Source organism: Streptomyces sp. NPDC111507 (assembly GCF_055638955.1).
Window position 1 is genome coordinate 111135 of sequence record NZ_JBVKBU010000010.1, and the last position, 57125, is coordinate 168259.

Below are 57125 nucleotides of genomic sequence, written 5' to 3' on the forward strand. Positions count from 1 at the left end.
TCGCCGGTCCCCACGGCGGCGACGTCGTGTCCTTGGCGGTTCAGCGCGAGCAGGACGCCCTCCCGTACGGCGCGGTCGTCTTCGATGAGCAGGACACGTGGCATGCACTCAGTATCCGTACGGATCAAGGGACTTGACGCGGAGACCGCGTCCGCCCAGGGAACTGTTACGGGACGATCACATAGCCCCACCCACGATCGGGCGTTGCGGTCTCGTTATCTTCCGATCCAGGTCCCATCACATCGTGTGCGCAGCCTGACGGCCATGAACACGACCGCCCACCGTGCGACGCCCCCGGCCCAGCGATCCCATCGTCGTCGCGGTGGCCCCGCGCACGCCGACGGGCGCGGCCGGACGGGGAAGGGGCCTCTGCTGGGGGGCGTCGCCGCGCTCGCCGTCCTCGTCTCCGTCGCCGCCCTCGCCGTCAACCGGACGACGCCCACGACCTCCGGAAGCGACGACCGGCCCGCTGCCGCCGCACGGCCCTCCCGGTCGGCGCCGGACGAGCCCTCGAAGACACCGGACCGGTCGGCGAGGCCGAGCGGTCCGGCGACCGGAGCCGAGCACAGCAGGGAACCGGGCTCCAGGACCAGCGGGATGGGCGCCCCGTCCGCGGGTTCCTCCTCCCCGTCCGACTCCTCGGGCTCCGTCCCGTCCTCGGGCCCCGGCACGTTCACCACCGCGGGCGGCGGGAGCGGGACCGCGGGGCGGGGCAGTCGGCTGCTGCGCTACGAGGTCGTCGTCGAGGACGGCCTCAAGCAGTCGGCCGCCGATGTCGCCAAGCAGGTGGAGGGCATACTCGCCGACCCGCGGGGCTGGACGGCCGACGGCGAGAGCGCGTTCCGTCGTGTCACCGGCGGCACGCCCGACTTCGTCGTACGGCTCGCCACGCCGGGAACGGTGGACAAGATCTGTGGCCGGTACGGGCTCGACACCGGCGGTGAGGTCAACTGCAGCGGGGGCAAGGATGTCGTGGTCAACCTCAGGCGATGGCTGCTGGCCACTCCGGTGTACGCGCACGACGTGGCGGCCTACCGGGCGCTGATCATCAACCACGAGGTCGGCCACTTCCTCGGCCACCATCACGTGACCTGCCCCGGCGTGGGCAGGCCGGCCCCCGTGATGATGCAGCAGATCAAGGGCATGCACGGCTGCGTCCCCAACGTCTGGCCGTACGACAGGGAGGGCCGACTCATCACGGGTCCTGCCGTGTCCTGACCGGCCACTCTCACCGTCGGCGGGGCCACCGACTGGGCTTGCTGGAGGGGGCGAAGAGATTTCGCATGCTGCGACTGCATCGGCAGAGTCCTCGGCAACCCGCCACCGCATTCCCCACCTCTACGACGACGAGGACCTGCTGCAGGCCAGAACCTGCGGAAACGCGAGTAGTCAGGGAAGAGCGCTCGCGGTGGTGTGCACGGTGTCACGCAGGCGGGCGGCGTCCTGGCTCGGGGGCGCGCCGAACTGGCGGCGGTATTCCCTGCTGAACTGTGACGCGCTGTCGTAACCGACGCGGTGGCCGACCGCGGTGACATCGTTGGGGTGGGTGGCGAGCAACAGCCGGGCCTCCTGCAGCCGGATCTGTTTCTGGAACTGGATGGGGCTCATCGCGGTCACCGCCTGGAAGTTGCGGTAGAAAGCCGAGACGCTCATCCCGGACAACTGCGCCACGTCCTCGACCTTGAACGGCTGCGCATAGTGCTCGCGGATCCACCGCACCGAGCGCGCGACGTGGCTGAGGCTGCTGTCGGCGAGGCCGAGCTGGCGCACGATACCGCCCTGTTCGCCGGTGATCAGCCGCCACAGGATCTCGCGCTTGACCAGCGGCGCGAGCACCGTCCGGTCGCGGGGTTCATCGAGCAGGCGCAGCAGCCGGACCACCGCGTCGAGCAGCGGATCCGGGGCGTCGCTGACCGCGATGCCCGGCAACGCGCTGCCGCCGGCGCGAGGAGCGTCTCCGGGCCCGGCCTGCAGCAGCAGTTCGGCGACGACGGACGGTTCCAGCGTGAGACCGAAGCCCAGTGCCGGGTGCTCCGGGTCGGCGTCGATGAACTGGCCGGTGACGGGCAGGTCCACCGACGCGACGAGGTACTGCCCAGCGCCGTATTCGTACACCCGGTCCCCCAGCGCGAGGCGTTTGGCGCCCTGTGCGATGACCGCCAGCACCGTGCCGGTCATCGACGGCGCCGGCGGGTCGGACCGCTCGACCTTCGAGATGAGGACGCCGTCGATGGCGGTGGTCCACTCCGGCCGAGCGTGTCGGGCCAGCAAGGTGCGGAGCTCTTCGAGGTACATGCCTTCATTGCAGCACACGCCCTCTCGTCGCCTCCTGCACGGAAGAGGATTGTGCAAGGAACCGACAGTATCGTTCTACCGTTTCCGCAGGTCAGACCGCTTGAATGGAGTCACTGGAGTCCAGCTGAGAGCCAAAGGGCCTTCTGCTCCAGGACCAGCGCACCTGCACGATCCGTCGATCGCGGAAGAAGGTAGTCATGATCGTCAACCACGGATTCAACGCCACCCTGACCGCCAGGCCCGGAAGGGGCGACCAGCTGGCCGACCTGCTGCTGACCGGCCTGAGCGACGGCAACCCCGGCACGAGTGAACACTGCCTCGTCTATCTCGTCTGCCGTTCGGCGTCCGACCCCGACGTCGTCCATGTCACCGAGGGCTGGACCAGCGAGGAGGACCACCACCGGGTCTTCGCCGGCGAAGCCGCTCAGGCCATCGTGCAGCGGTTCGACGGGCTGCTGGCGAAGGACCCCGAGTACACCGACTACGTACCGGTTCACGGCAAGGCCGCCTTCTGAGGCCGCTGTTCGATTCCCAGCGCCTCCTCACGCCGGTGGGCAGGCGCCCTCCTCCCCTGACCATCCCGTACGACTCGACGAAAGGCAGTCACCGTGACTCTCGCACGCCCCGCCTTGGACCCCGAACTGGGTGCGCTGCTCGCCGACATGCCGCTGATGACCCACCTCGGCCCCGAACTGCTCGCGCAATTGCGTCTGCTCCCGTCGACACCGGTCGAGCCCCTGCTCGAAGGCCGCTCGGTCGACCGGCGCGAGGTCACCGTGTCAGGCAGGGACGGTGCACGGATTCCCCTGTCGGTCTTCAGCCCCGCCGGGGCCGCGCACGCCACCGGGGCGCCGTGCGTCTTCTGGATACACGGTGGTGGGATGGTCATGGGAGATCGCTTCTCGCAGATCGACATCCCGCTGGAGTGGCTCGACCTGTTCGGTGCCGTCGTGGTCTCCGTGGACTACCGGTTGGCGCCCGAAGTCAGCGGCACGACTCTGGTCGACGACTGCTACCAGGGGCTGCTGTGGATCGCCGAGCACGCCGACGAGTTGGGCATCGACCCCGCCCGCATCATCGTGGCGGGCGCCAGCGCAGGCGGTGGCCTCGCCGCCGGGGTCACCCTCATGGCACGCGACAGCGGCACCCTGCCGATCGCCGCCCAGGTGCTCATCTGCCCCATGCTCGACCACCGCAACGACACCACCTCGAGCCGGCAGTATTCCGGCGATCCCGGTGTCTGGACCCGTGAGATGAACGAGTTCGGCTGGCGCTCGGTGCTCGGCGACCTCAGGGACGAGCGGGTGCCCGGTCATGTCTCACCCGCAGTGGCCGACGACCTCTCGGGCCTGCCGACCACCTACCTCGACGCCGGCTCGGCCGAGGTCTTCCGCGACGAGGATGTCGCCTACGCCACCCGGATCTGGGCGGCCGGCGGCCAGGCGGAACTCCACGTCTGGGCGGGAGGCTTCCACGGGTTCGACGCCCTGTACCCGCAGGCACGTGCCTCGGCCGAGGCCCGCCGCACACGCAACGACTGGCTCGCCCGAGTCCTGTCCCCGGCCGCTGTCGCATAGCGAAGCCGGCGACGCCACACCGGCCGGCTATGACCGGGCCAGTCATGGCATTTCCCCCGTGACACCCGTGTTGCCCATGCCCGCGCCGGGCCTCGGCAGACGCTCGACCACACCCCAGGAGAACCATCATGAAGGTAGCAGTCATCACTGGCGCCAGCTCCGGTATCGGGCAGAGCGCGGCGATCCAGATCGCCAGGCGAGGAACCGGAGTCATTCTGACCTATGGCAACAATGCCCAGGGAGGGTTGGAGACGGCGGCCGCGATCGAGAAGGACGGCGGCACTGCCGTCGCGCTGCCGCTGGACGTCGGTGAGACCGGCGCCTTCCCGGCCTTCCGCCGGTCCGTGGTCGACGTGTTGCGCGACACCTGGCAGCGCGACACGTTCGACTACCTGGTCAACAACGCCGGCTTCGCGCATACGTCGCTGATCGAGGACACGACCGAGGAGATGTTCGACAGGCTGATGCGGGTTCTGCTCAAGGGCCCGTACTTTCTGACGCAACGCCTGCTGCCGCTCATGGAAGACGGTGGGGCCATCGTCAACACGAGCAGCAACTCGGCGATGGGATCCGGCCTGGAGCCCGGCTACTCGGCCTACGCTTCGATGAAGGGCGCCCTCAACGTGCTGAGCCGCTACATGGCCAAGGAGTTCAGCACGCGAGGCATCCGCGTCAATTCCGTTTCGCCGGGCTCGACGCGCACCCGGATCGCCGACGACGCCTTCGAGCGGTTTCCCGAAGTCATCCCGGCCCTCGCGGCGAAGACCGCTCTCGGCCGGGTCGGCGAACCCGATGACATCGGCATGATGATCGCCGCCCTGCTCTCCGAGGAGAGCCGCTGGGTCACCGCCCAGAACATCGAGGTGTCGGGAGGCTACAACCTGTAGCCCGATACGCTGACTCACCTTCACCAGAGCGACCGGAGACCGCCGTTGCCCGGGATGCATGACTTCGCGACCTGGGAGCCCGTGCTGCGGCTTCTGCGAACCGCCGACGCGGAGAGCATCGCCGCACCGGGCGGCTGTGTGGCGGGACGGATCGGCCGACACGGGTCGAGCCTGCCCCCGCCACGGCGACGCCCGCAGCCCGGACGAGCCCTCCAAGTCGACGACATGCAGGACGAGTTCGACGCGGTGGAGCGGGTGCGCGGCGCACTCGCGGACGCGGGTGTCGACGACATCTCGTTCGCGGCGGAGATCTCGCGCGACGGGAGTGTCATCCTCCACCTGCTCCACCCCAGCCTCGCGGCGGAGCCCGGTATCGGCCATGCGCATCCGGGTTCACTCATCCTGGTCGAGGATGCCGTCCCCGAGCCCTGGCGTCGCCTTCCCGAACCGGTCCCGCAGCGGTACCCGCCCCGTCGGTGGATCCGGCGTCGCTGGAGCGGACGCTCCGCGCGCGGATCCCCGATGCCATCGGCGCCACCGAGGCGGAGATCGCCGCCGCGAAAGCGCGCCTCGGCGTCGTGTTGCCCGACGAGCTGAAGATGCTCTACCGCGTGACGCGGGCGCGGTGGGAGGACTGGGGCGACGACTACGAGGCGGCGGAGCGCGTCTCCGATGCGGTCGGCTGCGAGCTCTTTCCCCTGGACGAGCTGTACATCGCCGACGCTCCGTCCCGTCCGTCCCCCTGGAGGTTCGCGGCGATGAAGGCGGTCGGCACCCCGCCCGACGCCGCGGTGCAGGGGTTGGTCGGCTCCCCCGGCTGGATCGTCTTCGGCGACAACGGCGGCGGCGACCGCATCGCGGTGGACCTGACACCGGGCCCGCGCTCACACACGGGACAGATCATCATGCTCGACCATGAGCAGGACGTCGGCGGAGACCTGCTCGCCGACTCCCTCACCGACCTGGTGTCGAACGGACTCGGCGAAGGGCGCCGGGGCCCTCGCGGGGACCAGACACCGGCCGTGGCCTGGGTCAACATCGGGAGCCTGAGCAGTGTCGAGGCCGCCGTCCATCCCGAGCTGGAGGTCCTGTCCATCGGCGTGTGGGAGGGTGAGCCGCTCAGCCTCGCCCCCGTCACCGGGCTCCCCCGCCTGCGGACTCTCACGGCCTACCCCGGTACGCTCGCCGACCCGCTGGAGATCGCCGAGCTGACCGGGCTCGAGTTCCTGGGACTCGGGCCGGAGGATTGGCGCGTCCCGCACTCTGCCGGGGCCGTCCCGCGTAGCCTGTCGGCCGCCTCCATCGAGATCCACGGCACCCGCCACCCGCTCCCGATCGTGGCCCTCGCCAACGAACTCCTCGCCCTCTGGGACCGCCCGCTGATCACTCGGACGACCCTCGAAGGCAACCTCGGCCCCCTGGCATAGACCGGGTCGCTCCGGCGGGTCTTCGCCTCGAAGTCCGGTCCGCCACAACCCATTCACGACCCTTTTTGCGAATCGCCAGGATTCCCTCGTGAAGCGCCTGCGGACCCACACCGGTCGACATCGCCGTGACGCAATCCTAGTATTTATTCTGTTTCCTCACGTTATCCTGCCGTGCGTAGCGCCATAGCCACGACAAGTAGGAGGCAGGCTCCGTGGTTGAGTCGCAGTTCGTGATCGCCCCGCCCGCCAAAGCCGCCCTGTTCCTCGTGTGCACCATGGCACCTGGCGGCGAGCCCGCTGTTCGCGACCTGCTCCAGGATGTGGCCGGGTTGCGACGATCGGTCAGTTTCCGTGCTCCGGACGCGCAGCTGAGTTGCGTCGTCGGCATCGGCTCCGCCGCCTGGGACCGGCTCTTCGCAGGACCCCGCCCACGCGATCTGCATCCGTTCGTCGCGTTGACAGGCTCCCGGCACCGAGCCCCGTCCACCCCTGGTGACCTGCTCTTCCATCTGCGAGCCCACCACATGGACCTCTGTTTCGAACTGGCCCAGTTGATCGGCGAACGCCTCTACGGAGCGGCCGCCGTGGTGGACGAGGTGCACGGTTTCAAGTACTTCGACGAGCGCGACCTCCTCGGCTTCGTCGACGGCAGCGAGAACCCCGAGGGCCGGGTCGCCGCCGACGCGGTGTTCATCGGTGACGAGGACCCCGATTTCGCGGGCGGCAGCTATGTGATCGTGCAGAAATACGTGCACGACCTTGCCGCCTGGAACGCGTTGCCCACGCAGGAACAGGAAAAGGTCATCGGCCGCACAAAGCTGGCGAACGTCGAAATGCCGGACGACATCAAGCCCGCGGACTCGCATGTCGCACTGAACACCATCACCGACGCGGACGGAAACGAACGGAAGATCGTCCGTGACAACATGCCGTTCGGCAGCATCGGGCAAAGGGAGTTCGGTACCTACTTCATCGGCTATGCGCGCACTCCCGAGGTGACCGAACAGATGCTGAGGAACATGTTCCTCGGTGACCGCCCCCAGACCCACGACCGGATCCTCGACTTCTCCACGGCGGTCACCGGCTGTCTGTTCCACGTACCGAGCACCGATTTCCTCGACGACCCACCCGCCGCGCCCACCGGTGCGTCGGCGACCGAGGGTTCCCTGGGCATCGGCAGTCTCAAAGGAGCCTGATCACGTGTCCACACCCAACGGTACGAACAACCTGCACCGCGAACTCGCGCCGATCACGCCCGAGGCATGGGCACAGATCGAGGAGGAAGCCCGCCGTACCTTCCGGCGCAACGTGGGGGGCCGCCGTATCGTGGATGTCACCGGACCCGACGGTCCCGCGCTCGCCTCGGTCGGCACCGGCCATCTCACCGGCATCGAAGGGCCTGGACCGGGCGTCACCGCTCTCCTGCGCCAAGTACAGCCCCTGGTCGAACTGCGCGTCCCCTTCAAGGTCGGTCGCGATGCGGTGGACGACGTGGAGCGCGGCTCGAACGACTCCGACTGGCAACCGGTCAAGGACGCGGCGCGCGCCATGGCGTTCACCGAGGACCGGGCCGTCTTCGAGGGGTACGAGGCAGCGGGCATCGACGGGCTGCGCCGGCGTACCTCCCATCCGGTGCACGGCCTGCCGGCGGAGACACGTGAGTATCCGGATGCCGTCAGCCGCGCGCTGACGACCCTGCGCCTGGCCGGAGTCGCCGGCCCGTATGCGCTGCTGCTGGGCGCCGACGCGTACACCCTGGTGAGCGAGACGTCCGACCACGGCTATCCGATCACGGAGCACCTCAGCCGGATGCTGGACGCCCCGCCCATCTGGGCGCCCGCGGTCGACGGCGCATTTCTGCTGTCCACCCGCGGTGGGGACTTCGAACTGCGGCTCGGTGAGGACCTCGCGATCGGCTACACCGCACATGACGCGAACGAGGTCGAGTTGTACTTCCGCCAGAGCCTGACCTTCCTGGTGTACACCGACGAGGCTGTGGTGGCACTCGGCTCGTGACCGCACGGCGCCCGCGCATCCGTGGATGGCCCTGGGAGACGGCGCTACGGGTCCTACGCGGCGCCCAGGGACTGCACCGTCACGGTCGTCCGTCCGTCGGGCGCCTCGTAGCTGACGGAGTCACCGGCACGGCGGCCGAGCAGTGCGCGGCCGAGAGGACTGTCGGTGGTGACCAACATCTGGTCCAACGGCTCGGCGACGTCGCCGATCTGGACCGTCTCTTCGCCGCCGTCCGGGAACCGTACGGTGACGGTGCTTCCCAGGCCGACCACGTCGGTGCGGGGCGGACCGGCCTCTGCCGCCCCGTCCAGCCGCACGGTGATCTGAGTGATACGGGCGTCGAGGCGGTCCAACTGAGTGGCACGCTGCAACTCGTCGGCCTGGTCGGCTGTGTCTCCCGCTGAATCTGCGTCGCCCAGGGTTGCCGCGACCGCGTTGCGTTCGGCGCGCAGATCCGCAAGCTCCTGTTCGAGCGCCCGACGGGCTTCGGCGCTGATCGGCCCGGCTTCACTGGTCATTCCTGCTCCCGTTGTGCGGGTGGAACAGCTGGGTGACGATGGGCGATTCCGCTGTTCGCCATCATAGTCGCGAGCTCGCCGCGCCGCGTGAACCGATGTGCCCCGGGTAGGAAACGGGGGCTCGGACGGGGCCGGTCGGCCGGTCACGCGAGGAGGAAAGGGACGGTTGGGCCATGACGCTGGAGCAGGCTGCCTGGAGCGCGGTGGACGCGGTCGTCGTGTACGACGGGCGTCTGCTGATGGTGGCCGCGCAGGACGACTGGGGGTTGCCGTCGGGCGCCCCGCAGGCCGCCGAGTCGGCGCAGGCCGGTGCGGCGCGCCTGGTGTACGAGCTCACCGGGTACCTGGTCGACGGCACATCGGTGCTGCGGCCGCCGGGGACGGCTGGAGAGGAGGCACGGCCCGCTGTGGTGTGCCAGCTGTTGAGCCAGGCCCCCTCGGCGGAAGCGCGACTCGGCCCGGAGCAGATCCGCTGGGTTCCGTTCGCCGAAGCCATCGACGCGGGGCTGCCCGAAGCCGTGCGGGACTACCTGGTGGGCCATACACCCGTGTAGGGATGCGGGCGCGGCATTTATCAAGATCGGTTCCTGATTTCAAGTCACGCTGTTCCGTGACATGACGCGAAGCCTCTCGGTGAAGTTTTCTGGATGCAGAATTTCTCGGATTAGGAGATTCTCATGCAGGTCATCACCATCACTGCCGCCGTCATCGTCGGGGCATTGTCCAGCATCACTTATGTGCAGTACGCCGCGTCACGCAACCCAGGGCGGGCGATCCCGCTGTTCTCGACCCGGCTCGCGCTTTTTCCCCTATGGGCCGACGTCACGTTCACGACGGGCTGGATCGTCAGCTCATTCACGCTCATTTTCGTGCTGCCGATCTGGGTGGGGGTGACCGCTTGCTGCGGGGCCACGGTGCTCCCCTTCGAGGTGATGCGCCGCCGTCACAACCGCCAGGTCAAAGGCCGCGTGCTCACTCCGTGAGCGCGCCACGGACACCCAGTGGGAGGATCCATGTTCAACAGGCTCAGCAAGTTCAGCGTCGCCGTCACGGTCGCCTCCAGCGCGCTGGTGCTGGTCACCGGGACCGTATCGAGCGCGATGCCGGATACCACCGACACCGCGGTCGTGGCCCCGCCACCGGTGACGGCCCCCAACCCGCCCCCTTATAAACAGCTCGCTCTCAAAACCCTCGACCAGGTCGTGCAGGGAAACTTCGTCGCCGTCTCAGCGCGCTTCGACGAGTCGATTCGGCAAGAAGGAAATCCCGCGGTTCTCGCGAACGCCTGGAAGGAATACCAGGATCAGCTCGGTTTCGGTCGCTACCAGTCGCACGGAGCGCCCCGGCAGGTCGTATCCGGCGATCGGACGGTGGTCGACATACCACTGCGCATGGCCAAGCAGCCCGGAGATTTCCGCGTCGCCTTCGACGGAAAAGGGCACATCGAAGGTCTGTGGTTTCTCAAGAAAGGAGTTCCCGTCCCGTAGGAGCTCGTGACACGATCACGACGCGTGGACGTCCCGTACGCCCGGCCGTGGGCGGGACTCCGTCACCCCTGGTCCCGCTCTCGCCGTGCCGAGCAGCCACGAAGCACTACCGTTGTGGCTTGTGAGCGTGAACATCCGTTTGTCGCTTTCCGCAGTCCCACGGCTTGCCATCTCGGTCGTCGTCGGAGCGGCGGTCGGCGTGGCCGTCGCCTTGGCCAGCGACACACCGCTGGCCATTCTCGCGGGTATCGCCGCGACCCAGACATTCTTCGTGGTGGTCGGCTGGATCGTGCTGTGGCCCATGGACGCCGCCTCGACCCGAGGCAACGCCCGACGCGAGGACCTGCGCCCCGTCCTCGAGGAAATCGTCGTCGTCACCGTCGCTCTGTGCGGTCTGGTCGGCATCGTGGTATTCCTGCTCGGCAACTCCGACACCGGCCATGCCGCGACGGCGCTGCTGGGTGTGTTCATGGCCTGGGCGGCACTGCATCTGATGTACGCCACCCGCTACGCGTACGTCTACTACGTGGATTCCGGGGGCGGGATCGATTTCAACTCCGACCAGCCCCCGGCGTACCGGGACTTCTTCTACTTCAGCTACAACCTCGGCATGACCTACCAGGTCTCCGACACCGACGTCTCCAGTGGGACGATCCGCTCGATGGTGCTCCGGCACACATTGCTGTCGTACGTCTTCGGCACCAGCATTCTGGCTACCGCCATCAACCTCTTCGCAGGAATCCTCGTTCACTGATCTCGAAGAAGTGGGCATGTCCCACCATCACCGCACCGAATTGACGCGCGTACTCTCGCCGCGCGGCGCGCTCACTCTGCACGCAGTGGACGGAGCGCTTCTCTTCGCTCTGCGCGCGGCGCTGGCCATGGCACTGCCCGCGGTGCCGTTGGTGCTCTCCGGACGAACCGCGCTCGCCGTCTTTCCCATGCTGGGCGCGTTCACCACCACGTTCGGGCGCAACCTGCCCTACCGCCGTCGTGCCCGCGTCCTCGCCGTCGCCGCGGTGGCCATGACGATGTGCGTCGGCCTTGGTGCGGCGCTCGCCGCACTGACCGATCCGCAGGCGGGAGGTCTCGGCGCTGCCGTGGTGATCGCCGCGATGGCGGTCACGGCCGGCCTGGCGAAGTTCCTCTGCGACGCGACACGGCTGAGTGGCCTCGGTGCCGTGCTGATGCTCTTCTCGTTCGCCGTGGCGGCCAACGGCCCTGCCGACCGGTTCACCGACGTACTCACCCAGACGGGGCTCGCCGCGACAGGCGCCGCTACCGCCTGGGCACTGGCACTGGTGGGCTGGGTCGTGCACCCGGACCGCCCGCAGCGGCTGGCGGTGGCCGTGGCCCTCCGTGAACTCGCCGACCTGCTGGAACAAGGCGGAGGAGCCCATGGCGCCGGGCACACTCGGCACCGGGCAACCGCCGCCGTCCTACGGGCGTACCAGGCGCTCGGTCTGAGCCCCCTGACAACCGTTCAGCGGCACGGCGAGCGGAGCGGGACATATGTTTTCCTGACCGACCTCGCCTGGTCGCTCCTGATCACCTCCGCGCGCCGACGGGATCCCGACGCCCCGACAGCGCGGTACCTGCGTGTGCAGGCTCGGTACCTGACCGTCAGGTACCGCCGACCCCCGTCCCCGCTGCCGCACCCGATGTTCCAGTCCGCCTCGTCCGCTCGATACGCCCCGTCCGCAGATACGGCACCCGGCCATCCGGACGAGGCCGGTCCCGCGGCCCGGCGCGCCGCCGAACTGACCGTGGGCACCGGTGCCGGCAGCCCGGGCCATGTCGCGGTACTTGTCGTCCCCGCGTTCCGGATGACTCTCGGCACCGGCCTGGCGGGTGGGCTGGCCGCGTTCCTGAGTTTTGGACACGGTTACTGGGCCGCGCTGTCCGCGGCCGCCGTCCTGCATTCCGTCAACGTCCGCTCCACCTTGGAGCGTGCCCTGCAACGCACCCTGGGCACGGCGGCCGGACTCCTGATCGCGTTCGGCGTGCTGGTCACCCACCCGGCGCCGACAGCTCTCGTCGCCCTGATCGTGGTCTTCGAATTCCTGCTGGAATACACCGTGGCCCGGAACTACGGCCTCGGCGTCGTCTTCCTCACGCCCCTCGCACTGCTGATGAGCGACCTGGCATCCCCGGCCCCTGTGGGAACGCTCGTCCACGACCGGACGCTGGGCAGTGTCCTCGGCATCCTCATCGGTCTGGCATGTGCCCTGCTGGTCGTCCACGGGCGTCCGGCAGCACGTGTGGAACGAGCGCTGGCCGCGTGCGGCGAGGCATCCGCACGCGCCGAACAGGCACTGGCCGACGCCGCCGCCGTACCGCACCCTGCCGTTCAGACACAGCTGGCCGTGGCAGTGGTGGAACTGCGTGAGGCGGACGACGCCGCCGCCGGGGAGCTGTACGCGGCGGATGTCGACCCCGCCCAGCTGGCGGCCGCGGAGCAGCGCGCCTATGTGCTGCTCGAGCGCCTTCATCGGACCACCTGAGTCCCCGATTGAGAGAGCCACAGGATGGTTGTAGCGTTTCCACATACTCCTTCGGCGGCAGATACGAAGGGTCGATGAGCATGACAACCTACGATGCCGACAAGGCTGTCGCGGAAGACGAATCGCCGCACGGCGCGGAGACACCGGCCGGGGACGAGGGGCCCACCACCGAGAAGCAGCCGTCGCAGCGGGCCTACCATCATCCGGCCGCCGGCTGGGGTGCCGCCAAGAGCGTCACGCACGTCCTCCTGCGGGAACACACGCTGATCGACGGGCCACGCGCCATCTTCAAGATGAACCACGAGAGCGGGGGGTTCGACTGTCCGGGCTGCGCGTGGCCCGACGACACCAAGGGTCTCAAGCTCGACATCTGTGAGAACGGCATCAAGCACGTCACCTGGGAGATGACGCCCAAGCGTGCGGGACGTGAGCTGTTCGCCGCGCACTCCGTCTCGGAGCTTGCGACATGGACCGACTTCGCGCTGGAGGACACGGGCAGGCTGACGGAGCCGATGGTCTACAACGAGGAGACGGACCACTACGAGCCCATCACCTGGAAGGCCGCGTTCGAGCTCGTCGGAAGCGAGCTGCGGGCCCTCGACGACCCGAACCAAGCCGCCTTCTACACCTCGGGGCGCCTCAGCAACGAGGCGACGTTCCTGTACCAGTTGATGGCCCGTGAGTACGGCACCAACAATCTGCCCGACTGCTCCAACATGTGTCACGAGGCGTCCGGACGCGCCCTGCAGGCGTCGCTCGGCACCGGAAAGGGCACGGCCGACCTCGCCGACTGGGAGAGTGCCGACGCCCTGTTCATCATGGGCGTCAACGCGGCCTCCAACGCTCCGCGCATGCTGACCGCGCTTGCCGAGGCATATCGGCGGGGTGCGCAGATCGTGCATGTCAATCCACTCATCGAGGCGGCCGCCACCCGGACCATCGTCCCGCACGAGTTCGTCGACATGGCCCTGTTCAAGTCGACGCGCACGAGCACGCTCAACCTGCAGGTCCGTTCGGGCGGCGACATGGCGCTCCTGCGCGGCATGGCCAAGGCGGTGATCGAGGAGTCGGCCTCCAACCCGAGGGCACTCGACCGCGAGTTCATCGATCGCCACACCCAGGGATTCGAGGAGTACCGGTCCCTGTGCGAGGCGACACCGTGGCAGGAGCTGGAGCACCAGTCCGGGCTGACGCGCGCGGACATCCTGAAGGCCGCCGACGTGTATTCGCGGTCCGACCGGACCCTGATCAGCTGGTGTCTGGGGGTGTCCCAGCACGAACACGGTGTGGACACCGTCCGGGAGATCGTCAATCTCCTGCTGCTGCGCGGGAACCTGGGGCGCGAGGGCGCCGGGCCGTCACCCGTGCGCGGGCACAGCAACGTGCAGGGGAACCGTACCTGTGGCATCGACCACCGGCCCACACCCGAGTTCCTCGACCGGCTCGCCGACGTCTGCGGGATCGACCCGGCCCGTGCGCACGGGCTGGACACAGTCGGCGTCGTCGAGGGAATGCACCGGGGCACGGTCAAGGTGTTCGTCGGAATGGGCGGCAACTTCGCGATGGCCGCACCCGACACCACGTACACCGCCGAAGGACTTCAACGCTGCGGACTGACGGTCCACGTCAGCACGAAGCTCAACCGCAGCCACGTGATCCACGGCAAGAAGGCACTCATCCTGCCGTGTCTCGGCCGGACGGAGAAGGACCACCAGCGCCGTGGGCCGCAGGCCACGTCCGTCGAGGACTCCATGAGCATGGTGCACCTGTCGCTCGGCATGAAGCGCCCGGCGTCGCCACATCTGCTGTCCGAACCCGCCATCATCGCCTGCATGGCGCGGGCGACTCTTCCCGACAGCGCCGTCCCGTGGGAGCAGTACATCGAGGACTACGACCGTATCCGGGACACCATGGCCCAAGTCCTGGACGGCTTCGAGGACTTCAACCGCCGCGTCCGGCTGCCGCTGGGGTTCCGGATCAGGCAACCGGCCCGCGAACTCGTCTTCCTCACCCCGTCCGGCCGGGCCGAGTTCTCGGCCGCCGTACTGCCGGATGTCGTGCCCAAGGACGACATGTTGGTACTGCAGACGATGCGTTCCCACGACCAGTGGAACACGACCATCTACTCCGACGACGACCGCTACCGGGGTATCAAGAACCTGCGCACACTCGTCCTCATGAACCGCGCCGACATGCGCTCCCGCGGCATCACCCCCGGCAGCCTGGTAGACATCACAGCCACCTCCAAGGACGGCACCAAGCGCTCCCTCACCGGGTACCGGGCGTTGAGCTACGACATGCCCCGAGGCTGCGCGGCGGGGTACATGCCCGAGATGAACGCCCTCATCGGCGCTGCCGACTACAGCACGCAAAGCGATCAGCCACTGATGAAGAACGTCAATGTCCGTGTCGCCCCGAGCCGGCTGTGACATGTGGGAAGCGAGATCGTCACGGGTCTGAGCCCGGTGGGTCGCCGTCGAGGGCCGCGGCACGGAGGGCGGCTGCCACACGTGTGACCGGTTCGCTCGGCGGGTGGGGAAGACGGGCCAGGAACAGACGCCGCTGCTCCTGGGGCCCACCGCGCACGGGAAGGACGCGAACCCCCGGTGGTGCCGCCTGGATGAGTGCGGGCGGCACGGTGGTCAGCCCGCACCCGGCGGCGACGAGGTGAAGCTTGGCCAGCCAGTCGCGGGCGGTGTGGGCGATCTCGGGGCGTTCGTCCAGACCGGGCCACACCCCCATCAGCCGGTCCTCACCGGAGGAGGAGCCGGCGATCCAGCGCTGACCGCGCAGATCGGCCACGTCGACGAAGTCGCCGCGGGCGAGCGGGTGGGTGGCGGGCAGCGCCAGACACAGCGCGCGTTCGGTGAGCGTGTGCAGAGCCAGTGGGGGCGACTCGGCGTCCGGCGGCCGGAAGGGCGGCGCCGACGCCAGAAGGGCGAGGTCCAGGCTGCCGGCCCGCAGGGCGCGCACGAGCGCCGGGGTGCTGCCTTCGCGGCTGACGATGTGCAGGCCGGGGTCCGTGCGGCGCAGCGCGACCAGGGCTCGGGGCAGCAGGACGGCCCCTGCACTGGGGAACCATCCCAGCCGGACCGTCCCGGTCTGCCCCGGCAGGCCGGACAGTTCGCGCGCGGTCGCGTCGATCTCGTCGAGCACGGTCGTCGCACGGCGCATGACGACGAGGCCGGCCGCGGTCAGCCGTACTCCGTCGCGCCGCCGCTCCAGCAGCTCCGCTCCCGCCACGCGTTCGATCGCGGCGATCTGCCGGGACACCGCCGACTGGGTGTAGCCCAGCGACGCCGCGGCCGCGGTGAAGGTCCCCTGTTCGACCACCGCGCGGAAGACGCGCAGCGCGGTCAGCGACACATCCGTGAAGTCCATGACGCTTCCAAATCCATGATCATTGATCACGTGCCCATGCCGATTGCGCATACTAGCTGTGCCTGAATCTCGTTGGACTCATGGGCGCGGCGTTTCTAGCGTGGCATGCATGAACGCTTCGCGAATCGCCCTCGTCACGGGCGCCAACCAGGGACTCGGTCGTGCGCTCGCCGAAGGGCTGGCGGCCCGTATGGACTCCGACGACCTCGTACTGCTCACCGGCCGCAGCCACCAGCGCGTGTCGAACGCCGCTCGCGAAGTGGCACAACTGCCGGGCACACGCAGCCAGGTCCAGGCCCAGGTCCTGGACGTCACCGACACCGACGACATCGCCCGACTCGCCGACGAACTCCGGGCACGGCACGGCGGCGTCGATGTCGTGCTCTCCAACGCCGTCACCCGGCTGCTGCCCGAGGAGTCCCAGGCCGAGCGCGCCGACGAGTTCATCGACGTCTCCAACACCGCCACCCATGCGATCCTGCGCTCGTTCGGCCCCGTCCTGCGTCCGGGCGGCCGACTGATCGTCGTGGCCAGCAGCCTGGGCACCCTCGGTCACCTCGATCCGCGACTGCACCATCTGTTCGACGGGGCAAGCCTCGACCAGGTCGAGTACGCCGTCGAGTCCTGGCGCAGCGCCATCCACAACAGGACCGCCGAGGAGGCGGGCTGGCCCCGCTGGCTGAACGTGCCCTCGAAGGTGGCCCAGGTCGCCGCCGTCCGCGCGGTCGCGGCCGAACGCCGCGAGCGCGACCTCGCCGACGGCACCCTGATCGCCTCCGTGTGCCCCGGCATGGTCGACACCGCCACCTCCCGGCCCTGGTTCAGCGACTTCAGCCAGGCCCAGTCGCCTTCCGAGGCCGCCCGTGCGGTGCTCGACCTGGTCTTCACCGAGCACGTCGATCCCGCCCTCTACGGCGAGCTGATCCGCTTCGGCAAGGCCCTGCCCTGGCACGACGGGACTCCGCCGGTGGAGCAGGACCGACTGCTCAGGCCCTGACCGCGGACGATCGCGCGCGGATCAGCACACGGCAACGGCGCCTCCTCCGGCCTCGGGGCGGCAACGGTCCACGCTCTCGCCTCCACCGGTGCGGAAGTGACCCTCGCCGTCCGGGACATGACGGCGGGCGAACGTGTCGCATGGGGAACCTGCACCGCGAAGGCCGCATCAGGGCGATCGGCGTGATGCGCGAGCACGAGGTCCAGATCCAGTCGTGGGCCAGGGGGTTAGCCGAAGGCCGCAACAACCTGTTCGCTCAGCCGGTCCTGAACGAGATCGCCGGCCTGGACACCGGCAGGTCTCTGTTCTTCGACCACCGTGACCCGGCCATGGTCAGCCGCCTCACCGGCCTCCGCATCCACGACTGGCCCGGCGGGCGGCCCCGCCACCTCACCCGACGGATATTCGGTTGACCGCGGTGGTGTGGTGCGGGCTAAGTTCCGCGCATGGCCGAGATTCAGGGTTCGTACGACGATCTCTTCTCCGCGGTACCCGGCGCACTCGCCGAGTTGCTCGACGCCGGAGACGTGGGCGCCTCGGTGGCGGTCTTCGTGGACGGTGAGCCGGTGGTGGACGTCTGGGGCGGATTCACCGACACGGACCGCACGGTCCCGTGGCAGCGCGACACGATCGCGGGCGTCTGGTCGGTCACCAAGACGATGACGGCGCTGTGTGCCCTCGTCCTCGCCGACCGCGGCGAGCTCGACCTGACCGCGCCGGTGGCCCGGTACTGGCCGCAGTTCGCCGCGGCGGGCAAGGACGGGGTGCTGGTGCGGCACCTGCTCGCGCACACCGCGGGCCTGCCCGACTGGGACGGGCCGACGACGGCCGAGGATCTCTACGACTGGCCGTCCGCCACGGCGCGGCTCGCCGCGCAGGCTCCGCGGTGGGAGCCGGGCACCGCGGCCGGATACCACTCGCTCACGCAGGGGTTCCTGGTCGGCGAGGTCGTACGCCGGATCACCGGCCGCACCCTGGGAGAGTTCTTCGCCGACGAGGTGGCCGGGCCGCTGGGCGCGGACTTCCACATCGGGCTGTCCGCCGAGCACGACCACCGGGTCGCACTCACGATCCCGCCGCTGTCGCGCGACGAGGACTACGTCTCGAGCGCGCCCGGCAAGACCGCAACCCCTACCGCCGGAGGCGGGATACGGGTCCGTGACGGGAACAGCGTCGCCTGGCGGCGCGCGGAGATCCCCGCGGCGAGCGGATTCGGCAACGCCCGCTCGGTCGCTCTCGTGCAGTCGGTGATGGCGTGCGGCGGAACGGTGCGCGGGGTGCGGCTGCTGTCGCAGGCCGGCTGTGCTCGAGCGTGGGAGGAACAATTCCGCGGCGAGGACCGCCTCCTGGGCATGCCGATGCGCTACGGCATGGGATACGGCCTGTTCGGCAATACGTACGGCTGGAGCGGCTGGGGCGGCGCGACGGTCATGATCGAACCCGACGCGCGCATGGCGGTGTCGTACGTGCCGAACCGGATGCGCGAGCCCGGGGACGACTTCCGGGGACTCGAGGTCGTGATGGCGGCCTACGACGGGCTCAAAGGACTGCGCGCCTGACTTGCCGTCGGGCGCACAGCAGGATCCGGCGGGGCCGACCTGTTCGCAGGAGGACCTGGATGCCAGTGTCCGCGGCGTCGCACGCCACGAGGGTGAGGACGCGTGCCGGGCTGCCCGCGCGTTCGATCGAGTCCGGGATCCCACCGCGGCCGGAGGCGTCGAGGGCGGCGTCGACGCCCTGGGGAGCGATGGTCCGTACGCGGTCGCACAGCCACGCAGGTCTTCCCCTCGATCGGATGGACACCCGCGGCCCGCACCACGAGCCGTACCTGGCCGGGGCCCGGGGTGGGCGGCGGCGCATCCACAACCCTCAGCGCGTCGGTGCTGCCGTATGCGGAGAACCGCACCGTGAGAGACATGTGCTTCGGCTCCAAGGGACGGCATCACACACCGCACAGCACCGAGTGATCGCAGTACGGCTGCCGACCGCTTCCCCCGCCGGCGCACAGGGTCGCCCTGGTCCCGGCGCGCGGGCCTTCTGCGGTGTCCGTGATGTCAGTCGCCGGTTCCCGCGCGGCAGGCGAGAAGCTGCTGGAATATCGAGGCTCGTGGCCACGTTCACCGTGCAGTTGATACATCAACCGCATGGAGATGGGTGCGATGCAGTTCGGGATCTTCACCGTCGGTGACGTGACCACCGATCCGACCACCGGCAGGACACCGACCGAGCAGGAGCGGATCAAGGCGATGGTGACCATCGCACAGAAGGCCGAGGAGGTGGGCCTCGACGTCTTCGCGACCGGCGAGCACCACAACCGGCCGTTCGTGCCCTCCTCCCCCACCACCATGCTCGGCTGGATCGCCGCGCGCACCCACCGGATCATCCTCTCCACGGCCACCACGCTGATCACCACCAACGACCCGGTGAAGATCGCCGAGGACTACGCGATGCTCCAGCACCTCGCCGACGGACGCGTCGACCTCATGATGGGCCGCGGCAACACCGGCCCCGTCTACCCCTGGTTCGGCAAGGACATCCGCCAGGGCATCCCGCTCGCCATCGAGAACTACGCTCTCCTCCACCAGCTCTGGCGCCAGGAAACCGTCGACTGGGAAGGCAGGTTCCGCACGCCCCTGCAGTCCTTTACCTCCACCCCCCGCCCCCTGGACGACATACCCCCGTTCGTCTGGCACGGCTCCATCCGCTCCCCCGAAATCGCCGAACAGGCCGCCTACTACGGCGACGGCTTCTTCGCCAACAACATCTTCTGGCCCAAGGAGCACTTCCAGAAACTCATCAACCTCTACCGCGAGCGCTACGCCCACTACGGCCACGGCACCCCCGAACAAGCGATCGTCGGCGTCGGCGGCCACATCTACATGCGCCACAACTCCCAGAACGCCCTGCGCGAGTTCCGCCCGTTCTTCGACCACTCACCCCAGATGGGCGGCGGCCCCTCCCTGGAACAGTACATGGATCAGACCCCGCTGACCGTCGGCAGCCCCCAGCAGGTCATCGAGAAGACGCTCACCTTCCGCGAGAATTTCGGCGACTACCAACGCCAGTTGTTCAACGTGGACGGCGCCGGCATACCCCTCAAGACCGTGCTGGAACAGCTCGACCTCCTCGGCGAAGAAGTCGTACCCGTCCTGCGCGAGGAATTCGCCAGGAACCGCCCGGCCACCGTGCCCGACGCTCCGACACACACCTCACTGGTCGCCGCTCGCGACGCCTATCGCATGTCCGCGGGGTCGACCGGCTGAGTCCTCGGACCGTCGAGGACTTCAACAGCGGCCGTCCGGCTTCGAGAACGCCGGACGGCCACCGCACAGACTCCAGGAAGGGAAACGTCGTGATCGACAACCTCGACGACTACCAGCCGAACGGCGACGTCGCGGCCGACCGCTGGGCAACTGCCCGGCACCTGTTCGACCATGGTGTCGGTGTCCCCCACGAGGAGACCACCGTCGAGCGCTGGGAGCGGGCCCAAGCGCGCTTCGAGGCCAAGGACTACGCCGGGGCCGCCAAGCTGCTCGCCGCCGTCGTCGATGAAGTCCCCGAGCAGACCGGCCCCCGACTGCTGCTGGCCCGCGCGTACTACCACTCCGCGCAACTACGGCGAGCCGAGGAGCAGTTGCGCGCGATCATCGACCGTGACCCGGTCGAGCACTACGCCCACCTGATGCTCGGACGCACTCTGGAACGCCAGGCACGCCACGACGAGGCCACCCCCTGGCTCCGCATGGCCGCCGCCTTCACGGGCGAACTCCCGACCGACACCATCTGACGGAAGTACGTATCCCACGCTGGGCGGTCGGCGCCGGCCCCTCCACACATGACCTCGGCGCCGACCGGGCCGGGCGGCGGCCCGCGACGACGGAGACCGCGAGCACGTGAGTCAACCGTCACCTGGAACAAGGACGTCCAGTGGACAGCCTCGGACGCCGGGCCGAATCCGGCCAACTCGCCTGTCGTACAAGCGTGCTGCGCTAATCTCGCGCTCACACGCGTCACGCGAGAGACCAGGAACCCCATGCCAGTGCAGCACCGCAGCCGGTCCGAAATATTGGCCTACGCGGCGGTCGGTATGGAACCGCCGCCCGTGATCCCGCTGCGGAAGAGCGATCCGAGGCAGGCAGGTCCGTACCGGTTGGAGGCGGTGCTCGGCAGCGGTGGCATGGGCCGGGTCTATCTCGGCCGGGACACCACCGGCGGGGCAGGTCTGGCCGCGGTCAAGGTGATCCGGCCCGAATACGCGGAAGACCCGCTGTTCCGGAAGCGTTTCGAGCGGGAGGTCGGCGCGCTGGACCGCGTCAAAGGGGCGCACATCGTGCGGCTGATGGGCAGCGGCTGCGATGAGGACCTGGTCTGGGTCGCCACCGAGTACATACCGGGGCCCACGCTCTCGGACGTCGTCACCGAGCGCGGCCCGATCGACGCGGCGGCGGCCTGGCGGCTGCTGGCGGACGTGGGGCGTGCGATCGAGGCCATATGGCGTGCGGGGCTCGTTCACCGCGACCTCAAGCCGTCCAATGTGATCCTGGGAGCCGACGGCGCCCGCGTCATCGACTTCGGTGTCGTCCAAGGCGGCGACGGCACCTCCCTCACCGCCACGGGCCAGAACGTGGGGACTCCCGCCTACATGTCCCCGGAACAGACCAGAGGCCTGGAGGTGACCGCCGCCTCCGACGTCTTCTCCCTGGCCTCCACCCTCACCTACGCCGTCGCGGGGCAGGCGCCGTTCGGCGAGGGCACGGGTGTCGACGTCCTGCACCGGGTGGCCTTCGACTCGCCACGGGAAGAAGTCCTCGACAAGGTGGCGGACGTCGATGCGGAACTGGCCGCGTTCATCCGCACCTGCCTGGACAAGGATCCCGAGCAACGGCCCTTACCGGAGACGGTGTTCAGGACCGCCATCGGACACCAGTTGTCGGCGCCGACCGGCGGCCCCTCGCAAGCCGCACGCAAACGTCCTGCCAAGCGTGCGCCCCTCCACGGCGAGCGGTCCGAGGCACTTCCCGCCGCCGCACCTCCCGTCCCGCCCGCCGCATCCCCCGCACCCAGCGCGACAGCCGCCCCTGCCGCATCCAGGAAGCGCGGACGGTTGATCGTGGGGGCCGCGACAGCGGCCGTCCTGGTCGCTGCGGGCGTCACCGTGGCGCTGCTGCAACAAGGCGACAGCCGGACGCCGACGGCCCTCCGGCCGGAGACATCCCCGGCCGTGCCCGGAAACCCGAATCCGACGCCCAGCATCTCCAAGAGCACGCCCACCTCCACACCGCCGACGACGGACCGGGCGGCGGGCAAGCCGTCGACTCCGGCCGACACTCGGAATCCCACGTCCCTGGACCTTCGGTCCGCCGCGTGCGCCGCCGAGATCGCCTCGGGAGCCCACGGCGACTGCGTCAAGGCCCTGCAACTGCTGCTCGCGGGCTACGGACTGCACGTCACGGTCGACGGGCAGTTCGGGGAGGCGACGGTCACCGCGCTCAAGGCCTTCCAGACCGAGGCCGGGATCGCCGTGAACGGGAAGGCCGGCGCGGAGACCAAGAAGCTGCTCTACGGCATGGCGCGCGGGCCGGTGCAGGTCGGTTCGCTGACCGTGACCGAGAGCGTCGACGGCGCCTCGGTCGCGAGGTGTCTCGACGCCCACACCGGGGCCACGGACGGGGACGGTCCGGACGTCCAGGTGTGGACGTGCAACGGCACAGCTGTCCAGAAGTGGGCCCTGTATCGCGTGCCCGGTCAGAGCTCCCAGTACATCGTCGTCGATCAGGGCAGCCACCGCTGCCTGGACGCCGACCTCGGCACCGTCGGCCAGAACGGCCAGAAGATCCGCGCGAGGATCTGCAACGGGCTGAGCGCCCAGCGGTGGCGCCTCGGCGCCTCCGGTCCGTCCGGCGCCCGGACACTGGTCAGCGTCCCGGACGGCTTCTGCCTGGACGCGGAGGCCACCTCGTCCGGGAAGGACGGTCAGCGGGTCCAGGGCTTCGGATGCGCGGGCAGCACCAACCAGGTGTGGAGCTGGTCCTGATAGACCGTCAGGAAGGGTGGCCCGGTGCTCACCGGTCGTCCACCGGGTCGGAGGAGACCTCGCACGCGTACAGGCCCGCGGAGCCTCCGAGGACGACGCGATGCTCGTACGGGTGGAAGGAACAGGAGGACAGATGGCCGTCCACCCGCAGCCGGCACACCTCGACCGCCGTCCCGATGTCCCACAGAAGCGCCGTTCCGTCCATGGTGACGGCCGCGAGACTGGTTCCGTCCTGTGACACGGCCACGGACCACATCGCGGCTCCGTCGCCCTCCAGGACATGGCGTGGCCGTCCTGTGGCGGGATCCCACAGGAGCACCTGGCCGTCGTAACCGGCGGTGGCCAGGTGCCGTCCGTCGCGCGACCAGCACACCGCACTGACCGAACCCCGGTGCCCCGGCCAGAGGTCGATCCTGCCCGTGGGACGTCCTGCGGGGTCCAGGTGGATGACACGCACCTCCATCGACGAGGTGGCCGCGATCAGCCGAGAGCCGTCGGGGGCGAACGACAGCGCGTTGACACTGGTCCCCAGCGGGGTGGTGTGGACTCGTTCCCAGGTCTCGGTCTCCCACAGCACCACGTCGGTGTCGGCGGCCGCGGCCCCTCGCCCGTCAGGGCTCCAGGCGACCGCCGCCGCGTACGTCAGCTTCCTCGCGAGGGTACGGATCACCTCGCGCCGGCCTGCGTCCCACAGCAGGACCCTGCCGTCGTCACCGACGCTGAGCAGCCGTCTCCCGTCCGGCGGTGCGGCGGGTAGAGCTGCTGGGTGAGGTGCCGACGGGCGAAGTCGCCCCGGAGTTCGGAGGCACGTCGCGCCCGCGTGTGGGCGGCGTGTTCCGCGCGCTGATCGGCGGGACACAGCTTGACCACGACGATTCCGGGGCCCGGTGTGACCGTCACGGCTGCCAGCACCGCTCCGGTGTACCCCTTGCCGGACGGGGCCCACCTGGGGCGCGTGGGTCGCACGGTCACCGGCATGGTCTCGGCCCATTCGACCAGTGCCCGCGCCGAGCGCTCGTCGCCCAGGCACTCGCTGAGCTCCTCCACACCGCTCGGCGCGTCCTCCGCCGAAGTGCGTGCCCGCGCCGGGGCCGGTTCAGGAATCATGGTCACCCCGAGAAGACACCGGCAGGTCCGCCTCGGCCGGCGGACGAACGACGGTGAGCATCAGATAGCCTCCCCCGCCCGCGAGGTACACCCTGTCGCCCTGGACGGTGACGTCGTTGACGGTGAAGGGCAGCAACAGCCGTACCGGAGCGGTGTCGTGGCTCGGTCGGTCCAGCCGGAGCAGCTCCACGCCGTCCTCGACCGCGTAGATCACGAACGGCCGGCCGTCCGCCGTCCGGCCGGCCCTGGGCGGACCGACAAAGGCGTCGTGTGTCCGCGACCGGTGGACCACGGCGCCCGACTGGCCGCCGGTCTCCGGATTCCAGATCTTCAGCCCGCGGGCCTCGTCGGCGCTGTGGCCGGTGACCACGACCGGAGGCGACGCCGCCACGACGGTGGCTCCGATGACGCGTGCCTCGTCCCTCGTCAGGTCGTGCACGAGCGAGCCGTCGACGGCGTCGTACACCGCCAGGCCACCGTGGCTGTCGCCCGCCAGTACCCGCATGCCGTCGCCGCCGGGCACGGGCATGACGACCGTGACCATGCCCAACTCCTCGGCGAGGGGCCGCAGTGCCCGGGCGGGCCCGTCGTCGCTCCATGACCAGCGGACCAGCAGGCCGCCCTGGGTGCCCGCGACCAGGACCGGGTCGGAGCCGGGCGTGGACACCCACGCGAGGCTGATCACGTTGCGGGCGGCCTCCGACAACGGCCGGCCCGAGGGCGTCGCCGCGGGCACGTCGAGGTCGCGCATGTCGCCCGTGACCGGATCCAGGACACGGACCTGCCGACGGTCGGCCGCGGCCAGCAGTACCCGCCCGGGACGTTCGAGCACCGCGAGCCGGCCTGGTGCCGTCAGCTCGCGTTCCAGCAGCACGCCCGTGCCGGGTTCGAGAGCGAAGACCTGCAGCAGCGTGGACGAGGTCACGGCGATCCGGCCGCCGTCGGGCCCGCTCCACCCGACGACCGCGAAGGGGTGGCCCGTGGGAATGGGCAGGGCGCCCACGGAACGTCCGCTGCGCGCCGACCAGAGGTGGATGCGGCCGTCGTCGCCGAGCGTGGCGAAGTCGGCCGAGACCGCGTCGACGGCGATCAGATGGGCGTCGGCGTCGTGCAGGTCGTACGCCTCCGGGTCCTGACTGACCTCGTCGAGCCGCCACAGGTCCGCACCGCTGTTGTGCCCGACCGCCACATAACGTCCGCCTTGACGCAGCGCGCCCATGGCGAGGGCGTGGGCGGTCGAGCCGACCAGTGTGGTCGAGTCCCGGCCCGGGCCCCATTCCCACACCCGGATACGGCCGACGGTGTCCACGGCCACGATCGCGGGCCGCGGCACACCGGTGGGGCCGATGTGCACGGCGTGGACGGACATGCCCGCGTCCTGCAAGCGGCGCGGCGGGGTGTGCTCGTCGCCGTTCCACAGGTCGACCGCGCCGCTGACATAACCGAGCGCGATGCCGGATCCGCCCTCGCCCTCCCAGCTCGCGGTGCAGACCGGGATCTCCGGGAAGGGCCAGGGGCGCGTGCCGGTCGACGACCGCCACAACAGTGCCTCCTTCGAGTGCAGGCCTGTCGTGATCAGCAACACGCCGTCGGCGCGGTCCGGTTGCAGTGCCGCGAGCTGGATGTTGAAGGCCGTGTCGAGGTCGATCGTGTGGCGCAGGCGACCGGTGCCGGGCTCCCAGACGGTGACTCTGCCACCTGCGGCCACCGCCAGCAGGTCGGTGCCGTCGCGGTCCCGCACCACTGTCGCCGTGGTGATCGGTTGACGTCCCGGCTCCCATTCCAGGGGCAGCACGAGCACCTCGTCGGTCCGGCCCGGTCGCCAGATGCCGACGTGTTCGTCCGTCCACCCGGCGAGGAACGCCTCGCCGTCGGCACCGATGCCGTGGACGAGGCCGCGGCGGAAGTCCACCGGGTGTTCGGCCCGCAGGGCGCGCGTCGTCGCGTCCCAGACCCGGACGCCGCCGTCCCGGCCGGCCGTCGCGACGACGGGGAAGCCGTCGTCGTCGAGGTAGGCGGTCATGGCCCACACCTCGTCCGCCCCGGACAGTACCGTCTCGACGAGCGCGCCCGAGTCCGGGTCGCGCACGTCGAGGAAGCGGCCGTTGGCGATGAAGAGCAACGGGTCGCCGTGGCGGCTGTCCGCACATGCCAGGGCCGACACCGGCGCGCCCTCGGCCACCGACTGCCGCAGCGCCTCGTGACGGACCCGGACATGGGTGACGGACACCGGCATGCCGGCCGCCGCGGCGAGCGCGTCGGAGAGTCCGTGCCGGTTCATCACGGTCGCGGCGACCGACAGCAGAAAGCCCCGTCCCGGTGGAGAGGCTGTCCGCAGCCGGTGCAGGTAGGGGCGCAGCAGGCGGCTCAGGGAGACGAGTCGTTGGGTTCCCGAGGAGACCAGCGCCTCGTGCAGCCGGTCCGGGTCGCAGTGCGTCAGCAGCCCCGGGTCGTCGGCCAGGGACGTGAGCTCGCCGCCCTGGCGCGCGTGTTCGGGCAGCGCACGCCGCAGATAGGCCGACGCGCGCCGCCACTCCCGTGTGCCACCCGCGACCAGTGTGTCGAGCAGCGCCCCGGTGATGGCCCGGTGGGCCGCCGCGCGGTCGCCGCGTCCGGTCAGGAACGACTCGGCGAGCGCCTCGTGGTGGAAGCGGTAGGCGCTGGGGCCGCCCGCGTCGACCTCCATGACCAGGTGGGTCGCCACGCGCTGCTCCAGCAGCGCGGTCACGTCCGCGTCGCCGAACGTGCGCCCGTCCGGATCCAGTCGGGTGGCCAGCAGCGCCCACAGGTCTGTCGCACCGGCCGTTTCGCGGGTGAGTCCGATGCCTTCGGCGAACGCGAGCGGGCGCAGCAGCGCCAGTTGTCGGTCGGCCTCCTCCACACCGTAGAAGGCCTCGATCTCCTGGCGCATCGCGTCCCCGATGCGCTGCGGGAACTGCCGACGCCACGCGGGGCTCTGCGCATCGGCCGGTGCGCTGTCCAGCGTGTGCCGGCGGGCGACATGCGCGGCCAGCAGGAAGGAGTGGCGGGCCTGGGTCTCGATGGAGCGGGCGAGCACGCGGCGCGCCCGCGGGCTTGCGACGTAGATGTTGGGGTTTCCTAGGTCGTTGGCCTCGACCGAGAGCAACCGCTCGCAGTACTCGGCGATGTCACCGGTCTCCAACCACGGTGCTTCGCCCACGTCCACGACCGTGCCACCGTCCCCGGCGAGGGGCCCGATCAGGTCTCCACGGGGTGCCAGTACGTCCGTGGGGTCGTGCCCGACCGGCCGGCTCCGTGTGGCGATCAGCAGGCGGGGGCCGCCGGACCGGGCCTGCTGGACCAGGGGACGCAGCACCTCGGCGACGATCCGGTGCGGGTCGTACGCCTCGTCCAGGCCGTCGAGGGCGATGACCGGCGGCGGCGCGCCCGCACCGGAGCTCTCCGTCACCTGTTCCAGGCGGGCCTTCACCTCCTCCAGGGTGAGTTTCGTCAGTCGCATGGTGAGGGCGAAACGGAAGTCCTCCGGCGCGGTCTCCGTGGGCCGGAAGGCGCCTGGCTGCCCACGTAGCCGTTCCCGCAGGTCCGGTACGGTGGCCACCACCGTGCGCGCCATGACGGTGCTCTTGCCCGACCCCGGGGCTCCGGTGAGGACGAGCACCGGTTCGGCCGGGTCGGCGAGCCACTCGGTCACCCGCTTGTTCAGCTTGCGGCGTCCGCTGAAGAACCAGGCCGACTCGCCGGCCCCCGTCGAGGCCCGCGCCGTGGGCTCCCACCAGGACGACATCTCGCCGGGGTCGACGCCTGCGAGATGGTGCCGGGGGTTGGGCAGGCAGGGGTTGGGACCGGCCGGGGTCGGCGAGGCGACCCGGATCGCGTACCCGGGCGGGGCGGTCGCGCGCAGCCGGTCGGCGAGCTCGTCCAACGCGAGGTAGGGCTGGTCGCGGGGCGTGTCGTCGCCGGCGGTCAGGGCGTGCGCCCACGCGGTGGCGAATCCCGCGCCGGGCTCGCCGACCGAGCGGACCGCGACCACCAGGTGCAGGGCTCCGGTACTGCCCTCGCCCGTGCCGAGGTCCGCCATCATCGCGGCGGCCTCCCGCGTCACGTCGTCCGGGTCGGCGCCGTGCACGTCGAGCACGAGCAGCAGGGATCCGGCCCCGTCGCCCGGGGGCCGTTCCCGCAGGCCTTCCAGCAGCGAGGTCAGCGGCAGGGTGCCGCGGTCGTGCCCGGGCCGGGAGCGCGGAGTGTGCAGGACCAACTGGCGCGGCCTGCTCGTCGTCGCCTCAAGGCGCTCGACCACTCCGGTGACGTATACCGCGACGGCGTCCTGCGGTCCGGTCCGCTCCAGCCGTTGCGCGATCAGGTCCCTCGGGACCTGCGGGCCGGCGAGGGGCACGACGTCGTCGCCCGTGCTCCCGTATCCGATCGCGCGGAACGAGCGGAGCGCCGTCGCGACCGTTTCCCGCACCGCTCCGGATTCTTCGTCCTGGTCGTCGCCGGGTACGACGACCAGCAGGGATCGGTGGAACCCGTCCTCGACACGCAGCGGTTCGGCGGTCCCCTCCGATGGGCGGCTCGCGCTCGTCCTCGTTCGAGGTACCGCCGTGACGGCCGCGCGGTCGAACAGCCGCCGGACCTCGGGTGCGTGCACACCCCGGGACTCCAGGAACGCGGTGCCGGCGTGGGCGGCGAGGCGCAGCAGCCACCAGCGGGCCTCGGCGTCGACGTTCTCGAAGGACAGGTGGAGGAGGGCGGTGGCGACCAAGGAGAGCAGGAGTTGCTCGGACCAGTTCTCCTCGAACTCGGCCTGGAGGAAGGAGGGCCTGGCCGCGTAGCGCACGGCGTCGACGAGTGCGGTCGCGTCGGAGGGCGGGTCGCAGGCCGCCGCCGCGGTGCGGTCGACGAGGTAGTGCAGCAGTGCCTCGTTCTGCGCGGGCGTCTGGGCGGACAGCAGGCGGACGACGGCGGAGACCGCCAGCATGGCGAGGTCGGCGCTGAGCGGGGCGGCCTCGTCGAACGTCGACAGGTCGACCAGACGGAAGGACTCGTGCTCCACTCTCCCGTCGACACGCGGCACGAGCACGTTGTCCTCGTGCAGGTCCCGATGGGTCAGCCCGGCGATGAACTGCACACGGTCGTCACGGCCGACCACCGAGCCGTCGAGGAGGGCCAGCGGATTGACCAGCGGTCTGTGCGGGCCGTCCTCGGCCGTCTCGATCCAGCAGGCGCCGGGGTCGAGCAGCGTGGCGTCGACACCGAGAGCGTCCGCCAGGTCGGTTCCCGCCGCGGCGGAGGTCACGTCGAGTCCGTCCCGCAGGAAGCCCGACACCGTCAGCTCGTCCAGGTGCCAGGTGGTCTCCTCGGTCCAGTCCTGCGTCAGTGCCCGGGCGACCGCCGCGGCCGTCAGGGCGCGGTCGGCCGGGGCGAACTCCGACATCGGACGGCAGCGGGCCAGGCTCGCGCCGGCGATGTTCTGCAGCAACAGCTCGCCCCCGCCCGGCAGTCCGATCGGGTCGCCTTCCATGGAGACCAGATGGCGGGCGGCGAAGTCGGCCGGAGACATCTCCAAGGCGGCGTGGTGGCGTGCGCCTTCGCGGCGTCGGCCGTCCGCGGGGCAGACCTTGACGACGTACTTGTGCGGCCGCTGCGGTGCCGGCGGCCGCGAACGCTCCACCACCGCAGCGAGCCGCGCCCCGGTGTAGCCCGCCGCCGTCCAGCGGGGTTCGGCCAGGTCGACCTCCCGGTTCCGGGAGCTCGCCGCGGCGCGCAGCGCCTCGGACGCCTCGGTTCCGAGCACCGCCGTGAGGCGGAGCGTCGCTTCATCCCCCATCCGGCCGACTGTATTGCAAGCGGTGCTCGCCTGCGGGGTCGTCGGGATCTCTCCCGCGGTGCCGGTGCGATCCCTGCCACCGGTTGCCCGAAGGCATACGCCGGACGGCTCCTGGGCATGTCCTCGGAGTCCGGCCGCATCGGACATTACGGATCTTCTGACTGTCAGGGGGACAGCATGAGTCCACGGACGCTGCCGCCGATCGTCGAGCACCAGAACGACCCGGAGATGCTGCGGCTCCTGCGCGCCGCATCCGCCTCTCACGCACGCGCCCAGCGGCTCGCCTCCGGCCATGTCGTGGTGTCCACGGCGCTGGCGGCCGGAGCGGTGATCGGCGTCTTCGTGCCCGTGACGCTGACCCCGCTCAGCCTCGTCGGTCTGGTGTGGGCGGTCGTCTACGCCGTGGGGGCGAGCGCCTGGACGAAGAGCGAGTTCCGCAGGGCGGCCCTGCTCCAGGAGACCTTCGACACCAGGTTGTTCGGGCTTCCCTGGAACCACGTGCTCGTCGGCCGTGGGCCGTCCGCCGACGAGATCAGCCGGTTGGCGCGTCACTACCGTGGATCGCCCGCGAGGCTGCGCGACTACTACGAGATCCAGGACCTGCCCCGCCCCTTCGACGTCGTCGCCTGCCAGTTGCAGAACCTCGGCTGGGGCTCACGCATCCGCCGCCGCTACGCCGGCTTCGTGCGGACGGGTCTCGTCCTGTGGTGTGCGGCGGGAGTGCTGGTCGGCGTTGTGAACCGGATGCCGCTGACCGACGTTCTCATGGACTGGTACGTCCCCTCCCTGGGGCTCCTGCTGCTGGGCGTCGACACCTACCAGGCGCAGCAGGACACGGTGGCCGCGCGGGAACACGCGCGGAAGGCACTGCTGTCGCGGACCGAGCAGTACGCGCGGGCCGGAGCTCTCGAGGCGCAGGCCGCCGGAATGCTGTCGCTGGCGCGGCAGGTGCAGGACGTACTGCTGCAGACCCGGCTGACACAGGCGCGGGTGCCCAACTGGTTCTTCAACCGCTTCCTGGACACCGACCGCGCGGACTTCGCAGCCGCCATGGACGAACTCGGCCGCCTGGTCACCACGCCGACCACCGCCTCCGGACAGGGCTGACCCCGGAGCCGCCGCCCCCGAAGCCCGCACACGGCACGGCCGTCATACGTGTGGCCGGTCTCCCGTCTCCTGGTGCGGGAACGACTGGTCGACGCCCGGAAGGGCGGGTGCGGGCAGCGTCGCCACTTGCGCCTTCGCCTTCTCCAGCTGCTGCGCCGTGTCGTCGGGCAGGAGCGGCGGCAGCGGCTGTGGCTGCGTGAAGCGGAAGGCCGAGGTGAAGTCGCCGAAGGCCGCGCGGCGCCAGGCGCTGATGTTCGGTTCCCGGACGCCGGTGAACTGTTCCAGGAACCGCAGGGCCGAGGTGTGGTCGAAGGCCTCCGAGGCCACCCAGCCGCCGATCGTCCAGGGCGAGACGATGATCGCAGGGACCCGGAAACCGCCCCCGATGGGCAGTCCCTTGACGAACTCGTCCGGTGTACCCGCCGCAGGCGTCGGCGGCGGCACATGGTCGAACAGGCCGTCGTTCTCGTCGTAGTTCAGGATGAAGACGGTCTTGCTCCAGACCTTCGGGTTGGAGGCGATCGCCTCGATCTTCGAGGCGACGAAATCGGCGCCCGCGGCAGGCAGGTAGTCCGGGTGCTCGGACTGGAAGCTCGTCGGCATGATCCAGGAGACGGCGGGCAGGCGGTCGTTCCGCGCGTCGTCCTCGAACGTGCCCTCCGGCTGGGGACGTACACCGCGCTCGTACAGGTCGGACCCCGGCGCCGCCGCGCGGAAGCTCGCGAACTGCTCCAGCATGTTGCAGTCGTAGTCGTCGTCTTGCTGGTACACCTTCCAGCTGATCCCGGCCGCCTGGAGCCGTTCCGCGTACGTCGTCCACCGGTACGGCGTCGGGGCGGTGTTCCCGATGATCGGGCCGCCCTGTGTGCCGCCGGGGTCGATCGTGCCGGTCATCCAGTACAGCCGGTTGGGCCAGGTCGGTCCGAACACCGAGCAGAAGTAGTGGTCGCAGATGGTGAACGTCTCGGCGAGGGCGAACTGGAAGGGGATGTCCTCGCGGGTGTAGTAGCCCATCACGTACGGGCCGTTGACGCCATCCGCCTTGCGGTGGGCCGGCAACCAGCGGTCCATCTTCCCGCCGTTCCACGCGTCGTGCTGCACCGACCATGCATGGCTGGTGGAGGGGATCGCCTGGGCGCTGGAGGCGTGGGTGTCGAGGTGGAAGGGGAGCAGATAGCCCGTCGGGTTCACGGCGTCGGGCTGGTAGAACACCGACCGGCCGTTGCCGAGAGCCGGCGCGGCGGGGTCGGCGAAGCCGCGGACGCCGGACAGGGTGCCGAAGTAGTGGTCGAAGGAGCGGTTCTCCTGCATCAGCATGACGACGTGCTCGATGTCGCGGAGCGAGCCGTGCTCCGGCGGCCCGGCCGCGACGGCCTTCTGGACGCTCGGCGGGAGGAGGGAGAGTGCCGCGGCGCCGCCCAGTACACCGGCGGCCGAACCCAGGAGTCTGCGGCGGGTCAACCCTGTCATGAACACCCCTTCTTGAGATGGCGTCAGCTCTCCGACGTGCAGGTCGGTCCGCAGGGGGACCGACCTGCTGGATCACTCTGCTCGGAGGCACCGGCGCTGGGGTGGAGGCGCACGGTGATCATGACGACATTGTGCGGCGAAGGGCCGGCCGGGCGATGACCGGCATGGACGCTGTCGCGGGGAGACAGGGGGTTGCCGGACCGGCGCGGGCGGCTTCAGTCGGACGTCGGGCGCAGGATCAGGCAGACGAAGCCGAAGGAGTGCCGGTAGACACTCAGCCATTCGGTGCGGTGGGTGGTGGCTGCCGCCAGCGCCTGCGAACTGTCCGGATCGTCGGGGTGGTCCAAGGCCCATGAGGCCAGTGACCCCGTCCACGCCCATTCGTAGTCGTCGAGCTCCCGGCGCGTGCTGATGTGCCCGTCGACGGGTGTCCATCCGTCAGAGATGACGCCATCCACGGTGGTCGGCAGGTCGGCGAGGTCGCCGAGCATCTCCACGGCGTCGGGGGACGGCTCCTGTGACCAGAATCCGTCGCCGACCAGGACGCGGCCGCCGGGGGCCAGGTGTTTGCGTGCCGCCTCGAGGGTGGCGCTCAGGCCGCCGAAGGCATGCGTGGCGCCGACGCTGATCACCAGGTCGAACAGGTGGGGGGCGGCGAAGTCCGCGGCATCTTCCTGGTGGAGGACGAGGCGCTCTTGCAGGCCGAGGGTGTGCGCGGCGCTCCGCGCATGTGCCAGCGCGCTCTCGGAGATGTCGACGCCTTCGGCCCGCAGGTGCGGGTGCCTGGCCAGGGCGCGCAGGAGCCACTCCCCGCCACCGCAGCCGAGGTCGAGTACACGCGCGCCGCCTCGCGGGATGCCGCGTTCCAGCAGTCGGCGCACCGAGTCGTCGTCGAGCGGGGCCGCGATCGGATGATCCGCATGGGCAAGGGTGGAGATCTGTTCACGGTTCACCGGCGGAGCCTGGCACGGACCCAGGCCGCACGCACCTGCTTTTTCTCCGGGCCGCACCGGACGGATCGGGACGGCCGCGACAATCGAGGCCGACCCGGCTGCCGTCCGCCCATAGGCCGACGGCCGCTGACAATTGTAGGCTGGCGGCCGCCACCAAGACCGGTGCCCAGGGCCGGACTTGATGCCACTCCGGAAGGGCGCCACCCACGGGCGCTCGTCCGTCGCGACACCGACGCGTCAGCTTCACCCCAGCGCTCCCACAGAGGACCGGATGCCGACCACACGTAAACTTGTCAAGTACCTGACATCATCGGCGGCGGCTCTCGCGCTGCTGACCGCGGCGCCGACGGCGCCGGCCACCGTCCCGGAGCCCGTCGCCGCCCAGGCCCTCCCCGAGGCCACCGCCGCGGCGGCCGACACCTGGCAGCCGCCGCTGTCGACCCAGGGCCGGTACATCGTCGACGCCCGGGGCAACCGGTTCCGGCTGAAGTCGGCCAACTGGGACGGCGCACAGGGCTCATGGACCGGAAGCGGCAGCATCACCGACCCCGCCAACCACCACGCCGGCCAGGACTCCTACGGCATCCCCCTCGGCCTCGACCGTGCCCCGCTGCCCGAACTGCTCGCCGACTTCCACGAACTCGGTATCAACAGCATCCGGCTGCCGTTCTCCAACGAGATGATCCACGCGACAGCGCCCGTGCCGGACGTGGCCGTCGCCGCCAATCCGCAACTGCGCGGCAGGACGCCCCTGCAGATCTACGACGCCGTCGTGGCCGCCCTCACCCAGGACGGGTTCGCGGTCATCCTCAACAACCATACGAACACCTCCCGTTGGTGCTGCGGCATCGACGGCAACGAACGGTGGAACAGCAGCCAGTCCACCCAGCAGTGGACGGACGACTGGGTCTTCATGGCCCGCCGATACGCCACCGACTCCCGTGTCGTGGGCGCCGACCTCTACAACGAGGTACGGCGCGACGTACTGGACGACCCCAACTGGGGCGCGGGCGACAGCCACGACTGGTACGCCGCCGCCCAACAAGCAGCGGACCGCATCCTCACCGAGGCCAACCCCAACCTCCTCATCATCATCGAGGGCATCAACTGGACCGGCGTCCCCGTCGACGGGCTGCCGCACGACCGCCCCACCCTCACACCCGTGCGCACGCTCTCGCACACCCTCGTGGACGCCCACAAGCTGGTCTACTCCGCCCACTTCTACGGCTACACCGGCCCCCGTCACAGCGGCGCCACCGGAATCGGCGAGACCCACGACGCCCGCTACCAGGACCTGACCCGCGACCAGCTGTACCAGGTCCTCGCCGACCAGGCCTTCTACGTCACCACCGAGGGGCAGCACTACACCGCGCCGGTGTGGATCAGCGAATTCGGCATCGGCGCCAACGAGACGGGCACCGCGCCCCGCACCTGGTTCGGCAACATCACCGACTACTTCGCCGACCATGACGCCGACTTCGCCTACTGGCCCCTGGTCGGCTGGGAGGGCCACGACGACTGGGCCCTGCTGCGCTACGACACGGCGGGACGACGGTACGGCATCCTCGACCAGGGCGACTGGCGCGCCACCGCCTGGAGTCACCTCATGACCTCTCCCACACGTACCGGGACCATCACGCCGGTCCCTGTCTGGCGCATGCTCACCACCGACCACGGCGACCAAGTGCAGTCCGTGCGGGTACGGGCCGGCGGCGACTGGGATTCGGGGGCCTACAAGGCCGCCTGCCCCGACGGCTTGCGGCTGATCGGCCTCAGCCACACGTCCGGGCGTGGCCTGTGCACCGACACCACCGCCGGCGACCTGCGGGCCGCAGGCAACGCCCAGACGGTCGTCACCGACGAACGTTACGTCCCCGCAGGCGGCGACTGGGCCGGTGGCTACACCAAACTCCAGTGCCCCGCCGGGCAGTTCCTCATCGGCTACAGCCGTCGCGGTGACCGCGTGTCGACGGCCCTGTGCGCGCCCGGCCGCACCCCGCTGGGGGCCACCGGACGGACTGTCTGGTTCGACCGCTCCGACACCCGGCCCGCCGACCTGGCGGGCGGCGACTTCGCCTACGGCGCGTACAAGGGCCAGTGTTCCGCCGACGAGTACGCCGCCGGTATCGCCTTCACCACCCGCGTGGGCAGCACCGCGGGACCCGCCGCCCTGCTGTGCACTCCGCTGAAGCCCTGAGCCCCTCACCGTCCCTCATCTCCGCATCACCGCAGGTGGGTGTTTCAGACGCGCCACGGCTGCGGCCCGACCGGGCCGGAGCCGTGTGCGGGGTTACCGTCGGCGGCATGGACGGTGATCGCCGAGCGTGGCGCCAGTGTTTGCTCAGCGGGGCGGTGTTCGTCGTGTGCATGGCCGGCACCACGCTGCCGACTCCCCTCTACGGCCTCTATCAGGAGAAGTTCGGGTTCTCCGAGCTGACGGTCACCGTCGTGTACGCCGTGTACGCCTTCGGGGTCATCGGCGTGCTGCTGCTGACGGGGAACGCCTCGGACGCCGTGGGCAGACGTCCGGTCCTGCTGTGGGGCCTGGGATTCTCCGCGGCGAGCGCCATCTGTTTCCTGTGCGCCACGGGGCTGGGCTGGCTGTACGCGGGGCGGCTGCTGTCGGGGCTGTCCGCCGGTCTGTTCACCGGGGCCGCCACGGCGTACGTGATGGAGTTGGCGCCTCACGGCGGCGCCTCCCGGGCCACGTTCGTGGCGACGGCCGCCAACATGGGCGGCCTCGGCTGCGGCCCGCTGCTCTCCGGAGTGCTCGCGCAGTACGCCCCCTGGCCGCTGTACCTCCCGTTCGCCGTGCATCTCGCCCTGGTGGCCTGCTCGGCCGTCGTCCTGCTGTGGCTTCCGGAGACCGTGCGGGAGCGGCGGCCCCTGAGCACCGTACGGCCGCAACGGCCCGGCCTGCCCGCGCAGGTGCGGGCGGTGTTCGGGCCCGCGGCGATCGCCTCGTTCGTGGGGTTCGCGCTGTTCGGGGTGTTCACGTCGGTCAGCCCGGCGTTCCTCGCGCAGTCGCTGAACGTGCACAGCCACGCCGTCAGCGGGCTGGTCGTCGCGCTGGCCTTCTTCGCCTCGACCGCCGGGCAGCTCACCGTCGGCCGGGTCGGGATGGGGCGATCGCTCCCCCTGGGCTGCGCGGCACTCCTCGCCGGGCTGGCGCTGTTCGCGGGCGCGCTGCGGTGGGACCTGCTGGCGCTGGTGGTGCTGAGCGCGCTCGTCGGCGGGGGCGGGCAGGGGCTGGCGTTTCGCGGGGCGCTGTCCGCGGTGGCCGAGGCGTCTCCCGCGGACCGGCGCGCGGCGGTGATCTCGACGCTGTTCGTGGTGGCCTACGCGGGTATCTCGGTGCCGGTGATCGGTGTGGGGCTCCTGGCGGGTCCCCTCGGCCTGGAGGGCGCGGGCCTGGTGTTCATCGCGTGTATGGCCGTCCTGGTCTCGACCGCGGCCGTGTACCTGCTGCGCCGGCCGGTACCGGTGAGGACATGAGCGCGTACGGAAAGGTGAAGTACGTGACGTGTTCCTCTCTCCGCAGTGTCAGCCCGTCTCCACCGGAGCGTGCGCACTCGCGAGGGCCAGGTCGGCTTCGACACGGGCGGCGCACGCACGCAGGGCGGACAGCATCGCGTCCCGGGTGTGCTCGGGTGACTCCGGGCCGGCGTGCAGCGCGACGTTCAGCGCCGCGACGGCGCGCCCGCTCCGGTCCCTGACGGGTACGGCGAGTGAGCGCAACCCCGCCTCCAACTCCTGTTCGACCAGGGCGAATCCGTCGTCGGCGGCTTGAGTGAAGGCCGCGGTGAGCGCCTCGGGCGAGGTGAGCGTGTGCGGGGTCAGGGCTTGCGGGCGGAGGGATCGGATGCACTCCGGCCACTGCGCCCGCGGCAGGTCCGCGAGCAGGACGCGTCCCATGGAGGTCGCGTAGGCGGGCAGTCGGGTGCCGGGGGTGATGCGCGCGCTGGTGATCTGCCCGGTGGCCACGCGTGCGACGTATCGCACCTCGGCGCCGTCGAGCACCGCGAGTGAGGCGGACTCCCGTACCTGTGACACCAGATCGGCCAGATGCGGCCGGGCGATGTCGGCGAGGGTCAGCCCGGACAGTCGCGCGTATCCGAGCTCCAGGACGCGCGGGCCCGGGAGGAAACGGCGCCCGTGCTGTTCCACGTAGGAGAGTTCGCTCAGCGTCAGCAGATTGCGCCGGGCGCTCTGATACGAGAGTCCGGCGGCCTCCGCGGCCTCGGCGAGGGTGAGTCCACCGCGTTGTCCGCCCAGCGCGGTCAGTACGGCCAGTCCCCTGGCCAACGCCTGGAGGAAGGACGGCCCCAGTTCGGGCTTGGCGTCGGCGTACGCGGGGGTGGCGGCGGGCGGCGGCGCGGCGGGCAGGGGATGCGAGGTGCCGTACAGCGCGTCGGCGATGTCCTGGGCGGCCCGGTTCATCTCGGTCAGGGCGTGGGCACGGAGGTCGTCGGCACTGTGGCGGCTGGTGTGCGCGAGCACGCTGATCGCGCACACGGGCCGCCCGTCGGGGTCGCGCACGGGGACCGCCAGCGCGACCAGGCCCGGGGCGACCAGTTGGTCGTCCAACGCCCAGCCGTTCGCGGCCGCCGCCGTGGTCCAGGCAGCGAAGTCTGCTTCCGTCCGCTCGGGGCGGGGAGCCGTGGGGCGCGTGGGGACGGCCGGGAAACCGGCGTCCAGGGGGTCGGCCGAGCTCCGGGCCCGCCAGGCCTCGTGCGTCGGCGGGTCCCAGCCGGTGGCGAGTACGGCTCCTGCGGCGCAGCGCTCGGAGGGCAGCAGGTCACCGACGCGGAAACCGAGGGGGATCACCCGGCCGGGCGGGACGGCCGTACCGACGATGCGCGCGTCGCAGCCGTCGAGGACGATCACCGAGACCGACTCGTCCAGGGTCCGGGTCAGCCGCTCCAGGCTCGGGCGCAGCGCGCGGGACAGGCCACTCGCGTCGAGGTAGGCGTTGCCGAACTCCATGAGGCGCGGGGCGAGCACGAGATCGCGGCCCTCGGCACGCAGGTACCCGAGATGAACCAAGGTGGCGGCGATCCGGTCGACGGCGGAACGGGCCAGGCCGGTGGCGCGGACCAGGTCACCCGGACGAACCGCCTCCGCGGAATCGGCCATGACGCGCAGGACGTCCAGACCGCGTTCCAGCGGGCCGACGGCGTCCCCGCGGCCCGCTTCAGATCCGGCGGCCTGCGGCGCGGTGCCCATGGGCTGCTTCGAGGACCCGGCCTGCGCCCCCGCGACGCCCCGTGCCATGGCCTCTCCTCCCGCGCTTCCCCGCTCGTCGGCGCATGCGGCCGGACCCATGTGGAGAACGCTACCGGGTCGCGGGCCATTGACAGCCGTCACCCGATCCCGCAGACTCACCGCACTCGCTGAATGAACACAAGTTCATTCAGCGAAAAAACTGTCAGCGACAAGAGCACAGGCCGCCTGCCGGGCGCACCGCGAGACGTTCCGCACCCGGCCCCGGCCTCCCCGCGGCACGGCCGGAGCCGTGCCTCGACCCAAGACCCCCTCCCTTGCCCCCGAGGACTCCCATGAGCACTTCCGCCCAGAGCCGCGCGGACCTGATCCGGCACAGCGCGTACGAGTTCGCGCTGACCACGGTGCTTCTCTTCGCCGTGGTCAGCCTGGTCCGCTGGCTGGCCTTCCCCGGCTCGTCCCTGGCGATCGGCGACCCGGACACGCTGTTCGTCGTCGCGGGAACCGTCGTGGCCGCGCTGATCGCGGCGCTGATGTACTCACCGCCCGGCCGCGCGTCCGGCGGCCATCTCCACCCCGGCGTCACCGTCTTCCTGTGGACATGCGGGCTCTTCCCGGGCCGCGCCGTCCTGCCGTACGTCGCCGCACAGCTCACCGGGTCCCTGGCCGGAACCGCGCTGGCCTGGGTGGTGTGGGGCAAGGTGGTCGACCAGGTCGGGTACGGCGCCGTGCACCCCGCGCCCGGTACCGGCGCCGTCGAGCTGTTCGTCGTCGAAGGCGCCGCGCTCGCCGCGGTGTTCGTCGCGGTGGCGCTGGTCATGTCCCGACCCGCCCTGCGCGGACTGATCCCCGCGGTCATCGGCCTCGGCGTGGGCGTAGTCATCGCCACCCTGGGCACCGTGACCGGCGCGAGCATCAACCCGGCGCGCGCCTTCGGCCCGGCCCTGCTGTCCGGCCAGTACGACCACTTCTGGAATTACATGATCGCGCCGCTGGTGGCCCCGGCCCTCGTGGGCCTCACGCACCGCGCCCTGCGCACCCGCCGGGACCGGTCCGCGCCGACCGCGCCGGCGGAGGCGTGACCCGACGGCCACCGGCGGCCCCAACCTCCTCTCCCCCGCCCCGACTCGCTCCCCTTTGCCCACTCACCCAGGAGAACCCCATGTCCACCGCCCGAGGCCTGATCATCAACGGCCAGGAAGTCCCCGCCTCCTCCGGCCGGACGGCATCCGACATCAACCCCTGGACCGGTGCCGTCCACGCCGAGGTCGCCGCCGGAACCCCCGAGGACATACGCCGCGCCGTGGACGCCGCCGACGCCGCGTTCGAGGCGTGGGCCGCGACCAGGCCCGCCGAGCGGCGCCGGATCTTCCTGCGCGCCGCGCAATTGATGGAGGAGCGCGTCGAGGAGGTCGTCCGGCTGATGGCGGCGGAGGTCGGGGGCGTCGCGCCCTGGGCCGGCTTCAACGCCAACCTGGCCGCCGGCATCCTCATGGAGGCGGCGGCCGCCGTGAGCGGACCCACCGGGCAGACGCTCGCCACCGACTCCGAGGGCGTCCACTCGGCGCAGGTACGGGTCCCCAAGGGCGTGATCGCCGCGATCTCGCCGTGGAACGCGCCCGTCATCCTCGGCGTGCGCGCGGTCGCGATGCCGATCGCGATGGGCAACACCGTGGTGATGAAGCCCAGCGAGGACGCACCGATCGCCTGCGGTCTGCTGATCTCCGACGTCCTGCACGAGGCCGGGCTGCCCGCGGGCGTGCTCAACGTCGTCACCAACGACCGCGCCGATGCCGCCGAGGTGGTGTCCGCGCTGATCGCCGACGACCGGGTACGGATGGTCAACTTCACCGGTTCCACGGAGGTCGGACGGGTCATCGGCGTCCAGGCCGCGCAGCACCTCAAGCCCGCCGTCCTCGAACTCGGCGGCAAGAACGCCCTGCTCGTCCTGGAGGACGCGGACGTCGAGTACGCGGTGGACGCCGCCGTCTTCGGCTCCTTCATGAACGCCGGGCAGATCTGCATGTGTGTGGACCGGGTCATCGTGCACCGCGCGGTCGCCGAGGAGTTCACGGCCGGGTTCGCCGCCCGCGTCCAGGCCCTGCCGTACGGGGATCCGGCCGACCCGGGTACGGCGGTCGGCCCCGTGGTCAACGCCGGTGCGGCGCAACGGGTCGCCGCGCTCGTCGCTGACGCCGTGGCCCAGGGAGCACGGCTGGCCGCGGGCACCGGACAGGTCGAAGAGCCCGGCACGCTCATCCGTCCGGTCGTACTCACTGGCGTCACCAAGGAGATGAGGATCTACTACGACGAGATCTTCGGCCCGGCGACCGTGATCCACGTGGTCGACAGCACCGACGAGGCCGTGACGCTGGCCAACGACACACCGTACGGCCTGACCGCCGGCGTGATCACCGAGAACCTGGCGACCGGCCTGGAGGTCGCCCGCCGCCTGCGTACCGGCATCGTCCACATCAACGACCAGTCGATCGCGGACGAGCCGCAGGCCCCGTTCGGCGGCGTGAAGAGCTCCGGCTACGGCCGCTTCGGCGGGCAGGCGGGCGCCGAGGCCTTCACCGACACCCGCTGGATCACCGCTCAGACCAGCGGCCACGCCCACTACCCGATCTGACATCCACCGGACGAACCGATGTCCGCGCTCACTTCGGCCCCTTCGACACCCACATGTCGAAGGGGCCAGAAGTAGTTCCCGATGTGTGGACAGCCGTCCGGGCGACGAGAGCTCAGGCGCGGCGGCGTGATCGGCTGAATCGGCGTACGAGTGGAGCCTCGACCAGGGCGTAGAGCGCCCAGGACAGCAGGACCGTGACGGCGGCCGTGCCGACCAGCATCGCCACGCCTGTCGCGGTGGAGTACATCTGGTGGGTGCCGAGGGCCTTTCGGAGCGTGGACAGCGCTGTGTAGTGCAGGAGGTAGAAGGCGAAGGAGATCTCGCCCAGCCAGACCATCGTGCGGTTCCTGAACAAGGTGAAGCGGCCCTCGATGTCCGCGGTGGCCGCGGCCGCGATCAGCAGCGCGATCGGCAGGATCATGGCGGCGCGCTGACCGTAGAGATAGGGCACGTGGAAGGTCAGCACGTACCCACCGACCAGCAGCAGGCTCGACCAGAACATGCCGATGTTCCGCCAGCGCCCGTGCTTCACCGCGAGCGCCACCAGGATGCCGAGGGCGAAGTCGACCATGCGGACCGGGGGCAGCACATAGCTGAACCAGTACTGGGAGACCGAGAGGTCCTGGCCGCTGGGCACCCGTGGGGTCTTCGGGAACAGGGCGTACGCCAGCGCGGGGGTGGCCCACACCGCGGCGATCGCTCCGGTGATCCAGTACTTGAGATGACGGGCGTCGATACGCCTGAAGACACTCAGCAGCAGGGGGAAACTCAGGTAGAAGACGGCTTCCACGGCCAGCGACCAACTCGGCGAGTCCACACTGAAGTTGGTGAAGTAGCTGGGCACCCACACCTGAACCATGAACAGGTTGGCGAGGGAGACATGGGTGGAGGTGTAGGAACTGGCGAACAGCAGCATGGCGAGCGCCCAGGCGACCACGTAGTTCGGGTAGATCTTGACGAACCTGCGCCGCCAGAACCCCGTCGTGGTGTCGCCGCGCCGCGCCGACCAGGTCAGGACGAAACCGCTGAGCACGAAGAAGAACGACACGCCGAGGCCGCCGGCCTGCGAGGTCCAGTCGGCCAGGCGGTACTCGGTTCGGTCGTCGGACAGCAGCCGCAGCGGGGGTATCGGGAGGAAGGCGTGGTGGGCGAAGACGGCCAGCGCGGCGGGGAACCGCAGGCCGGTGAGGGAGGGCAGCCGGGAGACGCGGGGGCGCTTGGGCTCGGCGGCTTCGCCGCTCTCGTCGGCCGGCGCGGAGCCGGTCAGTACTTGCTCGGTGGCCACGGGATTTCCTTTCTCGAGTGTCGTCCTGCAGCGGCCCGCTCTTTGTACAGTCGCGTGCTCGTGGCTCACTCAAGAGTTGTTGTTGGATTGAGCTCGTTCGGGCTGTGGTGAGGTCGACTCAACCGGCCCGGCCACGAAGCCTGGTCGTCAACGTCCGGAGAGGTTCCTGAATGCACTTCACAGCCGACTTCATAGCGGAGACCTACCAACTCGGCTCCGGGCCATGGGCGTTGGCGCCCGTCACGCGTGGCGCGTTGGGCCAGATCTGGAGGTTCTCCGGGAACGGCTCCTCATGGGCGGTGAAGGAGCTCCTCTTCGGCTGCGACGAGGAACAGGTCCGCCGGGAGGCCGCATTACGGCAGGCCGCGGAGGACCTGGGCATTGCGTCACCGCGACTCTTTCCCAATCGCCACGGTGCATACGTCTCACACATCACCGCTTCTTCGGGTTCCTCGGGTTCCTCGGGCTCCTCAGGGGGGTCCTACGTGAAGCTGTACGACTGGATCGACGGCGCCGGGGCGGACGCGTCCGATCCGGGCATCCTGGACTGGTTCGGCCGGACCATGGCACTTCTCCACACGGCGGGACAGGACGCGAGCGGGACGCCGGATGCCTGGTACGAGCGGTCCCCTCAGGACGTCGAATGGAAGGCCCTGTACAAACAGGTGCGTCAGGCCGGCCTGCCGTGGGCAGAGGCGTTGGGGCGGTTCATCGACACGTCCGCGGCAGAGTTGGCGCACTGGGTGACACCGGCCGACGCCGACGATCTGGTGACATCGCATCTTGACCTGCAGCCCCAGAACGTTCTGGTCGGCCGGGACGGGCCGGTCCTCCTCGACTGGGACAACGCCGGGGTCACCTCGGCGGAACGCGAGTTCGCACGCGCCGTGTACGTATGGTCGGGCGGCAACCACGTGGACATCGATTCCGCCCGGCGGCTGGCGCGGGCCTATCGGAGTGCCGGAGGCCGCGCCGCCATCACGGATCCTCGGTCGTTCTCGATGCTTTTCGCGACGGCCCTGAACTTCGTCTACGTCCAGGCCGAGTGCGCCGTCGACCGGACCGTGACCGCCGCGCAGCGCGAGTTCGCGAGCAGACAGGTCGTCGAGTCCTTGCGCAGCATGCCGGAGCTGGAGGTCGTGTCCCGGCTGGCCGCCGAGCTCGATGCCGTGCGGTAACGGCGCGTGGCCCTCAGCCAGGAGCCGCCGCGACCCGTACGCGGCGGCTCTCGCTGTCGGAGAGGAATGACGTCAGTTCCTCTCCCTGCTCGGCGATGGCGGTGCGCTCGGCCGCAGAGAAGCGGCGCAGTGGCGTGACGTTCACCGTGCCTGCCTCGACGTTCCAGGTCGCGGCGACCCGGCCGTCGACAAGGACGACGCGGGCGCCCGCGACCGACAGCCCGCGGTGGGCGTCGTCGACGATCCGGCCGCGGTCGTGGTAGCCGAGGAGCGCGTTGTCGAACGCCGGCAGGAACCGGACCGGGGCGGGTGTGTCGGGGTCGGGGCGCGGCATGCCGGGGAGGTCCAGCAGTTCCCGGCCTCGCTCGTCGCGGAAGGTGACCAGCTCCTCGCGTATCGCGGCCACCGCGGCCGGCAGTCCGGCGAGGCCGCACCAGGCGCGCAGGTCGGCCGAGGCTGCGGGGCCGAACGCGGCCAGATAGCGCCGTACCAGCGCCTGGCCCACGGGATCGGAGCGGTCCTCGGTCGGTGGGTCGATCTCCCGGCCCAGCCAGGACGAGAGCGGCACGTTGCGCACTCCCGCCTTCGTGCGCCACAGCCCGCGCGGCGGCAGCTGTGCCATCGGGACGAGGGCGGCGATCAGCATCTCCCCCAGGGCCCGCGGTCCCGGTGCCGGCCAGCGCTCGGCGAGCGCCCGCGCAAGCTCGGTCATCGAGCGGGGCTCGTCGTCGGACATCACCGCCCGGCCCGCCGCCGCGAGTTCGTCCAGGTCGATCCCGTCCAGCTCGCGGCGGTAGGTGCCGAGCACCCGTTGGCGCAGCATGGCGTCGTGGCGGGACCTCCAGGCCAGGGCGTCGTCGGCGGTGAGGAGGTGGACGGTACGGCGCATGAGATGGGTCCGCACCACACTCCGCCCCGTCAGCAGGTCCGAGAGCGCTGCCGGATCGAACGCCCGCAGCCGGGACCAGAGTCCGACATACGGTTCCTGCGGTTCCTGTGCCTGGAGCCCGCACAGGTGCGCGACGGCGTCGAGGACCGGTAGGTCGGCGTGCTCGAGCAGCAGTTGGCGGGCGAGTGTCGCGCGGTTGAGGGCCCGGGTGCCGAGAACGGTCATCGGGTCACGCCGATGCCGGTCCGCCCCGGTTCGCACATCTTCACGGTAACGCCGTTCCCTTCGGTTCCGTGCAGGTCTTGATCGATTCCGTGCGGGTCACGCGGTCGGGACCGGATGGCGGCCGGCGGGCAGCCGCCACCCGGTCGAGGTCCGCCACCGGTCAGGTCGACGTCTGCCCGTCGAGCGTCTCGCGCAGGATGTCCGCGTGCCCGGCGTGCTGGGCGGTTTCGGCGATGACGTGCATCAGCACCCGGCGCACACTGCGCACCGCTCCAGGCTCGTGCCAGGGCGCCTCCGGCAGCGGGTGCGTCGTGGACAGGTCGGGCAGGGAGGCGATGACCTTCTCGCTTCGGGCGGCGACCTGCTCGTAGCGCTCGACGATCCCCGCCAGCGTCTCGCCGGGCAGCATCCGGAAGTCGTTCTGGTGGTCGATCGCCCACTGCGGGAACTCGCGTGCGGTACCGGCCGTGAGGTCGGCCCAGGTGACACCGTCGGGCAGGTCGTAGCGCATCGCCGAGGGGCCGTCGACCGCGAAGCGCAGCCATCCCTCCTCGATGGACGCGACGTGCTTGATCAGCCCACCCAGGCACAGCGCGCTGACCGTCGGGGGCTCGCCGGCCTGTTCGTCGCTGAGCCCGCGCGTCGTGTTGGTCAGGGCGGCTCGCGCGGTCGCGAGCTGGGCGAGCAGGTCGGCCCGCTCGTCGTCGAGCGCGCCGGGCGTGGAGGGCGGGGAGGTGGCGGTCATGGTGATCGGGTCCTTCTCTTCGTCGCCGTTGGCCGGCTGTTCGTTGCTGTGGTCAGGCACGGAAGAACAGTCGCAGGAGAAGCGGTCAGGGTGTGTCCGCTTCTCAGGGCACCATGGAAGTCATGCAGAAGACCTCCGCGCGGCTGCTGTCGCTCCTCTCGCTGCTCCAGGCGCGCCGGGACTGGCCGGGGGCGCTACTGGCCGGCCGGTTGGACGTCAGCCCGCGCACCGTGCGACGCGACGTCGACCGCCTGCGCGAACTCGGCTACCCCATCGTGGCCACCAAGGGCCCGGACGGCGGGTACCGACTCGACGCAGGCGCACAACTGCCCCCGTTGCTGTTCGACGACGACCAGGCTGTCGCCCTCGCCGTCGCGCTCCAGATCGCCACCACCAGCGGTGCGGGCATCGAGGAGGCCGCGGCGCGCGCGCTGAACACCGTCCGACAGGTCATGCCGGCGCGGCTGCGCCGCCGCGTCGAAACCCTCCAGGTCACCGCCGTCGAGCGGCCCGTGGCCCGGCCTCACCCACAGGTCGACAGCAGCGTGCTCATGACGCTCGGCGACGCCGTCCACGCCCGCGAAGTGCTGCGCTTCGACTACACCCCCGCGTCCCCAGCGGGAACCGGCGACCGCGACCCCGCCGGGGGTCCGCCGCGCCGGGTGCAGCCCCACCACCTCGTCACCTGGGGCGGACGCTGGTACCTCGTCGCCTGGGACCTCGACCGCGACGACTGGCGCACCTTCCGTGCCGACCGGATCAGCCCGCGCACCCCCACAGGCCCCCGTTTCACTCCGCGTGAACTGCCCGGCGGGAACGTGGCCGCCTTTGTGACCAGCAGGTTCCAGGGAGCGGACGGCTCCGGCGGCGCGGACGGCCCCGACGGCTGGCCCTGCCGAGGCGAGGTCATCCTCGACCTCCCCGCCGCCGTCGTCCTGCGCCACACCCGCGAGGGGATCGTCGAGGAACTCGGCCCGGACCGCTGCCGCCTCGTCCTCGGCTCGTGGTCATGGCCAGGCCTGGCGGCCACCCTCGGCAGGTTCGACGCCGACATCGAGGTCGTCGGGCCGACCGAACTCAAGGACGCCTTCGCGCACTTGGCCCGCCGCTACGCCACCGCCGCGGCCGACGTACTGATGCAGAAGACCCCATAGGACAAAACCTACTATTTACTTTAAAACGGCATCTAAACGACATCCGGGACCGTATCTGATACAAGGCACACCCCAGCGGGAGGAATGCCATGGCCATCTTCAGTGATCTCTTTCCTGCCAGACACGGTGACCACGACCACGGGCACGACCACGGCCACGACCACGGGAGGAACGACCGCTCGGGTCACGACGAGCACTCGATGAACAGGCACCACGGCCGTCACTCCGACTTCGAGGACCACCGGTCCGGTCACGACGAGTGAAAGCGGGAGCGGACCGGCGTCCGGAGGACCGACCGGAGCCGGTCCGCTCCGTCGTCCGAGCGACGGTCGACGCACGGATGACGGACGACAGACGGACGACGAACGACTGACGGACGCATGCGATGAAGCGTGTCCCGAGCCATGTTCTGGAGCGGCTGCTGTGGGTGGGCGAGGAGTCCGCGCCCCTGGTGACGGCCGCGCCGCCCGTGCCACCGCGCGAGGTGTTCCGCCGTTTTTGGCCCTACACCCGCGGCCGACGGCAGTGGCTCGTGCCGCTCGTGCTGTTCAGTCTCGCCGGTCCCCTGGTCGACGCGGCCGAACTGTGGCTCTTCAAGGTCGTGGTCGACGACGTGCTCGTCCCGCGGGACCTACGGCCGTTCCTCTGGATCGCACCGACCTACCTGGGGCTGGTCGTCGCCTCCGGCGTCCTGGGGTTCGCCGACGACATGACGGCCACGTGGGTCGGCGAACGCTTCCTGCTGGCCCTGCGCGCCGACGTGTTCCGGCATGTCCAGCAGCTCTCGCTCGGGTTCTTCGAGCGGCGGCGGCTCGGGGACGTGCTGTCGCGCGTCACGGGTGACGTCGACGCCGTCGAGACGTTCCTGCTCTCCGGTGTGGCGGACGTTCTTTACAACGTGATCCGACTGGGCGTCTTCCTCGGGCTGCTGTTCTACCTGCGCTGGGACCTGACGCTCCTCTCCCTGGTCATCGTGCCGCTGTTCTGGCGCGCCGCCCGGCACTTCTCCCGGCTGGTCAGAGAGGCGTCCCGGGAGCGCAGGCGCCGCAGTGGCTCGCTCAGCGCCGTCGCCGAGGAGTCCTTGGGGAACGTGGCCCTGGTCCAGGCGTACAACCGGCAGGGCTGGGAGGAACGCCGCTTCGAGCGCGAGAACGTCGGCAAGTTCCAGGCCTCGATGACCACGGCACGCATCCGTGCCGTCTACCGGCCGGTGGTCGAGCTCATCGAGGTGTCCGGTGGTCTCGCCGTCATGGGCCTGGGCACCTGGAAGCTGGCGCAGGGCCAGCTCACGCTGGGCGGGCTGCTGGTCTTCCTGGCCCTGATCGGCAAGCTCTACAGCCCGATCCGCGACCTGTCCCGCCTCGGCAACACCTTTTACGCCGCGTCGGCCTCCGCGGAGCGGATCATCGAGTTGCTCGACCAGCGTCCCCAGGTCGTCGACTCCGCCGACGCCCGCCGGATCGGCCGGGCCCGCGGTGAGGTCGAGTTCGAGAGCGTGTCCTTCCGCTACCCCGGTACGCCGGCCTTGGCGCTGTCCGAGGTGTCGTTCCACGTCTCCCCCGGCGAGACCCTGGCGCTGGTCGGGGCCAGCGGGGCCGGCAAGTCCACCGCCGCCAAGCTGCTGTTGCGGTTCTACGACCCCGACCGGGGCGCGGTCCGGCTCGACGGGACCGAGCTGCCAGAACTGGCCCTGTCCGACGTACGGGAGAGCCTCGCGGTGGTCCTGCAGGAGACGCTGGTCTTCCACGGCACGGTGCGGGAGAACATCGCCTACGGCCGGCCCGGCGCGACGGACGCGGAGATCGTCGCGGCCGCCCGCGCGGCCGACGCCCACGACTTCATCCGGCTGCTGCCCGACGGCTACGACACGATGGTCGGCCAGCGCGGCCGGACGCTGTCCGGCGGACAGCGCCAGCGCCTCGCGATCGCCCGGGCGATGATCAGGGACGCGCCCGTGCTGCTGCTGGACGAACCGACCACCGGCCTCGACGCCCGATCGGGCCTGCGCGTCATGGACCCGCTGCGCCGCCTGATGGCCGGGCGGACCACCGTCGTCATCTCGCACAACCTCCTCACCGTCCGCGACGCCACGCGGATCGTCGTACTCGACCACGGGCGGGTCCTGGAGACCGGGACCCACGACGACCTGCTCGCTCGCGGCGGTGCGTACGCCGGTCTCCACCGGCTGCACGCCGTGCCCGGCCCCGTCCGGGCGGTCGGCCCACTGCCGGGGACGGTGCCGTCGTGACCAGGACGCGCACGCGCGTACGGGCGCCCGCGGCGGGGGAACCCGCTCCCCCACCCCTGGCCCCGGGCACCCGTCCCGCACCGGGCTACGAGATCCTGCGGCACCTCATGCGCACGGGATGGCTGGACCTGTACGACACGTGGAGCGAGCAGCGGGCCTGCCGGTGTGTCGTCAAGGTCGTACGCCCGGACCGTCGCGACGAGGCTGTGCCGCGGGCCCGGCTGCTGCGGGAGGGCCGGTGGCTGTGCGCCTTCAGCCATCCGCACCTGGTCCGCGGGTACGAGACCCTGGAGTGGCCGGAACCGCTCGTCGTCCTGGAGACGCTGACTGGGGAGACGCTGTCCCATCTCGTCCACCGCCTGCGACGGCGAGCGGCGGCCGGCGACGTGGCCCTCCTCGGCGTGCAGTTGTGCTCCGCGGTCCACTACCTGCATGGCCGGGGCCTGCTGCACCTGGACCTCAAACCGTCCAACGTGGTGGTGGACTGCGGCCATGCGAAGGTACTCGACCTCAGTGTGGCCCGGCCGCCGGGGCGCGCCCCGGCCGGGCTGGGCACGTTCCGCTACCGCGCGCCTGAGCAGGCTCGCGGCAGCCCGCTGACGGCCGCCGCCGACGTCTGGGGCATCGGCATCACGTTGTACGAGGTGGCGAGCGGCGACGCGCCTTTCGACCCTCGCGGGACCGCGGAGGGCACGGCCGACGGCGATCACCACCGGTGTCCGCGGCTGGAGGTGAGCGCACCGCTGGTCGGCTCGCGGCGCCGGCTGCCCCGCGCGCTCGCGGCGGCCATCGACGGCTGCCTGGCCATGGACCCGTCGGCCCGGCCGACGGTCACCGAACTGGCCGCGTCGCTCGGCGCGGTCCTCCCGGCGTACGGCCCTCGTATGCCCTCCTGCGGACACCCGGGGGCCGGGGACGTCGCTACGTTTCCCCGCCCGACGTGAGATGGGCGGTGGCGAGCACGGTGCCGTCGGGCGACGTCAAACGGGCGCCGGACACGGCGGCGGGGTCGACGCGGGTCGGGCCGCCCCAGAACCCGCGGCCCTCGTGCAGGATGAAGGTGCCCGTCCGGACCGTGCCGCCGTCGCGCCGCTCCAGCAGGCAGGAGACCGAGCCGCTGTACGGGTCGCGCGCGCCGGGGAGATCGACGGTCATGTAGATCCAGCCCGGGGAGCCGGTGTGGGCGTACACCTCGCCTGCCGACTGCCTGGGGGCCGCGGCGGAGGTCAGATCGCCATGCAGCAGGTCGGCCTCGTCGCCGACGGACCGGGAGGCGCCGGCCACCGCGTTCTCGATCGCCGTTCCGGCCGCCCAGCCACCGAAGCCGAGGGCGAGGACGAGTGCGGCCACCGCGGAGGCGAGCCGGAGCCGAAGCCGGCCACCGAAGCCCCTGCGCCAGGCGCCCGGAACGCGGGCGCGCGCCCGGCCGTCCTGGGCCGGCGTCCCCTGGGTCAGCGCCTGCGCCACCCGGGTCTCGAATCCGACCGGCGGCTCGCAGCCCGGCAGCAGTCCGATCAGCCCGTCGCCGACGAGGGTCAGCTGCTCGACGTACTCGCGGCAGTCCGCGCATCGGTCGAGGTGGGCGACCGATACGGCCCGCTCGCGTCCCGGCAGTATGCCGAGAGCGAGTTCGGCGCCGATCTCCCGCAGCTTCTCGCAGGTCATGTCATTGGACATGGTCGCCTCGCTTCGGGGACACGAGCGTGGTGCGCAGCTTCGCCATAGCGGTCCTGATGCGCGTCTTCGCGGTGCCCAGGGGGATGTTCTCCCAGTCGGCAACCTGCTGGGCTGTCATGCCGTAGATGCTCGCCATCACCACCGCGCGGCCCTGTTCGCGGGGCAGTTCCGCCACCGCCGCCCGCAGCCGGGAGGACGCCTCGTCGGCCAGGACGTGCTGTTCGGGGGTGTCACTGACGACTCCCAGGATCACGTCGAGGTCCTCGGGCGCCACCGGTTCCGGCCGCCGCGCGCGGACGGCGTCGATGGCGAGGTTGTGTGCGATGGTCGTCAGCCAGGTCTTCACCGAGCCGCGCCGCGAGTCGTAGATCTGGGCATGCCGCCAGGCACGTTCGAAGGTCTGCTGGGCGATGTCCTCGGCGAGTTGTGTGTCCCCGGTGACGGCGACGGCGACACCGAAGACCGTGTGCTGGAACCTCCGTACGAAGGTGACGGCCAGCTCCGGGTCGCCGGTGGCCAGCCCGGACAGCAGAGCTTCGTCCGGGAGACGGCCCACGGGGAACCGGAATCTCGACATACCCATATATACGGTCCGTCCTCGCCAGGAGATTGCCCGGCTGTCACGGAACCCCACCTTCCGATTGTCCCGCGCTTCCGCCTGTGCGGCACGGACAGCGGCCCGACCTGCCGTTTTCCGGGCGCGTGGCGTTCCGGGTGACCAGTCGGTGCCGTCCGGCGAGGGCGGGTGGTGGAGGGGAGGGTTCTCCTCCGGCCATGCGTCGAGGATGTCGCCCGGCGCTGTGGACCTCAGGTAATCCCGTGCGCACCGAGCGTGACGGTACCGCTCGCACCAGTAACTGCGGTCATGGGCAGGGCAGTTGATATGCGAAGCTGTCGTCAGCCGCTCGCGGGCAAGGTGGCCGGGGCAGTCGTCGAGAGGAGCACAGCGTGAGTCAGGACGGCTTCCGCACCGGGGAGATAGACACCAGCAGGCCACACCCTGCGCGGATCTACGACTACCTGCTGGGCGGCAAGGACAACTACGAGGTCGACCAACACGCCGGCGACCAACTCGCCTCCGCCGCCCCCGAGGTGCGGATCGGTGTGCAGGCCAACCGCGCCTTCCTGCAACGCGCCGTCCGTTACGTCGTCAACAGCGGCGTCCGTCAGATCCTCGACGTCGGCACCGGGCTGCCCACCGCCCCGAACGTGCACGAGACCGCCCACGAGGTGGCCCCGGACGTGCGCGTCGCGTACGTCGACAACGATCCGATCGTGAAGGCGCACGCCGACGCGCTGCTCAGCCGCTCCGGTGCGACCAGCATCGTGCTCGCCGACCTGCGCGATCCGGGGACCGTGATCGACCACCCCGACGTCCGCCGGGTCATCGACTTCGACGAGCCGGTCGCCCTGCTCCTCGTCGCCATCCTCCACTTCATCACCGACGCGGAGAAGCCCGATCAGGCCGTCGCCGTCCTTCGCGACGCGCTGCCCGCCGGCAGCTTCCTCGTGCTCTCGCACGCCACGGGCGACTTCGCCGACCGCAGCGAGGCGCAGGCCGTCTACAACAACGCCACCGCCACGCTGAACCTGCGGACCCGCGCCGAGGTGGAGCGGTTCTTCGACGGCTTCGAACTGGTCGAGCCCGGCCTGGCCCAGGTCCCGTTCTGGCGCCCGGACGCCCCGCCGCCGGCACGTTCCGGCGAGATCGGCTTCTACGGGGGCGTGGCTCGCAAGATCGGCTGAACCGACCGCCCCGGCCGATGAGGTGGCCAGGCGCCGGCACGAACAGGATCATGGCGAAATGACTGATCGCCCGCCCGCCGCATCGCCCACCGTGGTGCGGCTCACGGAGTACACGAAGACCGACCAGACCGAAATCCTGGGTGCCGGCGCCGACCCCTTCGGCGTCGCGGACGCCGGCTTGACATGGCTGCCCAAGAAGGATCATTTCGGCATCAGGCGGAAAGACCGCCTCGTCGCGCACGCCGGCCTGTTGCAACTGCCCATGATGATCGGCGGGGTGAGCACACAGGTGGTGGGCGTCGGCGGAGTCGCTGTCGCTCCTGATCTGAGGGGGCAGGGACTGGCACGGTCAGTCGTATCGGCGGCCCTGGACCACGCACGGACGCTGGGGCCCGAGTTCGGGCTCCTGTTCTGCCGACCGCCCCTCGTCACGCTCTACCGGCGACTCGGCTGGCGCACGCTTGAAGGTGACGTCCAAGTGGATCAACCCGAGGGGCCCGTGATCATGCCGCTGCAGACCATGTGGACGCCACTGCGCGATTCGACTTGGCCCACCGGACAGGTTCGCCTGCTCTCGCTCCCCATGTGACCGAGGACGCCGGTGAGCGAGCGGTTTTCCACCTTGCTGAGCATGTGGAGCGGAGATCACGAGGACACGGCGGCCCGCCCGGATTCCGTCAGGACGGTCGGCAACCCGGCCGTCAGCAGACGGGGCACGGGCCGGACGACCGCCCTTCGGGCTGACCGGTGTCAGTTGCTGGGCTCCTCGCCCCGCTTGTCGGTGACCCCGGTGTCGAGCAAGGCCTCCTTGTCCGAGCCCAGGTACGTGAGGGACTTCTTGTCGAAGACCCACACATCGCGGTCGTCACGGTTCTTGAAGCTCAGGCCGATGCCGGAGCGACCGGCGAGGTCCTTGGCGTTCTCGACGACCGAGACGCCCGGGATCTTCGCCGCCGCGCGGTAGAGCGCGGCGTCCAACTCGGGGAGAAGCGTCGCGCCGTCGAGCATGTCGCCGATCGTCTCCAGCGCCGCGCTCTGCCTCGTCTGCCCCTCCCCCTTCGAGTCGGCGTAGATCTTCTTGAGCAACGCGTCGGGATCGTTGGGCAGCGCCTCCATCTCACGGAATGTGGTGACGTTCGGGTCGGCGTACAGCGTCATGTCCCTCGTGCCCTTGGCGTACGAGGAAAACGGGTCCCGCGGGCGGGGCGGTGGCCCCTGCAGCACCGTGATCCGGCTGAGTCCCGGGCGCTTGCCGTCGACGGCGGTCCAGCGCGAGTCGCGGAAGATCCGGATGTCCTTGTCCGTGATCTTCAGGGAGCCCTGGGTGCGGATGTAGACGTACTGGTCGTCGCGGACGGGCACGGCCTTCTTCTCGGCGGCGACCGTGGCGATGCGGTTCAGGAGGTCGACGGCCTCCGGATCGGTGGTGCGCGTATCGGTGATGCCGGTGCCGATGACAACTGCGGCCGTGACGGCGGCGGCAAGGGGTACGGCGATCACGGCGAACCGGCGTCCGGGACGGGCGGCGGTCCCCCGCGGTGTGGCGACCGTCGCGGCGAGCCGGGCGTCCTGAACACCTTGGACATCCCGGACTTCAAAGGTGTTCTGGACTTGCGGAGTGATCTCTCGCATCAAGTGGTCCTTCAGCAGGTCGTAGCGGTCGCTCGGCAGAACCGGGTCGCCCGGGCTCGGCACCAGCCGGGCCAGTTCCTGTCGCTCTTCGGGGTTCATCGGTACTTCTCCTGTGTCGACCGTGCCGCTTCTGGGCGGCCACCCGGTTCCTGTCCGATGGGGGGATGGAGTCTCGGTTCTTCTCCTGACCCGGGTGGTCCCGGCCTGCGTCGGGACAACTCCTCCTCCGCCAGGCGACGCAGGCGCGCGCGGGCCCGGGAGAGACGCGACCGTACGGTGCTGGCCGGTACGCCGAGGGCCTCGCCCGCGGCCGCGTAACTCAGGCCCGACCAGACACACAACGCGAACACCTCGCGCTCGGGTCGGCGAAGCCGGCCGACCGCGGCGCGGGCGGCGGCGAGCCGTTCGGTGTCTTCGATGCGGCCGACCAGTTCCTCGGCGAAGTCGGGCACGGTGCCGTGGTCCGACGGGCGGTCGGGAAGCCGAGCGAGCGCGGCGCGGTGCCGGCGGGCGGCGCGGCGCGTATTGCGCAGGACGTTGGTGGCGATGCCGTAGAGCCAGGGCCGCAGGCCGTCCCCCTCCGACGGCTCGGAGGGCTCGTACGACGCGAACGGCTCGTACGACTCGGCGTCCGGGTCACCCTCTTCAGGAGCCGCGGCGTCGGGTCTCAGCCTCTCCCGCAACCGCCACGCCTCCAGAAAGGTCAGGGACACCACGTCCTCCGCGGCGCCCCGGTCTCCGGTCAACCGGACGGTATGGGTGTACACAGCCCGGGCGTGCACGCCGAACAGCTCGGCGAAAGCCTCCGGGTCACCGGCCCGTATCCGGGCACGTAGGGAAAGTTCCACGACCAGCCCTGTCCGCTCAGCACTCCGCGTCTCTATGGCGTCCGTCACACACGCGCCCCCGCGCCCACGCGGCGAGGCCCTGCTGAACCCAGGTGCCGTGCCCGGAGATTCGCAGGATCAGCCCCCGTCAGCCCGTGGCTTGCGCCTGTTCGAGCTCGTAGGTCTGCGGAAGGTCACGCTCGCGGCGCATCGGGCTCATGACCAGGATGAGCCAGCAGGGCGCGACGAGGCCCGTCATGATCCACATGGCGAGCCGGTACCCGACCAGGTCGCCCAGTACCCCGCCGAGCAAGGAACCGACGGGGATGGTGCTGTGATTGATCATCATGGTTGTCGCCACGACCCGGCCGAGCAGATGCGGTGGGCAGTAGGTCTGCCGGAAGCTGCCGACCACGACGTTGGCCACGGAGATTCCGATTCCGACGAAGAAGCCGCCTGTCGCGAACAGCAGGAGTTCCGGCCCCACCGTAGTCATCGGCATCAACAGCGCGAACGGCGCGGTGGCGGCCTGCACGAGAAGCAGCCCGCGCGCGGTGCCGAACCGCCGGGTGAACCCGGTGGCCAGCAGCGCGCCCACCATGCCGCCGGCACTGCCGCTGGTCAGCAACAGCCCGACCGTGGCCGGATTCAGTCCGACGGTGCGAACCAGGAACACGACCTGCACCGCCTGGTAGCCCATCAGCGCCATGTTGATCACGGCACCCCAGGTGACCATCGGCCGCAGGTACGGGTCCCGGCCCACGAAACGGAGCCCTTCGACGATCTGCCGTCGGAGAAGGGCGCGTTCCTCTCCGGGAGCGCGGTCCGGCTCGACCACCCTCATCCGCTTCAGGCAGACCACGGAGATCAGGAACGTCACGGCGTCGGCCAGGAGACCGGCCACCGCGCCGAACGCCTGGGCGAGCAGCCCCGCCACCCCCGGCCCGGCGACCTGGACGGCGGCCTCGCTGCCCTGCAGTTTGGCGTTGCCCTCCAAGAGGTCTCGGCCGTCGAGCACGATCGGGATGTACGAGTGGTAGGCGGTGTTGAACCACACCGCCGCGGTGCCGCATGTCAGCGCGACGACGACGAGGTGTTGAAGGGTGAGCGCGTCGAGCCACGCCGCCGACGGAACGCTCAACAGCGCGGCGGCGGCCACCAGATCGCACGCGATCATCAGTGGGCGTTTACGCATCCGGTCCACCCAGGCGCCCACGGGCAGACCCACCAGCAGCCAGGGCAGCCACACCGCCGCGGCGAGCAGACCCACGGCGGTGGAGTCGGCGTCCAACGCCTCGACCGCGATCAGCGGCAGGGCCACGCCGGTGACGCTGTTGCCCAACCCGCTCACGGATTCGCCTACCCAGAGCAGGCGAAAATCCCGTTGGGTGAGTACTCCCCAGCCCGTTCGGGGCCGGTCCTGCGTGTCATTCGTCGGGTTCACCCGAGGCATCATGCCGTGAGCCCCCCAACCGGGCGTACTGGGTTGACAGTTGGCCTCACAGCGGGCGACGGCTCGGTGCCGAGTGCGTCCGGGGCCTCGTTCGCTCCGAGTTCACTCCGAAGAGTTGTTTCCCCGCCGGTCGAGGTGAACGGAGCATGCGTCGCGCTCCTCGGGGGAGAACCAGTGGCGTACGCGAAAGCCGACATCAAGGAGGCCGCGCGTGTCCGATGTCGTCTTCACCGCGGACTTCGCCTCGACGCGGCAGTGGGTCGCGGGGCATTCCTGGGCCTATCCCGACGGCGGCCCCGTCAACCCGGACGACGACAAGCTCGACTACCTGGTCACCGACCCCGACCACTGCCGCACCGGCACCTTCCGCGCCACCCGGCGCCCGGACGGCAGATGGAACACCGGCCTCCTGACGACCGAGGACAGCGACGACGGATTTCTCCTGTGCGCGGGAGACGTGCTGGAAACCCGGGTGAGACTCCCCACGCAGATCGGCGCCTGGCCGGCCATCTGGACATGGCGGGACGGAAACCAGGAGGTCGACGTCTTCGAGTACCACCCCGACCATCCCGATCTCCTGGAACTCTCCAACCATGTGCGCGGTGGGCACCGCTACTACCGCGACGAGGCCGTCCAGCCGGG

Annotated in this window: 49 protein-coding genes and 1 pseudogene (2 of these 50 cut by a window edge); 32 read left to right on the forward strand and 18 right to left on the reverse strand. The window is 70.5% G+C overall.

All coding sequences use genetic code 11. From position 1 onward, the window contains the following. Window positions 1-104, reverse strand: the 5' portion of a protein-coding gene (locus tag ACZ7M2_RS33560) for a response regulator (protein ID WP_471598496.1). It extends 595 nt beyond the left edge of the window; 104 of the gene's 699 nt are visible here — the first part of the coding sequence; it begins with the start codon at window positions 102-104; its stop codon lies beyond the left edge, outside the window. Between the two features lie 160 nt (window positions 105-264). Here ACZ7M2_RS33560 and ACZ7M2_RS33565 point away from each other — a divergent pair, with 160 nt between their 5' ends. After that, a complete protein-coding gene (locus ACZ7M2_RS33565) occupies window positions 265-1218 on the forward strand; it encodes a DUF3152 domain-containing protein (protein ID WP_471598497.1) in 954 nt (317 codons plus the stop codon). Window positions 1219-1389: 171 nt separating this feature from the next. On the opposite strand, the gene ACZ7M2_RS33570 is transcribed toward ACZ7M2_RS33565, so the two are convergent. Beyond that, the gene (locus ACZ7M2_RS33570) at window positions 1390-2295 is read right to left on the reverse strand and encodes an AraC family transcriptional regulator (RefSeq protein WP_471598498.1); all 906 of its coding nucleotides are present in this window, start codon (window positions 2293-2295) and stop codon (window positions 1390-1392) included. 197 nt (window positions 2296-2492) lie between these two features. Between ACZ7M2_RS33570 and ACZ7M2_RS33575 the strand changes: the two genes are divergently transcribed. The 6 genes and pseudogenes from ACZ7M2_RS33575 (at window position 2493) to ACZ7M2_RS33600 (ending at window position 8202) form a co-directional block, all read left to right on the forward strand. Next, complete coding sequence (locus ACZ7M2_RS33575; protein ID WP_352048845.1) at window positions 2493-2810, forward strand: putative quinol monooxygenase; 318 nt, start codon at window positions 2493-2495, stop codon at window positions 2808-2810. A gap of 93 nt (window positions 2811-2903) precedes the next feature. Further along, the gene (locus tag ACZ7M2_RS33580) at window positions 2904-3872 is read left to right on the forward strand and encodes an alpha/beta hydrolase (RefSeq protein ID WP_471598499.1); all 969 of its coding nucleotides are present in this window, start codon (window positions 2904-2906) and stop codon (window positions 3870-3872) included. Between the two features lie 128 nt (window positions 3873-4000). Next, complete coding sequence (locus tag ACZ7M2_RS33585) at window positions 4001-4759, forward strand: SDR family NAD(P)-dependent oxidoreductase (RefSeq protein WP_471598500.1); 759 nt, start codon at window positions 4001-4003, stop codon at window positions 4757-4759. Window positions 4760-4804: 45 nt separating this feature from the next. Next, window positions 4805-6186 (forward strand): annotated as a pseudogene (locus ACZ7M2_RS33590) (SMI1/KNR4 family protein). Between the two features lie 212 nt (window positions 6187-6398). Continuing rightward, on the forward strand, window positions 6399-7382 hold the full coding sequence (locus ACZ7M2_RS33595; RefSeq protein WP_471598501.1) for a Dyp-type peroxidase: 984 nt from the start codon (window positions 6399-6401) through the stop codon (window positions 7380-7382). A gap of 4 nt (window positions 7383-7386) precedes the next feature. Then, the gene (locus tag ACZ7M2_RS33600; protein WP_471598502.1) at window positions 7387-8202 is read left to right on the forward strand and encodes a family 1 encapsulin nanocompartment shell protein; all 816 of its coding nucleotides are present in this window, start codon (window positions 7387-7389) and stop codon (window positions 8200-8202) included. Window positions 8203-8255: 53 nt separating this feature from the next. On the opposite strand, the gene ACZ7M2_RS33605 is transcribed toward ACZ7M2_RS33600, so the two are convergent. After that, window positions 8256-8720: a GreA/GreB family elongation factor gene (locus ACZ7M2_RS33605; protein WP_471598503.1), complete on the reverse strand. Its 465-nt coding sequence runs from the start codon at window positions 8718-8720 to the stop codon at window positions 8256-8258. Window positions 8721-8893: 173 nt separating this feature from the next. Here ACZ7M2_RS33605 and ACZ7M2_RS33610 point away from each other — a divergent pair, with 173 nt between their 5' ends. The 6 genes from ACZ7M2_RS33610 (at window position 8894) to ACZ7M2_RS33635 (ending at window position 15140) form a co-directional block, all read left to right on the forward strand. Then, entirely contained in the window at window positions 8894-9274 is a 381-nt protein-coding gene (locus tag ACZ7M2_RS33610; protein ID WP_471598504.1) for an NUDIX domain-containing protein, read from the forward strand. Window positions 9275-9397: 123 nt separating this feature from the next. After that, a complete protein-coding gene (locus tag ACZ7M2_RS33615; RefSeq protein WP_471598505.1) occupies window positions 9398-9703 on the forward strand; it encodes a hypothetical protein in 306 nt (101 codons plus the stop codon). A gap of 30 nt (window positions 9704-9733) precedes the next feature. Continuing rightward, on the forward strand, window positions 9734-10207 hold the full coding sequence (locus tag ACZ7M2_RS33620; RefSeq protein WP_471598506.1) for a hypothetical protein: 474 nt from the start codon (window positions 9734-9736) through the stop codon (window positions 10205-10207). 127 nt (window positions 10208-10334) lie between these two features. Then, complete coding sequence (locus ACZ7M2_RS33625; RefSeq protein WP_471598507.1) at window positions 10335-10961, forward strand: DUF1345 domain-containing protein; 627 nt, start codon at window positions 10335-10337, stop codon at window positions 10959-10961. A 16-nt stretch (window positions 10962-10977) separates the two neighbouring features. Then, a complete protein-coding gene (locus tag ACZ7M2_RS33630) occupies window positions 10978-12711 on the forward strand; it encodes an FUSC family protein (RefSeq protein ID WP_471598508.1) in 1734 nt (577 codons plus the stop codon). An 80-nt stretch (window positions 12712-12791) separates the two neighbouring features. Beyond that, a complete protein-coding gene (locus tag ACZ7M2_RS33635; RefSeq protein WP_471598509.1) occupies window positions 12792-15140 on the forward strand; it encodes an FdhF/YdeP family oxidoreductase in 2349 nt (782 codons plus the stop codon). Between the two features lie 19 nt (window positions 15141-15159). Here ACZ7M2_RS33635 and ACZ7M2_RS33640 read toward each other — a convergent pair whose 3' ends face one another. Beyond that, window positions 15160-16092, reverse strand: coding sequence for a LysR family transcriptional regulator (locus ACZ7M2_RS33640; protein WP_471598510.1), 933 nt, complete (start codon window positions 16090-16092; stop codon window positions 15160-15162). 109 nt (window positions 16093-16201) lie between these two features. On the opposite strand from ACZ7M2_RS33640, the gene ACZ7M2_RS33645 reads away from it, so the two are divergent. The 6 genes from ACZ7M2_RS33645 (at window position 16202) to ACZ7M2_RS33670 (ending at window position 23123) form a co-directional block, all read left to right on the forward strand. Continuing rightward, complete coding sequence (locus ACZ7M2_RS33645) at window positions 16202-17089, forward strand: SDR family NAD(P)-dependent oxidoreductase (RefSeq protein ID WP_471598511.1); 888 nt, start codon at window positions 16202-16204, stop codon at window positions 17087-17089. A gap of 140 nt (window positions 17090-17229) precedes the next feature. Beyond that, window positions 17230-17502 (forward strand): hypothetical protein, encoded by a 273-nt coding sequence (locus tag ACZ7M2_RS33650; RefSeq protein WP_471598512.1) that lies wholly within the window; start codon window positions 17230-17232, stop codon window positions 17500-17502. A 33-nt stretch (window positions 17503-17535) separates the two neighbouring features. Beyond that, complete coding sequence (locus ACZ7M2_RS33655; RefSeq protein WP_471598513.1) at window positions 17536-18648, forward strand: serine hydrolase domain-containing protein; 1113 nt, start codon at window positions 17536-17538, stop codon at window positions 18646-18648. A 600-nt stretch (window positions 18649-19248) separates the two neighbouring features. Next, window positions 19249-20352, forward strand: a complete 1104-nt coding sequence (locus ACZ7M2_RS33660; RefSeq protein ID WP_471598514.1) for an LLM class flavin-dependent oxidoreductase — start codon at window positions 19249-19251, stop codon at window positions 20350-20352. A gap of 89 nt (window positions 20353-20441) precedes the next feature. Then, window positions 20442-20876 carry a tetratricopeptide repeat protein gene (locus ACZ7M2_RS33665; RefSeq protein ID WP_471598515.1) on the forward strand — a complete coding sequence of 145 codons (435 nt, stop codon included), beginning with the start codon at window positions 20442-20444 and terminating at the stop codon, window positions 20874-20876. Window positions 20877-21122: 246 nt separating this feature from the next. Next, complete coding sequence (locus ACZ7M2_RS33670) at window positions 21123-23123, forward strand: protein kinase domain-containing protein (protein WP_471598516.1); 2001 nt, start codon at window positions 21123-21125, stop codon at window positions 23121-23123. Between the two features lie 28 nt (window positions 23124-23151). Here ACZ7M2_RS33670 and ACZ7M2_RS33675 read toward each other — a convergent pair whose 3' ends face one another. The 3 genes from ACZ7M2_RS33675 to ACZ7M2_RS33685 are packed head-to-tail and all read right to left on the reverse strand — an operon-like array spanning window position 23152 to window position 30039. After that, window positions 23152-23793 carry a WD40 repeat domain-containing protein gene (locus ACZ7M2_RS33675; RefSeq protein ID WP_471598517.1) on the reverse strand — a complete coding sequence of 214 codons (642 nt, stop codon included), beginning with the start codon at window positions 23791-23793 and terminating at the stop codon, window positions 23152-23154. Beyond that, window positions 23790-24230 (reverse strand): hypothetical protein, encoded by a 441-nt coding sequence (locus tag ACZ7M2_RS33680; RefSeq protein WP_471598518.1) that lies wholly within the window; start codon window positions 24228-24230, stop codon window positions 23790-23792. Before ACZ7M2_RS33680 ends, ACZ7M2_RS33675 begins: the two co-directional genes overlap by 4 nt. Then, window positions 24220-30039 carry a hypothetical protein gene (locus ACZ7M2_RS33685; protein ID WP_471598519.1) on the reverse strand — a complete coding sequence of 1940 codons (5820 nt, stop codon included), beginning with the start codon at window positions 30037-30039 and terminating at the stop codon, window positions 24220-24222. The genes ACZ7M2_RS33680 and ACZ7M2_RS33685 overlap by 11 nt, the downstream gene beginning before the upstream one ends. 177 nt (window positions 30040-30216) lie before the next feature. Between ACZ7M2_RS33685 and ACZ7M2_RS33690 the strand changes: the two genes are divergently transcribed. Continuing rightward, window positions 30217-31146, forward strand: coding sequence for an S-4TM family putative pore-forming effector (locus ACZ7M2_RS33690; RefSeq protein WP_471598520.1), 930 nt, complete (start codon window positions 30217-30219; stop codon window positions 31144-31146). Between the two features lie 42 nt (window positions 31147-31188). Here ACZ7M2_RS33690 and ACZ7M2_RS33695 read toward each other — a convergent pair whose 3' ends face one another. Further along, a complete protein-coding gene (locus ACZ7M2_RS33695) occupies window positions 31189-32616 on the reverse strand; it encodes an alkaline phosphatase family protein (protein WP_471598521.1) in 1428 nt (475 codons plus the stop codon). A gap of 215 nt (window positions 32617-32831) precedes the next feature. Continuing rightward, a complete protein-coding gene (locus ACZ7M2_RS33700; RefSeq protein WP_471598522.1) occupies window positions 32832-33569 on the reverse strand; it encodes an SAM-dependent methyltransferase in 738 nt (245 codons plus the stop codon). A gap of 271 nt (window positions 33570-33840) precedes the next feature. Here ACZ7M2_RS33700 and ACZ7M2_RS33705 point away from each other — a divergent pair, with 271 nt between their 5' ends. Both ACZ7M2_RS33705 and ACZ7M2_RS33710 read left to right on the forward strand, forming a co-directional pair. After that, complete coding sequence (locus ACZ7M2_RS33705) at window positions 33841-35766, forward strand: cellulase family glycosylhydrolase (RefSeq protein WP_471598523.1); 1926 nt, start codon at window positions 33841-33843, stop codon at window positions 35764-35766. 107 nt (window positions 35767-35873) lie between these two features. Beyond that, a complete protein-coding gene (locus ACZ7M2_RS33710; protein ID WP_471598524.1) occupies window positions 35874-37064 on the forward strand; it encodes an MFS transporter in 1191 nt (396 codons plus the stop codon). A gap of 48 nt (window positions 37065-37112) precedes the next feature. Here ACZ7M2_RS33710 and ACZ7M2_RS33715 read toward each other — a convergent pair whose 3' ends face one another. Beyond that, entirely contained in the window at window positions 37113-38843 is a 1731-nt protein-coding gene (locus ACZ7M2_RS33715; protein ID WP_471598525.1) for an IclR family transcriptional regulator domain-containing protein, read from the reverse strand. A gap of 284 nt (window positions 38844-39127) precedes the next feature. Between ACZ7M2_RS33715 and ACZ7M2_RS33720 the strand changes: the two genes are divergently transcribed. After that, the gene (locus ACZ7M2_RS33720; protein WP_471598526.1) at window positions 39128-39874 is read left to right on the forward strand and encodes an aquaporin; all 747 of its coding nucleotides are present in this window, start codon (window positions 39128-39130) and stop codon (window positions 39872-39874) included. 80 nt (window positions 39875-39954) lie between these two features. Beyond that, window positions 39955-41424 carry an aldehyde dehydrogenase family protein gene (locus tag ACZ7M2_RS33725; protein ID WP_471598527.1) on the forward strand — a complete coding sequence of 490 codons (1470 nt, stop codon included), beginning with the start codon at window positions 39955-39957 and terminating at the stop codon, window positions 41422-41424. Between the two features lie 112 nt (window positions 41425-41536). On the opposite strand, the gene ACZ7M2_RS33730 is transcribed toward ACZ7M2_RS33725, so the two are convergent. Then, window positions 41537-42709, reverse strand: a complete 1173-nt coding sequence (locus ACZ7M2_RS33730) for an acyltransferase family protein (protein WP_099918689.1) — start codon at window positions 42707-42709, stop codon at window positions 41537-41539. A gap of 170 nt (window positions 42710-42879) precedes the next feature. On the opposite strand from ACZ7M2_RS33730, the gene ACZ7M2_RS33735 reads away from it, so the two are divergent. Next, the gene (locus ACZ7M2_RS33735; protein WP_471598528.1) at window positions 42880-43887 is read left to right on the forward strand and encodes a phosphotransferase; all 1008 of its coding nucleotides are present in this window, start codon (window positions 42880-42882) and stop codon (window positions 43885-43887) included. 13 nt (window positions 43888-43900) lie between these two features. Here ACZ7M2_RS33735 and ACZ7M2_RS33740 read toward each other — a convergent pair whose 3' ends face one another. Together ACZ7M2_RS33740 and ACZ7M2_RS33745 are read right to left on the reverse strand one after the other, a co-directional pair. Then, on the reverse strand, window positions 43901-45001 hold the full coding sequence (locus tag ACZ7M2_RS33740) for a winged helix DNA-binding domain-containing protein (RefSeq protein WP_471598648.1): 1101 nt from the start codon (window positions 44999-45001) through the stop codon (window positions 43901-43903). 160 nt (window positions 45002-45161) lie between these two features. Then, window positions 45162-45746, reverse strand: a complete 585-nt coding sequence (locus ACZ7M2_RS33745) for a DinB family protein (protein WP_471598649.1) — start codon at window positions 45744-45746, stop codon at window positions 45162-45164. A 122-nt stretch (window positions 45747-45868) separates the two neighbouring features. Between ACZ7M2_RS33745 and ACZ7M2_RS33750 the strand changes: the two genes are divergently transcribed. The 4 genes from ACZ7M2_RS33750 to ACZ7M2_RS33765 all read left to right on the forward strand — a co-directional run bounded on the left by ACZ7M2_RS33750 (window position 45869) and on the right by ACZ7M2_RS33765 (window position 50092). After that, on the forward strand, window positions 45869-46900 hold the full coding sequence (locus tag ACZ7M2_RS33750; RefSeq protein WP_471598529.1) for a helix-turn-helix transcriptional regulator: 1032 nt from the start codon (window positions 45869-45871) through the stop codon (window positions 46898-46900). An 89-nt stretch (window positions 46901-46989) separates the two neighbouring features. Continuing rightward, the gene (locus ACZ7M2_RS33755) at window positions 46990-47163 is read left to right on the forward strand and encodes a hypothetical protein (RefSeq protein WP_403697511.1); all 174 of its coding nucleotides are present in this window, start codon (window positions 46990-46992) and stop codon (window positions 47161-47163) included. Window positions 47164-47285: 122 nt separating this feature from the next. Beyond that, a complete protein-coding gene (locus ACZ7M2_RS33760; RefSeq protein WP_471598530.1) occupies window positions 47286-49148 on the forward strand; it encodes an ABC transporter ATP-binding protein in 1863 nt (620 codons plus the stop codon). Beyond that, entirely contained in the window at window positions 49145-50092 is a 948-nt protein-coding gene (locus tag ACZ7M2_RS33765) for a serine/threonine-protein kinase (protein WP_471598531.1), read from the forward strand. The genes ACZ7M2_RS33760 and ACZ7M2_RS33765 overlap by 4 nt, the downstream gene beginning before the upstream one ends. Here the strand turns inward: ACZ7M2_RS33765 and ACZ7M2_RS33770 are convergent. Then, window positions 50070-50825 carry an anti-sigma factor family protein gene (locus ACZ7M2_RS33770; protein WP_471598532.1) on the reverse strand — a complete coding sequence of 252 codons (756 nt, stop codon included), beginning with the start codon at window positions 50823-50825 and terminating at the stop codon, window positions 50070-50072. The genes ACZ7M2_RS33765 and ACZ7M2_RS33770 overlap by 23 nt on opposite strands. Beyond that, window positions 50815-51402, reverse strand: coding sequence for an RNA polymerase sigma factor (locus tag ACZ7M2_RS33775; protein ID WP_471598650.1), 588 nt, complete (start codon window positions 51400-51402; stop codon window positions 50815-50817). The genes ACZ7M2_RS33770 and ACZ7M2_RS33775 overlap by 11 nt, the downstream gene beginning before the upstream one ends. A 371-nt stretch (window positions 51403-51773) precedes the next feature. Here ACZ7M2_RS33775 and ACZ7M2_RS33780 point away from each other — a divergent pair, with 371 nt between their 5' ends. Together ACZ7M2_RS33780 and ACZ7M2_RS33785 are read left to right on the forward strand one after the other, a co-directional pair. Next, the gene (locus ACZ7M2_RS33780; protein WP_471598533.1) at window positions 51774-52571 is read left to right on the forward strand and encodes an SAM-dependent methyltransferase; all 798 of its coding nucleotides are present in this window, start codon (window positions 51774-51776) and stop codon (window positions 52569-52571) included. Between the two features lie 58 nt (window positions 52572-52629). Next, window positions 52630-53160, forward strand: a complete 531-nt coding sequence (locus ACZ7M2_RS33785; protein WP_471598534.1) for a GNAT family N-acetyltransferase — start codon at window positions 52630-52632, stop codon at window positions 53158-53160. A 161-nt stretch (window positions 53161-53321) separates the two neighbouring features. Here ACZ7M2_RS33785 and ACZ7M2_RS33790 read toward each other — a convergent pair whose 3' ends face one another. The 3 genes from ACZ7M2_RS33790 to ACZ7M2_RS33800 all read right to left on the reverse strand — a co-directional run bounded on the left by ACZ7M2_RS33790 (window position 53322) and on the right by ACZ7M2_RS33800 (window position 56486). Next, window positions 53322-54302 carry a CU044_5270 family protein gene (locus ACZ7M2_RS33790; RefSeq protein ID WP_471598535.1) on the reverse strand — a complete coding sequence of 327 codons (981 nt, stop codon included), beginning with the start codon at window positions 54300-54302 and terminating at the stop codon, window positions 53322-53324. Continuing rightward, window positions 54299-55051, reverse strand: a complete 753-nt coding sequence (locus ACZ7M2_RS33795) for an RNA polymerase sigma factor (protein ID WP_471598536.1) — start codon at window positions 55049-55051, stop codon at window positions 54299-54301. Before ACZ7M2_RS33795 ends, ACZ7M2_RS33790 begins: the two co-directional genes overlap by 4 nt. 127 nt (window positions 55052-55178) lie before the next feature. Then, window positions 55179-56486, reverse strand: a complete 1308-nt coding sequence (locus tag ACZ7M2_RS33800; protein WP_471598537.1) for an MFS transporter — start codon at window positions 56484-56486, stop codon at window positions 55179-55181. A gap of 208 nt (window positions 56487-56694) precedes the next feature. Here ACZ7M2_RS33800 and ACZ7M2_RS33805 point away from each other — a divergent pair, with 208 nt between their 5' ends. Continuing rightward, window positions 56695-57125, forward strand: partial view of a beta-glucanase gene (locus ACZ7M2_RS33805; RefSeq protein WP_471598538.1) — the 5' portion only. The gene runs 241 nt beyond the window's last position; 431 of the gene's 672 nt are visible here — the first part of the coding sequence; the start codon lies at window positions 56695-56697; its stop codon lies beyond the right edge, outside the window.

Coding starts and splice junctions, on each gene's coding strand:
- ACZ7M2_RS33565 (WP_471598497.1), top strand. CDS start 265: ATGAACACGACCGCCCACCGTGCGACGCCCCCGGCCCAGCGATCCCAT.
- ACZ7M2_RS33570 (WP_471598498.1), bottom strand. CDS start 2,295: ATGTACCTCGAAGAGCTCCGCACCTTGCTGGCCCGACACGCTCGGCCG.
- ACZ7M2_RS33575 (WP_352048845.1), top strand. CDS start 2,493: ATGATCGTCAACCACGGATTCAACGCCACCCTGACCGCCAGGCCCGGA.
- ACZ7M2_RS33585 (WP_471598500.1), top strand. CDS start 4,001: ATGAAGGTAGCAGTCATCACTGGCGCCAGCTCCGGTATCGGGCAGAGC.
- ACZ7M2_RS33605 (WP_471598503.1), bottom strand. CDS start 8,720: ATGACCAGTGAAGCCGGGCCGATCAGCGCCGAAGCCCGTCGGGCGCTC.
- ACZ7M2_RS33610 (WP_471598504.1), top strand. CDS start 8,894: ATGACGCTGGAGCAGGCTGCCTGGAGCGCGGTGGACGCGGTCGTCGTG.
- ACZ7M2_RS33615 (WP_471598505.1), top strand. CDS start 9,398: ATGCAGGTCATCACCATCACTGCCGCCGTCATCGTCGGGGCATTGTCC.
- ACZ7M2_RS33620 (WP_471598506.1), top strand. CDS start 9,734: ATGTTCAACAGGCTCAGCAAGTTCAGCGTCGCCGTCACGGTCGCCTCC.
- ACZ7M2_RS33630 (WP_471598508.1), top strand. CDS start 10,978: ATGTCCCACCATCACCGCACCGAATTGACGCGCGTACTCTCGCCGCGC.
- ACZ7M2_RS33635 (WP_471598509.1), top strand. CDS start 12,792: ATGACAACCTACGATGCCGACAAGGCTGTCGCGGAAGACGAATCGCCG.
- ACZ7M2_RS33640 (WP_471598510.1), bottom strand. CDS start 16,092: ATGGACTTCACGGATGTGTCGCTGACCGCGCTGCGCGTCTTCCGCGCG.
- ACZ7M2_RS33645 (WP_471598511.1), top strand. CDS start 16,202: ATGAACGCTTCGCGAATCGCCCTCGTCACGGGCGCCAACCAGGGACTC.
- ACZ7M2_RS33650 (WP_471598512.1), top strand. CDS start 17,230: ATGGGGAACCTGCACCGCGAAGGCCGCATCAGGGCGATCGGCGTGATG.
- ACZ7M2_RS33655 (WP_471598513.1), top strand. CDS start 17,536: ATGGCCGAGATTCAGGGTTCGTACGACGATCTCTTCTCCGCGGTACCC.
- ACZ7M2_RS33660 (WP_471598514.1), top strand. CDS start 19,249: ATGCAGTTCGGGATCTTCACCGTCGGTGACGTGACCACCGATCCGACC.
- ACZ7M2_RS33670 (WP_471598516.1), top strand. CDS start 21,123: ATGCCAGTGCAGCACCGCAGCCGGTCCGAAATATTGGCCTACGCGGCG.
- ACZ7M2_RS33680 (WP_471598518.1), bottom strand. CDS start 24,230: ATGATTCCTGAACCGGCCCCGGCGCGGGCACGCACTTCGGCGGAGGAC.
- ACZ7M2_RS33685 (WP_471598519.1), bottom strand. CDS start 30,039: ATGGGGGATGAAGCGACGCTCCGCCTCACGGCGGTGCTCGGAACCGAG.
- ACZ7M2_RS33690 (WP_471598520.1), top strand. CDS start 30,217: ATGAGTCCACGGACGCTGCCGCCGATCGTCGAGCACCAGAACGACCCG.
- ACZ7M2_RS33695 (WP_471598521.1), bottom strand. CDS start 32,616: ATGACAGGGTTGACCCGCCGCAGACTCCTGGGTTCGGCCGCCGGTGTA.
- ACZ7M2_RS33705 (WP_471598523.1), top strand. CDS start 33,841: ATGCCGACCACACGTAAACTTGTCAAGTACCTGACATCATCGGCGGCG.
- ACZ7M2_RS33710 (WP_471598524.1), top strand. CDS start 35,874: ATGGACGGTGATCGCCGAGCGTGGCGCCAGTGTTTGCTCAGCGGGGCG.
- ACZ7M2_RS33715 (WP_471598525.1), bottom strand. CDS start 38,843: ATGGCACGGGGCGTCGCGGGGGCGCAGGCCGGGTCCTCGAAGCAGCCC.
- ACZ7M2_RS33720 (WP_471598526.1), top strand. CDS start 39,128: ATGAGCACTTCCGCCCAGAGCCGCGCGGACCTGATCCGGCACAGCGCG.
- ACZ7M2_RS33725 (WP_471598527.1), top strand. CDS start 39,955: ATGTCCACCGCCCGAGGCCTGATCATCAACGGCCAGGAAGTCCCCGCC.
- ACZ7M2_RS33735 (WP_471598528.1), top strand. CDS start 42,880: ATGCACTTCACAGCCGACTTCATAGCGGAGACCTACCAACTCGGCTCC.
- ACZ7M2_RS33740 (WP_471598648.1), bottom strand. CDS start 45,001: ATGACCGTTCTCGGCACCCGGGCCCTCAACCGCGCGACACTCGCCCGC.
- ACZ7M2_RS33745 (WP_471598649.1), bottom strand. CDS start 45,746: ATGACCGCCACCTCCCCGCCCTCCACGCCCGGCGCGCTCGACGACGAG.
- ACZ7M2_RS33750 (WP_471598529.1), top strand. CDS start 45,869: ATGCAGAAGACCTCCGCGCGGCTGCTGTCGCTCCTCTCGCTGCTCCAG.
- ACZ7M2_RS33755 (WP_403697511.1), top strand. CDS start 46,990: ATGGCCATCTTCAGTGATCTCTTTCCTGCCAGACACGGTGACCACGAC.
- ACZ7M2_RS33760 (WP_471598530.1), top strand. CDS start 47,286: ATGAAGCGTGTCCCGAGCCATGTTCTGGAGCGGCTGCTGTGGGTGGGC.
- ACZ7M2_RS33770 (WP_471598532.1), bottom strand. CDS start 50,825: ATGTCCAATGACATGACCTGCGAGAAGCTGCGGGAGATCGGCGCCGAA.
- ACZ7M2_RS33775 (WP_471598650.1), bottom strand. CDS start 51,402: ATGTCGAGATTCCGGTTCCCCGTGGGCCGTCTCCCGGACGAAGCTCTG.
- ACZ7M2_RS33785 (WP_471598534.1), top strand. CDS start 52,630: ATGACTGATCGCCCGCCCGCCGCATCGCCCACCGTGGTGCGGCTCACG.
- ACZ7M2_RS33790 (WP_471598535.1), bottom strand. CDS start 54,302: ATGAACCCCGAAGAGCGACAGGAACTGGCCCGGCTGGTGCCGAGCCCG.
- ACZ7M2_RS33800 (WP_471598537.1), bottom strand. CDS start 56,486: ATGATGCCTCGGGTGAACCCGACGAATGACACGCAGGACCGGCCCCGA.